Origin of the sequence: Pseudomonas sp. C6002, from assembly GCF_013385805.1 — a bacterium.
GTDB lineage: Bacteria > Pseudomonadota > Gammaproteobacteria > Pseudomonadales > Pseudomonadaceae > Aquipseudomonas.
Genome location: NZ_JACAPH010000018.1, coordinates 205,663 through 263,333 on the forward strand (window position 1 = coordinate 205,663; position 57,671 = coordinate 263,333).

General features: G+C 61.0%; 49 protein-coding genes and 1 pseudogene (1 of these 50 running past the window's edge). 26 read left to right on the top strand and 24 right to left on the bottom strand.

Annotated features, from left to right (window positions below; genetic code table 11):
- Positions 1-124: 124 nt before the first annotated feature.
- The 7 genes from cobU (at position 125) to HX817_RS13390 (ending at position 5,412) form a co-directional block, all read left to right on the top strand.
- Entirely contained in the window at positions 125-646 is a 522-nt protein-coding gene (cobU, locus tag HX817_RS13360) for a bifunctional adenosylcobinamide kinase/adenosylcobinamide-phosphate guanylyltransferase (protein WP_102368348.1), read from the top strand.
- Positions 643-1,698 (top strand): nicotinate-nucleotide--dimethylbenzimidazole phosphoribosyltransferase, encoded by a 1,056-nt coding sequence (gene cobT / locus HX817_RS13365; RefSeq protein WP_177040355.1) that lies wholly within the window; start codon positions 643-645, stop codon positions 1,696-1,698. Before cobU ends, cobT begins: the two co-directional genes overlap by 4 nt.
- Positions 1,695-2,270: an alpha-ribazole phosphatase family protein gene (gene cobC, locus HX817_RS13370; protein ID WP_102368349.1), complete on the top strand. Its 576-nt coding sequence runs from the start codon at positions 1,695-1,697 to the stop codon at positions 2,268-2,270. The genes cobT and cobC overlap by 4 nt, the downstream gene beginning before the upstream one ends.
- Before the next feature lie 2 nt (positions 2,271-2,272).
- Positions 2,273-3,001, top strand: coding sequence for an adenosylcobinamide-GDP ribazoletransferase (locus HX817_RS13375; RefSeq protein ID WP_177040356.1), 729 nt, complete (start codon positions 2,273-2,275; stop codon positions 2,999-3,001).
- Positions 3,002-3,043: 42 nt separating this feature from the next.
- A complete protein-coding gene (locus HX817_RS13380) occupies positions 3,044-3,448 on the top strand; it encodes a MarR family winged helix-turn-helix transcriptional regulator (RefSeq protein ID WP_003214925.1) in 405 nt (134 codons plus the stop codon).
- 62 nt (positions 3,449-3,510) lie between these two features.
- Entirely contained in the window at positions 3,511-4,710 is a 1,200-nt protein-coding gene (locus tag HX817_RS13385; protein ID WP_161635735.1) for an MFS transporter, read from the top strand.
- A gap of 150 nt (positions 4,711-4,860) precedes the next feature.
- Positions 4,861-5,412, top strand: a complete 552-nt coding sequence (locus HX817_RS13390) for a glutathione peroxidase (protein ID WP_177040357.1) — start codon at positions 4,861-4,863, stop codon at positions 5,410-5,412.
- A gap of 65 nt (positions 5,413-5,477) precedes the next feature.
- Here the strand turns inward: HX817_RS13390 and HX817_RS13395 are convergent, their stop codons facing one another.
- From HX817_RS13395 to HX817_RS13405, 3 genes are all read right to left on the bottom strand, one after another.
- Positions 5,478-6,767, bottom strand: coding sequence for an OmpP1/FadL family transporter (locus HX817_RS13395; RefSeq protein WP_177008960.1), 1,290 nt, complete (start codon positions 6,765-6,767; stop codon positions 5,478-5,480).
- A 146-nt stretch (positions 6,768-6,913) separates the two neighbouring features.
- A complete protein-coding gene (locus HX817_RS13400; protein ID WP_177036358.1) occupies positions 6,914-7,396 on the bottom strand; it encodes a hypothetical protein in 483 nt (160 codons plus the stop codon).
- Between the two features lie 265 nt (positions 7,397-7,661).
- Positions 7,662-7,886: a hypothetical protein gene (locus tag HX817_RS13405; protein ID WP_003214941.1), complete on the bottom strand. Its 225-nt coding sequence runs from the start codon at positions 7,884-7,886 to the stop codon at positions 7,662-7,664.
- 846 nt (positions 7,887-8,732) lie between these two features.
- Here HX817_RS13405 and HX817_RS13410 point away from each other — a divergent pair.
- Positions 8,733-9,056, top strand: coding sequence for a sel1 repeat family protein (locus HX817_RS13410; protein ID WP_023659092.1), 324 nt, complete (start codon positions 8,733-8,735; stop codon positions 9,054-9,056).
- 175 nt (positions 9,057-9,231) lie between these two features.
- Positions 9,232-10,596, top strand: a complete 1,365-nt coding sequence (gene rmuC / locus HX817_RS13415) for a DNA recombination protein RmuC (protein WP_173406092.1) — start codon at positions 9,232-9,234, stop codon at positions 10,594-10,596.
- Between the two features lie 102 nt (positions 10,597-10,698).
- Here the strand turns inward: rmuC and HX817_RS13420 are convergent, their stop codons facing one another.
- The gene (locus HX817_RS13420; RefSeq protein ID WP_003214948.1) at positions 10,699-14,169 is read right to left on the bottom strand and encodes a PAS domain-containing hybrid sensor histidine kinase/response regulator; all 3,471 of its coding nucleotides are present in this window, start codon (positions 14,167-14,169) and stop codon (positions 10,699-10,701) included.
- Between the two features lie 120 nt (positions 14,170-14,289).
- Positions 14,290-15,036, bottom strand: coding sequence for a 3-oxoacyl-ACP reductase family protein (locus HX817_RS13425; RefSeq protein ID WP_008432692.1), 747 nt, complete (start codon positions 15,034-15,036; stop codon positions 14,290-14,292).
- Positions 15,037-15,150: 114 nt separating this feature from the next.
- Here HX817_RS13425 and HX817_RS13430 point away from each other — a divergent pair, with 114 nt between their 5' ends.
- Complete coding sequence (locus HX817_RS13430) at positions 15,151-16,074, top strand: LysR family transcriptional regulator (RefSeq protein ID WP_102605104.1); 924 nt, start codon at positions 15,151-15,153, stop codon at positions 16,072-16,074.
- 118 nt (positions 16,075-16,192) lie between these two features.
- On the opposite strand, the gene HX817_RS13435 is transcribed toward HX817_RS13430, so the two are convergent.
- The 3 genes from HX817_RS13435 to HX817_RS13445 all read right to left on the bottom strand — a co-directional run bounded on the left by HX817_RS13435 (position 16,193) and on the right by HX817_RS13445 (position 19,551).
- Positions 16,193-16,921 carry an aspartate/glutamate racemase family protein gene (locus HX817_RS13435; protein ID WP_003214954.1) on the bottom strand — a complete coding sequence of 243 codons (729 nt, stop codon included), beginning with the start codon at positions 16,919-16,921 and terminating at the stop codon, positions 16,193-16,195.
- A 13-nt stretch (positions 16,922-16,934) separates the two neighbouring features.
- Entirely contained in the window at positions 16,935-18,464 is a 1,530-nt protein-coding gene (locus HX817_RS13440) for an NCS1 family nucleobase:cation symporter-1 (protein WP_177040358.1), read from the bottom strand.
- Positions 18,465-18,816: 352 nt separating this feature from the next.
- The gene (locus tag HX817_RS13445) at positions 18,817-19,551 is read right to left on the bottom strand and encodes a phosphoadenylyl-sulfate reductase (protein ID WP_003214958.1); all 735 of its coding nucleotides are present in this window, start codon (positions 19,549-19,551) and stop codon (positions 18,817-18,819) included.
- Positions 19,552-19,703: 152 nt separating this feature from the next.
- Between HX817_RS13445 and thrH the strand changes: the two genes are divergently transcribed.
- On the top strand, positions 19,704-20,321 hold the full coding sequence (gene thrH / locus HX817_RS13450; protein WP_010176441.1) for a bifunctional phosphoserine phosphatase/homoserine phosphotransferase ThrH: 618 nt from the start codon (positions 19,704-19,706) through the stop codon (positions 20,319-20,321).
- Positions 20,322-20,424: 103 nt separating this feature from the next.
- Here the strand turns inward: thrH and HX817_RS13455 are convergent, their stop codons facing one another.
- From HX817_RS13455 to HX817_RS13480, 6 genes and pseudogenes are all read right to left on the bottom strand, one after another.
- Positions 20,425-20,781 (bottom strand): type II toxin-antitoxin system HigA family antitoxin, encoded by a 357-nt coding sequence (locus HX817_RS13455; protein ID WP_087695204.1) that lies wholly within the window; start codon positions 20,779-20,781, stop codon positions 20,425-20,427.
- Positions 20,781-21,082 (bottom strand): annotated as a pseudogene (locus HX817_RS13460) (type II toxin-antitoxin system HigB family toxin). The gene HX817_RS13455 and the pseudogene HX817_RS13460 overlap by 1 nt, the downstream one beginning before the upstream one ends.
- Before the next feature lie 227 nt (positions 21,083-21,309).
- On the bottom strand, positions 21,310-22,650 hold the full coding sequence (pabB, locus tag HX817_RS13465) for an aminodeoxychorismate synthase component I (protein WP_177040359.1): 1,341 nt from the start codon (positions 22,648-22,650) through the stop codon (positions 21,310-21,312).
- Between the two features lie 5 nt (positions 22,651-22,655).
- A complete protein-coding gene (locus tag HX817_RS13470; RefSeq protein ID WP_003214969.1) occupies positions 22,656-23,642 on the bottom strand; it encodes an alpha-L-glutamate ligase-like protein in 987 nt (328 codons plus the stop codon).
- Entirely contained in the window at positions 23,642-25,174 is a 1,533-nt protein-coding gene (locus HX817_RS13475; protein ID WP_003214971.1) for an inactive transglutaminase family protein, read from the bottom strand. The genes HX817_RS13470 and HX817_RS13475 overlap by 1 nt, the downstream gene beginning before the upstream one ends.
- Before the next feature lie 5 nt (positions 25,175-25,179).
- Positions 25,180-25,713, bottom strand: a complete 534-nt coding sequence (locus tag HX817_RS13480; RefSeq protein WP_177040360.1) for an ATP-dependent zinc protease — start codon at positions 25,711-25,713, stop codon at positions 25,180-25,182.
- A gap of 272 nt (positions 25,714-25,985) precedes the next feature.
- On the opposite strand from HX817_RS13480, the gene HX817_RS13485 reads away from it, so the two are divergent.
- The 6 genes from HX817_RS13485 to prpD all read left to right on the top strand — a co-directional run bounded on the left by HX817_RS13485 (position 25,986) and on the right by prpD (position 34,437).
- Positions 25,986-26,699, top strand: a complete 714-nt coding sequence (locus HX817_RS13485) for a GntR family transcriptional regulator (RefSeq protein WP_008432676.1) — start codon at positions 25,986-25,988, stop codon at positions 26,697-26,699.
- Complete coding sequence (gene prpB, locus HX817_RS13490; RefSeq protein WP_003214976.1) at positions 26,696-27,589, top strand: methylisocitrate lyase; 894 nt, start codon at positions 26,696-26,698, stop codon at positions 27,587-27,589. The genes HX817_RS13485 and prpB overlap by 4 nt, the downstream gene beginning before the upstream one ends.
- Positions 27,590-27,629: 40 nt before the next feature.
- Positions 27,630-28,757 (top strand): 2-methylcitrate synthase, encoded by a 1,128-nt coding sequence (gene prpC, locus HX817_RS13495; protein ID WP_177040361.1) that lies wholly within the window; start codon positions 27,630-27,632, stop codon positions 28,755-28,757.
- 201 nt (positions 28,758-28,958) lie between these two features.
- Positions 28,959-31,553 carry a Fe/S-dependent 2-methylisocitrate dehydratase AcnD gene (acnD, locus tag HX817_RS13500; protein ID WP_134325935.1) on the top strand — a complete coding sequence of 865 codons (2,595 nt, stop codon included), beginning with the start codon at positions 28,959-28,961 and terminating at the stop codon, positions 31,551-31,553.
- 42 nt (positions 31,554-31,595) lie between these two features.
- Positions 31,596-32,786, top strand: coding sequence for a 2-methylaconitate cis-trans isomerase PrpF (gene prpF, locus HX817_RS13505; RefSeq protein WP_177040362.1), 1,191 nt, complete (start codon positions 31,596-31,598; stop codon positions 32,784-32,786).
- Between the two features lie 166 nt (positions 32,787-32,952).
- Positions 32,953-34,437 carry a 2-methylcitrate dehydratase gene (gene prpD / locus HX817_RS13510; protein WP_177040363.1) on the top strand — a complete coding sequence of 495 codons (1,485 nt, stop codon included), beginning with the start codon at positions 32,953-32,955 and terminating at the stop codon, positions 34,435-34,437.
- A 113-nt stretch (positions 34,438-34,550) separates the two neighbouring features.
- On the opposite strand, the gene HX817_RS13515 is transcribed toward prpD, so the two are convergent.
- From HX817_RS13515 to HX817_RS13545, 7 genes are all read right to left on the bottom strand, one after another.
- Positions 34,551-35,873, bottom strand: a complete 1,323-nt coding sequence (locus tag HX817_RS13515; protein ID WP_008432668.1) for an AAA-associated domain-containing protein — start codon at positions 35,871-35,873, stop codon at positions 34,551-34,553.
- A gap of 14 nt (positions 35,874-35,887) precedes the next feature.
- A complete protein-coding gene (locus tag HX817_RS13520; RefSeq protein ID WP_134325938.1) occupies positions 35,888-37,633 on the bottom strand; it encodes an ABC transporter permease subunit in 1,746 nt (581 codons plus the stop codon).
- 227 nt (positions 37,634-37,860) lie between these two features.
- Complete coding sequence (locus HX817_RS13525; protein ID WP_003214990.1) at positions 37,861-38,589, bottom strand: alanyl-tRNA editing protein; 729 nt, start codon at positions 38,587-38,589, stop codon at positions 37,861-37,863.
- 2 nt (positions 38,590-38,591) lie between these two features.
- Positions 38,592-39,584, bottom strand: coding sequence for a serine O-acetyltransferase (locus HX817_RS13530; RefSeq protein WP_003214992.1), 993 nt, complete (start codon positions 39,582-39,584; stop codon positions 38,592-38,594).
- Between the two features lie 22 nt (positions 39,585-39,606).
- Positions 39,607-40,521, bottom strand: a complete 915-nt coding sequence (locus HX817_RS13535) for a PLP-dependent cysteine synthase family protein (protein ID WP_043225528.1) — start codon at positions 40,519-40,521, stop codon at positions 39,607-39,609.
- 24 nt (positions 40,522-40,545) lie between these two features.
- The gene (gene moeB / locus HX817_RS13540) at positions 40,546-42,408 is read right to left on the bottom strand and encodes a molybdopterin-synthase adenylyltransferase MoeB (RefSeq protein ID WP_177036352.1); all 1,863 of its coding nucleotides are present in this window, start codon (positions 42,406-42,408) and stop codon (positions 40,546-40,548) included.
- Position 42,409: 1 nt separating this feature from the next.
- The gene (locus HX817_RS13545; RefSeq protein ID WP_166742189.1) at positions 42,410-43,303 is read right to left on the bottom strand and encodes a DMT family transporter; all 894 of its coding nucleotides are present in this window, start codon (positions 43,301-43,303) and stop codon (positions 42,410-42,412) included.
- 150 nt (positions 43,304-43,453) lie between these two features.
- Between HX817_RS13545 and HX817_RS13550 the strand changes: the two genes are divergently transcribed.
- Positions 43,454-44,878: a PLP-dependent aminotransferase family protein gene (locus HX817_RS13550; protein WP_102370226.1), complete on the top strand. Its 1,425-nt coding sequence runs from the start codon at positions 43,454-43,456 to the stop codon at positions 44,876-44,878.
- 190 nt (positions 44,879-45,068) lie between these two features.
- Here the strand turns inward: HX817_RS13550 and HX817_RS13555 are convergent, their stop codons facing one another.
- Positions 45,069-45,887 (bottom strand): pyruvate, water dikinase regulatory protein, encoded by an 819-nt coding sequence (locus HX817_RS13555; protein WP_003215001.1) that lies wholly within the window; start codon positions 45,885-45,887, stop codon positions 45,069-45,071.
- A gap of 178 nt (positions 45,888-46,065) precedes the next feature.
- Here HX817_RS13555 and ppsA point away from each other — a divergent pair, with 178 nt between their 5' ends.
- From ppsA to HX817_RS13595, 8 genes are all read left to right on the top strand, one after another.
- A complete protein-coding gene (ppsA, locus tag HX817_RS13560) occupies positions 46,066-48,441 on the top strand; it encodes a phosphoenolpyruvate synthase (protein ID WP_003215003.1) in 2,376 nt (791 codons plus the stop codon).
- A 107-nt stretch (positions 48,442-48,548) separates the two neighbouring features.
- Positions 48,549-49,538 carry an alpha/beta fold hydrolase gene (locus tag HX817_RS13565; protein ID WP_003215005.1) on the top strand — a complete coding sequence of 330 codons (990 nt, stop codon included), beginning with the start codon at positions 48,549-48,551 and terminating at the stop codon, positions 49,536-49,538.
- Between the two features lie 222 nt (positions 49,539-49,760).
- Positions 49,761-50,252 carry a ribonuclease E activity regulator RraA gene (rraA, locus tag HX817_RS13570; protein WP_133101682.1) on the top strand — a complete coding sequence of 164 codons (492 nt, stop codon included), beginning with the start codon at positions 49,761-49,763 and terminating at the stop codon, positions 50,250-50,252.
- Between the two features lie 25 nt (positions 50,253-50,277).
- Positions 50,278-51,273 carry a zinc transporter ZntB gene (locus HX817_RS13575; protein WP_177040364.1) on the top strand — a complete coding sequence of 332 codons (996 nt, stop codon included), beginning with the start codon at positions 50,278-50,280 and terminating at the stop codon, positions 51,271-51,273.
- A gap of 86 nt (positions 51,274-51,359) precedes the next feature.
- A complete protein-coding gene (locus tag HX817_RS13580; RefSeq protein ID WP_003215011.1) occupies positions 51,360-51,605 on the top strand; it encodes a hypothetical protein in 246 nt (81 codons plus the stop codon).
- Between the two features lie 2 nt (positions 51,606-51,607).
- A complete protein-coding gene (locus HX817_RS13585) occupies positions 51,608-52,432 on the top strand; it encodes a mechanosensitive ion channel domain-containing protein (protein WP_008432650.1) in 825 nt (274 codons plus the stop codon).
- Between the two features lie 87 nt (positions 52,433-52,519).
- Positions 52,520-53,110 carry an RNA polymerase sigma factor SigX gene (gene sigX, locus HX817_RS13590; RefSeq protein ID WP_003215014.1) on the top strand — a complete coding sequence of 197 codons (591 nt, stop codon included), beginning with the start codon at positions 52,520-52,522 and terminating at the stop codon, positions 53,108-53,110.
- A 107-nt stretch (positions 53,111-53,217) separates the two neighbouring features.
- A complete protein-coding gene (locus HX817_RS13595; protein ID WP_003215016.1) occupies positions 53,218-54,201 on the top strand; it encodes an OmpA family protein in 984 nt (327 codons plus the stop codon).
- Between the two features lie 60 nt (positions 54,202-54,261).
- Here HX817_RS13595 and cobA read toward each other — a convergent pair whose 3' ends face one another.
- Both cobA and HX817_RS13605 read right to left on the bottom strand, forming a co-directional pair.
- Positions 54,262-55,005: a uroporphyrinogen-III C-methyltransferase gene (gene cobA, locus HX817_RS13600; RefSeq protein ID WP_003215019.1), complete on the bottom strand. Its 744-nt coding sequence runs from the start codon at positions 55,003-55,005 to the stop codon at positions 54,262-54,264.
- Between the two features lie 9 nt (positions 55,006-55,014).
- Positions 55,015-57,671: the 3' portion of a nitrate reductase gene (locus HX817_RS13605; RefSeq protein WP_177040365.1), read on the bottom strand. It continues 52 nt past the right edge of the window; 2,657 of the gene's 2,709 nt are visible here — the last part of the coding sequence; its start codon lies off the right edge, out of view — the gene reads right to left on this strand; it ends in the stop codon at positions 55,015-55,017.

Here is a 57,671-nt window from a genome sequence, read left to right on the forward strand (position 1 = left end):
GTGGGGCAAGAGCGTTTTGCTTACTTTTGCGCTCTTCAAAAGTGAGCCGCTGTAAGAGCGGAACCAATAGTCGCCGTTACCTAAATAACGGATATACACACAGTCAAAAACAGAGGCACAACCCATGCTCCAGTTGATCCTCGGCGGCGCCCGCTCCGGCAAAAGCCGCCTGGCTGAAAAACTCGCCACCGACAGCGGCCTAAGCGTCACCTACATAGCGACCAGCCAACCCCTGGACGGCGAAATGACCGCACGCGTCGCCCACCACCGCGAGCGGCGCCCGACCGAATGGGGCCTGATCGAAGAGCCCATCGAACTGGCCCGTGTCCTCAAGGAAAACGCCACCCCGAACCATTGCCTGCTGGTTGACTGCCTGACCCTATGGCTCACCAACCTGCTGATGCTCGAAGACCCCGACCGTCTCAAAGAAGAGCGTGAGGCCTTGCTCCAAACCCTGGCCACCCTCCCAGGAGAAATCATTTTTGTCAGCAACGAGACCGGAATGGGTGTCGTCCCGCTGGGCGAATTGACTCGCCGCTATGTCGATGAAGCCGGTTGGCTGCATCAAGCCTTGGCCGAACGTTGTCAGCGCGTTGTCCTGACCGTCGCCGGCCTGCCCCTGACTTTGAAAGGTACTGCGTTATGACCGACACCTGGTGGCTCAACCCCTGCAAGGCGATCGACCCCCAAGCCCACGAACAAGCCCTGGCCCGCCAGCAGCAACTGACCAAGCCCGCCGGCTCCCTCGGCCGGCTGGAAGCCGTGGCCGTCCAACTGGCCGGCCTCCAGGGCCAGGTCAAACCCAGCGTCGACCACCTGTGGATCGCGATCTTCGCCGGCGACCACGGCGTCGTCGCCGAAGGTGTCTCCGCCTTCCCCCAGGAAGTCACCGGCCAGATGCTTCACAACTTCGTCACCGGTGGCGCCGCCATCAGCGTGCTTGCGCGCCAACTCGACGCCAAGCTGGAAGTGGTCGACCTCGGCACCATCACCCCGACGTTGAACCTACCGGGCGTCCGCCACCTGAATATCGGTCTCGGTACCGCCAACTTCGTCAACGGCCCGGCAATGACCGAAGCCCAGGGCCAACTTGCCCTGCAAGCCGGCCGCGACAGCGTGCACCGCGCTATCACCAGCGGTGCGCAACTGTTTATCGGTGGCGAAATGGGCATCGGCAACACCACCGCCGCCAGTGCCCTGGCCTGCGCGCTGCTGGATTGCCAGGTCAGCGACCTGACCGGCCCCGGCACCGGGCTGAACGCCCAGGGCGTGAGCCACAAGGTCGCCGTCATCGAGCGCGCCCTTGCACTGCACGCGGGCGATCGCGACGACGCACTGAAAACCCTGTTCAACCTCGGCGGCTTTGAAATTGCCGCGCTGGTCGGCGCCTACCTGGCCTGCGCTCAAGAAGGGGTCGTGGTGCTGGTGGACGGTTTTATCTGCACCGTCGCCGCCTTGGTCGCCACGCGCCTGAACCCCGGCTGCCGTGAATGGCTGCTGTTCGGCCACCGCGGTGCCGAGCCCGGCCATCGTCACGTGCTGCAAAGCCTCAACGCCGAGCCTTTGCTGGAACTCGGGCTGCGCCTGGGTGAAGGCAGTGGCGCCGCGCTCGCTGTGCCGTTGCTGCGCCTGGCCTGCGCGCTGCACGGGCAGATGGCGACCTTCGCCGAAGCAGCCGTAGCGGATCGCCCGGCATGACTTTGCGCCTGGACCTGCTGCGCCACGGCGAAACCGAACTGGGCGGCGGCTTGCGCGGCAGCCTGGACGATGCGCTCACGGCCAAGGGCTGGGAGCAGATGCGTGAGGCGGTGGTGGCGCAGGGCCCATGGGAGCGTCTGGTCAGTTCGCCGCTGCAACGTTGTGCGCGGTTTGCCGAGGAGTTGGGCACGCGCCTGAACCTGCCGGTCACCCTCGAAAAGGATCTGCAGGAACTGCACTTCGGCGCCTGGGAAGGGCAGAGCGCTGCAGCCTTGATGGAAACCGACGCCGACGCGCTGGGCCTGTTCTGGGCTGATCCCTACAGTTTCACGCCGCCGCAGGGCGAGCCGGTTTCACAGTTTTCCGCGCGTGTTTTGGGGGCTGTCGGCCGCTTGTATCAAGCTTATGCCGGCCAGCGAGTGCTGCTGATCAGCCATGGTGGAGTCATGCGTTTGCTGCTGGCCCAGGCACGTGGTCTGCCGCGTGAGCAACTGTTGAATGTCGAAGTCGGCCATGGTGGCCTGTTCAGCCTGCAGGTCGAGGCGGATGGCGTATTAAGGGAAGGACGCTGAGCATGTTGCCGTTCTGGATCGCCTTGCAGTTTCTCAGCAGCCTGCCGATTCGCTTGCCGGGCATGCCGCAGCCCCAGGAACTGGGGCGTTCGTTGCTGTTTTATCCGGTGGTGGGGCTGCTGTTCGGGCTACTGCTGTGGGGCTTGAACGCCGTGTTGATGGGCGCGCCATTGCTGCTGCACGCCGCGCTGCTGTTGACCGCATGGGTGCTGCTCAGTGGCGGCCTGCACCTGGACGGCCTGGCCGACAGCGCCGACGCCTGGCTCGGTGGCTTCGGTGACCGCGAGCGCACCCTGACCATCATGAAAGACCCGCGCAGCGGCCCGATCGCGGTGGTCACCCTGGGCCTGGTGTTGCTGCTCAAATTCACCGCGCTGGTGGCATTGATCGAGCAGCACAACGGCGCCGCGCTGATCCTCGTACCGTTGATTGGCCGCGCTTCAATGCTGGCGCTGTTTCTCACCACGCGCTATGTGCGCGCCGGTGGTCTGGGGCAGGCCCTGGCGGATCATTTGCCACGGATCGTCGGCCAACAGGTGCTGATCCTCAGCGGCCTGGCGTGTATCTTGATCGGCGGTTTCAGTGGCGGGATTGCCGTGCTGGTGGCTGCCCTTTGTTTTATCGGCTTGCGCCAATTGATGGTCAATCGCCTCGGCGGCACCACCGGCGACACCGCCGGCGCGCTGTTGGAGCTGCTGGAAGTGGCGGTGTTGATCAGTCTGGTGCTGTAACACTTTCTTGCATTTCATTAATCCCGGGTATATACACGCTCCATGCTTGCCTCCCAATGTTTATGCACAAACCTGCGTCGCGCCGCTCGTGGCGTCAGCAGGCATTACGACGGCGCTCTCGACGGCTTCGGGATCAACGTTGCCCAGTATTCTTTACTGTGTAATCTGCAGCGCCTCGATCAACCGAGCATTTCCAGCCTGGCCGACGCCATGGGCCTGGATCGCAGCACGCTGGGGCGCAACCTGCGGGTGCTGGAAGGCGAGGGCCTGGTGCAGTTGGTGGAGGGCGATGACTTGCGCAACCGCCTGGTCTTGCTGACCGAGGCGGGTATCGAACGGCTCGCCGCCGCATTGCCGGCCTGGGAAGCGGCGCAGCAGAAATTGATTGATAAGTTGGGCGCCGAAAAGCGCGAAACCCTGTTGGCCTTGCTGGATGAACTCGCTTGACGCGAGTTTGTTCGATGATAAGCGGGTATATACCCGCGAACGGAGAATAAGAAATGACCTCGATGTGGCGCACCAGCGGCTGGATTCTTGTGGGGAGTGCGCTGATCCTCGCGTTGTCCCTCGGCGTGCGACATGGCTTCGGCCTGTTCCTGGCGCCCATGAGTGCCGAATTCGGCTGGGGCCGTGAGACCTTTGCCTTTGCCATCGCCCTGCAAAACCTGATCTGGGGCCTGGCACAGCCGTTTACCGGCGCCCTGGCCGACCGCTTCGGCGCCGCCAAGGTGGTGATGATCGGTGGTGTGCTTTACGCGCTGGGCCTGGTGTTCATGGGCCTTTCGGATTCGGCGTGGTCGCTGTCCCTGAGTGCCGGGTTGCTGATCGGCATTGGCCTGTCGGGTACTTCGTTCTCGGTGATCCTCGGGGTGGTGGGGCGTGCCGTGGCGCCGGAAAAACGCAGCATGGCCATGGGTATCGCCAGCGCCGCCGGCTCGTTCGGCCAGTTCGCCATGTTGCCGGGCACCCTCGGTTTGATCGGCTGGCTTGGCTGGTCCGCCGCGTTGCTGGTGCTGGGCCTGATGGTGGCGCTGATCGTGCCGTTGGTGACCATGCTCAAGGATCGACCGTTGCCTGCGGTGGCTGGCCAGCAGACCTTGCGCGAAGCCTTGGGTGAGGCCTGCTCCCATTCAGGGTTCTGGCTGCTGGCGTTCGGCTTTTTTGTCTGCGGTTTCCAGGTGGTGTTTATCGGCGTGCACTTGCCGTCGTACCTGGTGGACCAGCACTTGCCGGCCTCGGTGGGAACGACCGTGCTGGCATTGATCGGCCTGTTTAATATCTTTGGCACCTATACCGCCGGATGGCTCGGCGGGCGCATGTCCAAACCCCGTTTGTTGACCGGTTTGTACTTGCTGCGGGCGGTGGTGATCGTGATCTTCCTGTGGGCGCCGGTGACGCAGACCAGCGCCTACCTGTTCGGCATGGCGATGGGCTTCCTGTGGCTGTCCACGGTGCCACTGACCAACGGCACGGTCGCGACCTTGTTTGGTGTCAGAAACCTTTCCATGCTCGGTGGGATAGTGTTCCTGTTCCATCAACTGGGCTCGTTCCTCGGCGGCTGGTTGGGCGGGGTGGTCTATGATCGAACCGGCAGCTACGATTTGATCTGGCAGGTGGCAATCGTCCTGAGCCTGGTGGCAGCGGCGCTGAACTGGCCGGTGCGCGAGCGCCCGGTGGCACGTTTGCAGGCGCAAATGGGGGTGGCATGAATTCGACCTGGCATTGGCTCGGCGCAGCAGGAGCAGGACTCTTGCTGCTGCTGGCGTGGTGGGGCTGGCAACAGGGCGGCCTGGCATTGATGCAGTTGGGCATGGCGATCTGTTAAGTTCTGTGTCTGAGACTTTTCAAGGACACCTCACATGCAGATGCGCTGGTTCGCAGTACCCGCTCTGATGGCGGCTTTTGGCGGTGTCGCCATGGCTGCCGATTGCCCGCCGTTGCTTGAAGGCCAGTTGCCCAAGCTGCGCGCCAAGGAATCCATCGACCTGTGCCAGCGCTTTGCCGGCAAGCCGCTGCTGATCGTCAACACCGCCAGCTTCTGCGGGTTTGCGCCGCAGTTCAAAGGGCTTGAAGCGTTGTACCAGCGCTACAAGGGCCAGGGGCTGGAAGTGATTGGCGTGCCGTCCGATGACTTCAAGCAGGAAGCCAAGACCGGGGAGGAAACTGCCAAGGTTTGTTACGTTAATTACGGCGTGACCTTCACCATGACCGAACCACAGAAGGTCAAGGGCCCGGACGCGGTGCATCTGTTCAAGATGCTGGCGCAGCAGAGCAGTGCGCCGAAGTGGAATTTCTACAAGTACGTGGTGGACCGCCAGGGCAAGGTGATCGCCAACTTCTCCAGCCTGACCAAGCCGGATAGCGCGGACCTGATCAAGGCGGTGGAAGAGGCGCTGGCTTCGAAACCCTGATGGGCACCCACTAAAAAGCCCCGCCTCTTTTGCAAGAGTGCGGGGCTTTTTTATGTCGCTTTACATCAGAACTTGTACGTCACACCCAGGCCGAAACCGTTGGCGCTGTTTTCGTACTTGGCGTTGTAGGACTGGCCCAGTGCGTTAGCGCGTGCAACTTTGACAGGTTCTTCCTTGAGGTAGGAGTAAGCCAGGTCGACGGTCATGTTCGGCATGACGTCGTAGCCCAGGCCGAGACTGAAGATCGTCCGGTCACCGGTAGGGATGCGAGGCGAGCGATCAGTGTTGTTGGTCGGCGACTGGTCGAACGTCAGGCCGGTACGCAGTACCACCTGCTTGGTCACGCGGTACGAAGTACCCAGGGCGTAGGCCCAGGTGTCGTGCCAGTTCTGGTCTTCCTTGATGGTGCCGACAATTTGCGGAGCCAGAGCGCCACTGCCTGCGGCGGCCGATACGCCTTCGTTATTGACGGTGATGTCTTTCAGGCGGCTCCAGCGAGTCCATGTTGCGCCCGCATAGAGTTTCCAGGCGTCGCTCAGGTCTTGAGTAACAGACAGATCCCAGGATTCAGGGGTGTCGATCTTCAACGAAGCGTCGTAACGACCGTTGTTCAAGAGACTGGCGGGAACGTTGGCCCCCTTGGTCACTTCGGTATGGCCTTCGAGCTTGTACTTCACTTTCGAGTGATAGGTCAGACCCACTCGAGTGGTGTCAGTGGCTTGTACCAGCAGGCCGGCATTGAAGCCGAGTGCGGTGTCATCACCCTTGATCTTGACGTTGTTGGAGCCGGTCCCGGCGATTGGCAGGTTGATATCGGACTCAAGCGTACCGGCGATACGGTTGATGGTCGGACCAAAACCAATCGACACCCGGTCGTTGAAGGCATAGCTGACGGTTGGCTGGAAGGTAATGACCTTCACTTCGCTCTTACTGCCGAATGCTTTGCCCTGGAAGCCGCTTTCGTAGTCAGTCACCAGGCCAAAGGGTGCATAGACGCCGAAACCGACAGCCCATTGCTCATTGAGTTTATTGGTGTAGAAACCGAAAGGAACGGCAGTGAAAGGGACCATGTCGCCTTTATTGCTACCGCTGGAGCGACCACTGACATCTTTGATGTTGGTGGAAGCATCAATCGCTGCAACACCACCTGTAACTTGCTGGCCTTCAAGGCGAGCCATACCGGCAGGGTTGCCATAAACAGTGCTTGCGTTTTCGGCAGATGAAGAACGTCCCGCAAAACCGGTACCCATCCCGGCAACGTCTTGTTCGTTGAGGGCGAAGCCGCTCGCGAACACGTGGGAGGATGCCATTGCAACGGCGAGGCTAAGTGTCGTCTTGAGCATTACTTTTTTCATTATTAGAACTCCGTGGTGATCACCGCTGCGGAAAGTAACAATAAATTTATGTTTGCGCTATAGGCTCAAACACAGGAGATAGGGCGGTTTTGTAGGACAATCCGACCAAAATCAACGTTTTTAGCCGAATCTTGCAAATCGCCCGGTCAACAGGCGACGTGATTCATGGGTGAAACACAGGTTTGCCAGGCCTGGGTGAAATCCCGGAGCCGGCCTTGAGGGTGAAATATTTCTTTCCAGATACGCGCCATCGCCAATACGTCGTCGGCCGGTGGCAGGTGTGGGCGGTGTTGTTCCACCAGCAGCCAGGCGATGGCGGTGGCGTAACGCAGGTTGACCGTCAGCTCAAGCTGCGGCCCGCTGAGGAAGGCATGCTGGCTGGCGAGTCCGCGTACCAGGCTGGCGCGCTCGGGGTCCAGCGCCAGGTAGTTATCCCACAGCGCGCGATGACGCGGCTCGGTGATGCTGTAGAGGCCATGGCCGCGGCGGTCGTGCAGGGCTGAACCGAGTGCCGACTGGCTGGCGGCGATGCCCAGCAGCAGGGATTCAGCCGTCTGGTTATGGCGACCCAGGTAAAGCAGGGTGGGCCGGATCACATAACGACACAATTCGCTGGCGGCGATGCCCATAAATGCCTCAATCCATGAAATTAATCGGCGATACCTGAGCGAGGGCTTGGCAGCGGTGAATCGGATCTCAGGTCCGCCGGAAGCGGATCATGCCGCTTGAGTTGAAGTGTAGTGTCATATTTACGATGTAAAGGACTGTTTTTAAAATATTTTCATCATTTAGTTATATCGTTTATATCAATTTAAACTTAGCGCGCCTGAATTTCAGGCAATAAAAAACCCCGGGTTTTAACCGGGGTTTTTGTGTTTCAGCGATTCGGGTCGATCAGGCAACCAGTGCCTGGCGAGTACGATCGATCACGGCCTGCAGCGGTTCTGCGCTGGAGTATTGATCGGGGTACAGGCGTTCGCTGTGACGAGCGATGCCGTGTTCGTTGACCAGGGTAAAGCTGAAGCAGCCTTTGCGAGCGGCCATGATCAGGCAGTTCATTGGTGCAAAAGCGTTGGTGAGGGTGCGAATGGCATCCTGAGTGTGGATTTGAGTGGACATATTATTGGTGTTCCTACAAATGACACGGTTAAGAACCGTGCAACGTTAAAACGTTCCAGTGACGTTGATCACCATTGATCGAACGAAGAACCCGACTGGAACAAAGCAGCCAGTTTGAAGCGCTATTAAGTTGGCGCGCTTGGGCTGGCAGGTAGGTACTTAGGAGGGCAGGCAACACAACAGGGGCAAAGGTTCTGGGCCCGGGGTGAAGATCCTGATCAATTTGCAGGTTGGTTCTTTCAGAGTATGGAAACTTCGCGACACCCTTTGCATTGTTCAAAGGCCGTGTCGTCGCAAGTGATACCTGGAAACCATCGAGGTGGTCGATCCCTTTTTGTCGGCGGTGCCGTGAGGGAGTTGTTCGACCAGAATTGACTTTCAGCTTGGTACTAACGCCGCGGATAGTAACGGATTGAAACGATGAAAGGAAGTGTGATAGGCAAAAAACTTTTCGGGTCCTGGGCCTGCGGTAACATTCCTTAGCCGCTGCCTGAGCAAAAAACGCGGTTGATATAACCGGCGAGTGGGTAGTTGTGCACATTGGTGGCGCCCTGTGTAACTGAACTGACATACGCCCCGCAAAGCGCCCGGGTGCCTGCAACTAAAATTTAAGTCAATGAAAAATCGAGCTTTTTTTTATTGGTGAAAAAATCGTCAGTTTGACTGCGGCCCCCGTTCCATGGGCCTTTGCGGGACTTACAGAACGGTTGTCCACTGAGTTATCCACAGCTTCTGTGGATTGTCCCAAGCGCTTGCTCTAGAACGGGCGTGCAGGCTTTTTTCAGCTTTACCTGTACGAAAAAAAGAGTAGAGTGGCGCGCCTTCCGTTCTGTCCCACAGTGCTTTATGAAGTTTCGCTCAGTATCACCTTCTGTTACCGACAGCCCTCAGGTTGTTACCGCACCCAAGCGTTTTTCCCTGAAAGTTGCCTTGTGGTTGCTCGACAGCCCGCGCCTGGGCCACAGCCCCAACGTCAAACATTTTGCAGGGCATTTGCTCAAGCAACCGGCTCGTGCTGGCGTGGTGGTGGCGCAAAGCCGTCTGGGCCAGTTGATGTGCCGCGAGTGCGGCAATGCCCGCGACCGCCGTATCGGCCACGAACTGCTGCGCCAGGCCGCCCGCGCCGGTGACCGCATCGCCCAGCGTGAACTGGGCCAGATCGAAGACTGAGCTGTCCTCAATGCGCTGGCTTGGTTAACCTTCTTCTTTTCGGGTGACGGCAGGAATCGCTATGGCTTTTGACTGGACCAGTGTTGTGCTGGGTCTCGCCGCTGCTGGGTTGCCGCTGTTGGGGCTGTGCTGGCAGATTCAGCGCCGACTGAGCGCGCGAATGGCCGGCTGGGAATTGCTCGAAGAGCGCCTGGCCACCGCACAACTGGCCCAGGAAGGGCTCGCCGCGCAGTTGGACGCCAGCCGTGACGAAATCAGCGACCTGAGCCAGGCCAACGCTGCCAAACAGGCTGATCTGGCCGCCGTGCGCCGGGAAGTCGAACTGCTGCAGATCGACCGTGACAACGCCCGCGACGCCGCCCACGCCTGGAACCTCGACCGTTCCGCCAAGGAAACCGAACTACGCCGCCTGGATGCCTTGTCCGCGTCCCTGCGCGCCGAATTGCGCGAGCAACAGGAAAGCCATCAGCAACGCCTCAGTGACCTGCAAGGTTCCCGTGATGAGCTGCGCGCGCAGTTCGCTGAACTCGCCGGGAAGATCTTCGACGAGCGCGAGCAACGCTTCGCCGAAACCAGCCAGCAGCGCCTCGGCCAATTGCTCGACCCGCTCAAGGAGCGCATCCAGTCGTTCGAAAAGCGCGTCGAAGAAAGCTACCAGAGCGAAGCCCGCGAGCGGTTCTCCCTGGCCAAGGAGCTGGAGCGCCTGCAACAGCTGAACCTGCGCCTGTCCGATGAAGCCACCAACCTGACCCGCGCCCTCAAGGGCCAGAAAACCCAGGGCAACTGGGGCGAGTTGATCCTGGAGCGGGTGCTGGAACATGCCGGTCTGGAAAAGGGCCGCGAGTACCAGACCCAGGTCAACCTCAAGGGCCCGGACGGCGAACGCTTCCAGCCCGACGTGTTGATCATGCTGCCGGGGGACAAGCAGGTAGTGGTGGACTCCAAGGTCAGCCTGACCGCCTATCAACAGTACGTCGCCGAGGACGACCAGGCGATCGGCCAGGCAGCCCTCAAGCAGCACGTACTGTCCTTGCGCAACCACGTCAAAGGCTTGGCCGGCAAGGACTACAAACGTCTGGAAGGCCTGCACAGCCTGGATTTCGTGCTGCTGTTCGTGCCCATTGAAGCCGCATTTTCGGCGGCGCTTCAAGCCGAGCCGAACCTGTTCCAGGAAGCCTTCGACCGCAACATCGTGATTGTCAGCCCGACCACGTTGTTGGCCACCTTGCGGGTGATCGACAGCCTGTGGAAACAGGAACGGCAAAGCCAGAACGCCCGGGAAATTGCCGAGCGCGCCGGTTGGCTGTACGACAAGTTCGTGCTGTTTATCCAGGACCTGGACGAGGTAGGCAACCGCCTGCAGCAGCTGGATAAAGCCTACAGTGCGGCGCGCAACAAGCTGACCGACGGACGCGGAAACCTGGTGAGCCGTACCGAGCAACTGAAGCTGCTCGGCGCCCGCGCCAGCAAAAGCCTGCCGGCCGACTTGCTGGAACGGGCGATGACCGATGAAGACGGCGTGGCGCAGTTGCCAGAATAGTCACCGGTCTCTGTGGGAGCTGGCTTGCCTGCGATGCAGACACCTCGTTCCTCCAGATACACCGAGGCGATGCCATCGCAGGCAAGCCAGCTCCCACATGGGCTAAAGCGGCAGGTGCCGGCTCAACAAGGCCCGCAACGCCGCCGGCTTCACCGGCTTGGCCAGGTAATCCAACCCTGCCGCATGCACCTGGGCCACCATCTCCGGCCGCCCGTCGGCACTGATCACCACACCCGGAATCGGCTCTGCCAGTTGTGCCCGCAGCCAGCCCATCAACTCGGTGCCGGTCTCGCCGTGGTCGAGGTGGTAATCCACCAGGGCCAGTTGCGGCCGCACACCCTCGGCCAGCAACGCGGCACATTGCGCCTGGTCGCGGGCGGTCCAGACTTCACAGCCCCAGCGCGTGAGCAAACTGCGCATGCCGATCAGGATGCTTTCTTCGTTATCCACACACAGCACCTGCGCACCGCTCAACGGCTGGCCGCTTTCCTGCGCCGGCTTGGCAGGCGCGCTGACCTGAGTGCGCGCCAACGGCACACGCACGCTGAACACGCTGCCCTTGCCCGGCCATGAACGCACGCTCAGGCGGTGCCCGAGCACGCGGCACAGGCCATCGGCAATCGCCAGGCCCAGTCCCAGGCCTTTCTCGGCACGCGTCTGGTGACTGTCCAGGCGTTTGAATTCCTCGAAGATGACTTTTTGCTTGTCCTGGGGAATCCCGGGACCACGGTCCCACACTTCCAGGCACAACTCGCCGCGACGGCGCCGCACACCCAATAGCACCGGCCCGTCGGCGTACCGGAATGCGTTGGTGAGGAAATTCTGCAACACCCGCCGCAGCAACTTGATGTCACTGTCCACCCGCAAACGACTGCCCCGCAGACGGAAACGCAAACCCTGCTCCTGAGCCAGAGCCTTGAACTCGGCGCCTAGCGTATCGAACAGTTCATTGAGCACGAAGGGCTGGCGCTGCGGATTGATCTTGCCGTTTTCCAGGCGCGAAATATCCAGCAGGTCGCTGATCAGGTCTTCCGCCGAACGCAACGAGCTGTCCAGATGCTGCACCAACTGCCGGGCATCCGGCGACATGCCGTCGTTCTGGTGGGAGAGGGCGGCAGAGAACAGCCTTGCGGCGTTCAACGGTTGCATCAAGTCGTGACTGACCGCTGCGAGGAACCGGGTTTTCGACTGGCTGGCGGTCTCGGCCACGCCCTTGGCATCGGTCAGCGCGACGTTGAGTTGCGACAGTTCGTGGGTTCGCTCGGTCACCCGCTGTTCCAGGCCTTCATTGGCCTCGGTCAACGCCTGCTCGGCTTCGCGGAACGCGGTGATGTCGGTGAAGCTCATCACAAACCCGCCACCCGGCATCGGGTTGCCGATCAGTTCGATCACCCGGCCATTGGGAAACAGCCGCTCGGAGGTATGCGCACGGCCCTGGCGCATCCAGTGCAGGCGACGCGCCACGTGTACTTCGGCCTCGCCCGGGCCGCACAGCCCGCGCTCGGCGTTGTAGCGAATGATGTCGGCAATCGGCCGGCCCACGCTGATCAGGCCCTCGGGGTAATTGAACAGCTCCAGGTACCGCCGGTTCCACGCCACCAGCCGCAGGGACTGGTCGACCACGCTGATGCCCTGGGTGATGTTTTCGATGGCGCCTTGCAGCAGTGCCCGGTTGAACTGCAGTACTTCCGACGCTTCGTCGGCGATGCGAACTACGTCCTCCAACTGCATTTCCCGGCCTTCAATGGCGGCTTTCACCACCGCCCGGGTCGACGACGCACCGAGCACGCCGGCCAACAGGCGTTCGGTGTGGGCAATCCAGTCATTGTCGGCGTTCTGGTTGGGGTTAAACCCTTTGCCTTGGCGATAGGCGAAGCGCACAAAACTCTGGTGAGCCCGTTCTTCACCGACAAACCGCGCTGCCAGACTGAGCAAGTCGTTGATCTGCACCGAAAGCATCGAGCGAGCGCTGGCCCGCTGGCTGATTTCCTGGCCGATAAAACGCCCGGCCTGCCAATGTTCCGACACGCGCGTGCGGGACAGCATCGAGACCCACACGAACAACGTGAAGTTACCCGCCAGGGAAAATACGGTGCCCAGCGTCAGAGAAGTTACAGACAAGCCCAGCGGGTGCGAATGCAGCCACGTCATGCCCGGGAAAAGGCTGAACGACCAGCCCAGACTTTTCGCGGTGACCGGCAGGACCAAGGTGTAGAACCACAGGAACGTACCCGCCGCCAGCCCGGCAAATACTCCGCGTCGGTTGGCCTGTTTCCAATACAGCGCGCCGAGCATCGCCGGTGCCAGTTGGGTCACGGCGGCGAACGCAATCTGGCCAATGGTTGCAAGGCTGGCGGAGGACCCCAGCAGCCGGTAACTGACGTAAGCCAGCAGCAGGATGATGACAATGCTCACCCGGCGTACCGACAGCATCCAGTGACGGAACACTTCGAACGGCCGCTCGGCACTGGAACGGCGCAGCAGCCAAGGCAGCAGCATGTCGTTGGAGACCATGGTCGACAGGGCGATGCTCGCGACGATCACCATGCCCGTAGCCGCCGAGGCGCCGCCGATAAACGCCAGCACGGCGAGCGCCGGATGGGCTTCGGCCAACGGCAGGCTGATCACGTAGGAATCCGGCAATACCGAACCCGGCAGCAGCATCTTCCCGCCGAGGGCAATCGGGATCACAAACAGGGCGGCCAGGATCAGATAGGCCGGGAACACCCACTTGGCCAGCCGCAGGTCCTGGGGGTCGATATTTTCCACCACGGTGACATGGAATTGCCGGGGCAGGCAGATGATCGCCATCATCGCGACGCCGGTCTGCACCACCATCGAGGGCCAGTTGACGGTCTCTTTCCAGTATTCCTCCAGCCGTGGCGCGAGCATCGCCTGGCTGAACAAATCGTCGAAACCGTCGTACAGGCCGTAGGTCACAAACGCACCGACGGCGAGAAACGCGAACAGCTTGACCAACGATTCAAAGGCAATCGCCAGCACCATGCCGCGGTGGTGTTCCGTGGCGTCCAGGTTGCGGGTACCGAACACAATGGTGAACAACGCCAATACCAGCGACACGATCAGCGCCGTGTCCTGGGAGCGGGTGCCCGTGGTGTCGGCGCTGGCGCCGATCAGCAGGTTCACCCCCAGCACGATGCCTTTGAGTTGCAAGGCTATATAAGGCAGGACGCCCACCAGGCAGATCAGCGCCACCACCACCGCCAGGGATTGGGATTTGCCGTAACGGGCGGCGATAAAGTCGGCGATGGAGGTGATGTTTTCCTGCTTGCTGATCAGCACCATCTTCTGCAGGACCCACGGAGCGAGCACCAACAGCAGCACCGGTCCCAGGTAGATCGGTAAAAACGCCCACAACTGTTCGGCCGCCTGGCCTACGGCACCAAAGAATGTCCAGCTGGTGCAATACACCGCCAGCGACAGGCTATACACCCAGGCACGCATCCGCGGCGGCAGCGGCGCATGGCGACGGTCACCGTAAAAGGCGATGGCAAACATAATGGCCATATAGGCCAGGGCAACGGCGGCGATCAGCCCGCTGGACAGCGTCATGAGAACTCCAGACATAAGAACGCCCGGGCATTCCCGGCCCGGGCGAACAGTCTCGCATGATGCTTGGCGTTAGTCAGTGTCGACCAAGGTCGGAGCGTGGTGTGATGTCGCAGCGTTGGTTCAGGCGCCGAAACCGCCGTCGATGGTCAGGCTGGCGCCGGTGATGTAGCCGGCCTCAGGGCCTGCCAGATAGGCGACGAAACTGGCGATCTCTTCTACATGGCCATAACGGCCCACGGCCATGAAGCCGATCAGGCTTTCGGCGAAATCACCGCTTGCCGGGTTCATGTCGGTGTCCACCGGGCCTGGCTGCACGTTATTGATGGTGATGCCCCGTGGGCCCAGGTCGCGGGCCAGGCCTTTGGTCAGGCCGACCAGCGCCGATTTGCTCATGGCGTACGGGCCGCCACCGGCAAACGGCATGCGATCGGCATTGGTGCTGCCGATGTTGATGATGCGGCCACCTTCGCCCATGTGCCGCGCGGCTTCCTGGGTGGCGACAAATACGCTGCGTACGTTGATGGCGAGGGTGCGGTCGAAGTCTTCCAGCTTGAAATCTTCCAGCGGGCCGACGGCCAGCACGCCTGCGTTGTTGACCAGGATATCCAGGCGCCCGAACGCTTCGACGGTGGCGTTGACGGCGCTGCGGATGGCGTCTGCGTCGGCGCTGTCGGCATGAATCGCCAGGGCTTTGCCGCCTTGGCTGATCACGCTGTTCTGCAACTCTTCAGCCTTGGCAGCCGAACTGACGTAGGTAAAGGCGACGGCAGCGCCCTGTGCGGCCAGGCGCTTGACGATGGCGGCGCCGATACCGCGGGAACCGCCCTGGATCAAGGCGACTTTGCCGCTGAGGTTTTGTGTGGTCATGTCGTTCTCCAAAAGGTGTGTTGAGGTTGGAGTCGAGTATCGACCTCGTGTGGCGTCCTCGGTAGACCGTGATTGCTATAGTCTGTGTAAACCAAAAGTTTAGAGTGGGGCGATATGGAAAGCTTTGGCAGTATCGAATGCTTCGTGCGCAGCGCCGAAGGCGGCAGTTTTGCCGAAGCTGCCCGGCACCTGAGCCTGACCCCGGCGGCCGTGGGCAAAAGTGTGGCCAAGCTGGAGGCGCGCCTGGGTGTAAGGCTGTTCCAGCGCAGTACCCGGCGCCTGACGCTGACTGAGGCCGGCAAGCTCTTCCTCGAAGAAGTCAGCGGCAGCCTCACCACCATTCAAAACGCCGTGGCTAACCTGGCCAGTGCCGAAGGGCGGCCAGTGGGCACGCTGAAAGTGAGCATGGGCACGGTGTTCGGCAACCGTTATGTGGTGCCGTTGCTGGGGGAGTTTCTAAAGCGCTTTCCTGATATCAACCCCGACTGGCATTTTGATAACCGCCAGGTGGACCTGATCGGCCAGGGCTTCGATGCCGCGATCGGCGGTGGTTTTGAGCTGCCCCAGGGCGTGGTCGCGCGCAAGCTGGCGCCGGCGCACCGGATCCTGCTGGCCTCACCGGAATACCTCGCCAAACGCAAGCCGGTGGTCGCGCCCGAGGACTTGTCTGTGTGCAACGGCATCCTGATCCGCTCACCGCAAACCGGGCGCGTGCGTTCGTGGCAACTCACCCACCGCACGCGCGAACAACGCCCGCTGGTGCTCAAGCCGCGCATGACCATGAGCGACTCGGGCGCTGCCTGCTGCGCCAGTGCCCAGGGCCTGGGGATTGCGCTGGTCAGCATGCCGATGGCGGTGCCGTATCTGGACAGCGGCCAACTGGTGCGAGTGCTGCCCGACTGGTATGTCGACGACGGCAACATCTCGCTGTACTACGCCGAACACAAGCTGCTGCCCGGCAAGACCCGGGCGTTTGTGGATTTCATCCTGGAGCAGTTTGTCGAACGCGAGTTGGGGCGGCGGTTCAGCGCCATTTGATCCTTGTGGGGATCAAAGTGTGGGAGCGGGCTTGCTCGCGAAGGCGGTGTGACAGTCACCACATGCATCGACTGATCCACCGCTTTCGCGAGCAAGCCCGCTCCCACATTTTGGATCTTCAATGTCCGAACTTTCCGGGCCAGCCGATCACTTTCTTCGGCCTCGGCGTCGCATACGTGCGTATCTTCGAGGTCGACAGCCCCAACCGCACCAAGCCTTCGGCAATCGTGACAGCCGAGGTCACACCGTCCACCACCGGCACACCCGTGCGGTAGCGAATCTGCTCATCCAGCCCGGCCATGCCGCCGCAGCCCAGGCAGATCACTTCGGCCTTGTCTTCGCTGATCGCCAATTCAGCCTGGCGCACGATGGCCTCCATGGCCCGCAGCGGGTCTTCCTCCAGTTCCAATACCGCCATGCCGCTGGCCCGTACCGACGCGCACCGCTGATATAAGCCGGCCAGTTTCAGCCGGTCCTCGATCAGCGGCACGGTGCGGTCCAGGGTGGTCACCACCGAATAGGCATGTCCGAGGAACATCGCGGTGCTGGCGGCCGCTTCGGTGATGTCCACCACCGGCACGTTGAGCAACTCCTGCAAGCCTTCGCGGCCATGTTCGCCGTAGCCGGCCTGGATTACCGCATCGAACGGCTGGTCGTAAGCCATCACCCGGTCCATCACCGCGATGGCCGCCAGGTAGCTTTCGAAATTGCCTTCCACCGATTCGGCACCGAAAAACGGAGTCAGGCCGACGATCTCGGTGCCGGGGGACGCCACCGCCCGTGCCTGTTTGGCGATGGCCTCGGTGATGGACTCGGTGGTGTTGACGTTGACCACAAGGATGCGCATGGAATGTCCTTACTTAATGACTGACGTTATCGACTGCAATGCTTTCGCCGCTCACATCGGCGTAGTACGGCTGGCGCTTGGCGAACAGCAGGTACAGCAGCCCTGCAATACCGGCGCCAATCAGCCAGGAGAAGGGCGAGACGAGGGCGAAACCGGGCAGCAGGGCCAGGAGAATGGCGATCACCGCGGCAGGAATGAAGGCTGCCACGGCGCGCAAATTGATCCCGCGGCTGTAGTAATAAGCGCCATTCGGGTCTTCGCTATACAGCTGCGGCACGTCCACCTGGCTTTTGCGGATCAACCAGTAGTCGACCATGATCACCCCGTACAACGGCCCCAGCAGTGCGCCCAGCCCCGAGAGGAAATACACGATCACCAGCGGGCTGTTGTAGAGGTTCCACGGCAGGATCAACACCGCCACGGTGGCGCTGATCAGCCCGGCGCGGCGGAAGTTCAGGTACTTGGGCGCCAGGTTGCTCAGCACAAAGGCCGGCGCGACGAAGTTGGCCATGATGTTCACCGCCACGGTCACAATCAGGAACGCCAGGCAGCCCAGCACCAGGAAGAATGTGTTGGGTATCGCCGCAATGATTTCCGTAGGGCTCTCAATCACCCGGCCATTGAGGTGGAACTGCCCGCCGCACAGCAGCACGGTGATGGCCGCGAACACCAGGATATTCACCGGCAGGCCCCAGAAGTTGCCGACCTTGATGGTCTTGCGGCACGGCGAGGAGCGGGCGAAGTCGCAGAAATTCAGGATCAGCGTGCCGTAGATCGCCAGCCACAGCGCGCCGCCGGCAAAGATATTGCGCCACATCTCACCACCGGTCAGCGGCTCGCGAATGGCCCAGGCAATGTGGCCGTCCGCCTGGAAATACATCCAGCCGGCCAGGGACGCTACTGTCAGCAGAATCACCGGCCCGGCGAAGGCTTCATAGCGGCGCACCATCTCCATCCCATAGGCGAGGATGGCGAGCTGCACAAACCAGATCGCCACAAAACACGCCCAGCCCAGGGTGGACAGGCCGAGGATCGAGTTGTGGTCGTAGTCGGCAAAACCTGGATGAACCGCTGTCAATAGCACGCGGAAAACCACCGAGGCCAGGTAGGTCTGTATCCCGAACCAGGCAATCGCGATCACCGCACGAATCAGTGCCGGAATCTGCGCACCATGGATGCCAAAACTGATGCGGCTGATCACTGGAAACGGTACGCCGGTCTTCTGCCCCATATAGCCCGACAGGTTCATGAAGAAGTACACCAGCGCCGCGCCGATCCCCAGGGACAGCAGAATCTGCCAGCCACCCAGGCCCAGCGCATACAGGCCGATGGCGAAGGAGTAGTTGGCGATGTTGTGCACATCGTTGGTCCACAAGGCAAAGATGCTGTAGCGGCCCCAGCGCCGGCCTTCGGCCTTGGTAGGCGCCAGGTCCTTGTTGTGCAGGCGCGGGCTGATGACCAACGGGCCGGGGCTCGTGGCCTCGGGGTTCAGGGTGGAGGAGGGCAGATCCAGTGCGATGTTATTGGAGAGACTTGTACGCATTCCGGCAGGCTCCTGGACATCAGCAGGAGAGCGGCTGATGTCAAAGTGTATGTATCTTTTTTATTAATTGTATACAAAGTGTGTTTTGCCTTAAGCCACATGCGTGCCAGATTTTCGCCGGGTGAAATACACGGCGATTTGGTTTTTAGCGTGATTGGAAATAACCGGCTGAATTTAAAGCGATATAAATTGACCGTTTGAACAGCTATTTATTTTGTAGCGCAGAGAGGGGCGGGGATTTTAGAAGAGGTGTGACGAGGGAGGATGTAACTTTTCGGTGCAGGATCTTATAAGTGCACACAAAAATGGCACCGATGGTGACATTTCTGTGTACAGGATTCTGGCTCAGGCGTTACGCCTTGCTGATGATGTTCCCGGCATGCAACCCGCATTCTTTTTGGGTTGCTTCTTCCCACCACCAACGGCCTTCGCGTTCGTGCTGGTTCGGCAGTACCGGACGGGTGCACGGCTCACACCCGATGCTGATAAAACCGCGCTCGTGCAGGCTGTTGTACGGCAACTCCAGCATGCGGATGTAACCCCATACTTCCTCACTGGTCATCTGCGCCAGCGGGTTGAACTTGTACAGGGTGCGTTCCGGGGTGGAAAAAGCCGTATCGATTTCCAGCGCGGCCACCTGGCTGCGGGTGCCGGGGCTCTGGTCGCGGCGCTGGCCGGTGGCCCAGGCGCTTACACCGGACAGCTTGCGGCGCAGCGGTTCGATCTTGCGCACGCCACAACACTCGCCATGGCCGTCCTTGTAGAAACTGAACAGGCCCTTTTCCTTGACGAAGGGTTCCAGCTTGCTCTGGTCCGGCGAGATCAGTTCGATGTCGATCTTGTAGAACTCACGCACCTGCTCGATAAACCGGTAGGTCTCCGGGTGCAGGCGACCGGTGTCGAGGCTGAACACCTTGACGTTCTTGTTCAGCTTCCAGGCCATGTCGACCAGCACCACGTCCTCGGCACCGCTGAAAGAGATCCACAGGTCGTCGCCAAACTGGCTGAATGCCAGCTTGAGAATGTCCTGGGCGGATTTGTTGGCGTAAGTCGCGGCGAGTTCAGCGACGTCGAAGGCTTGGTTCATCAGGACGGTTCCTACAGGTCAGTGGCGCTGAGCGCTCTATAGGGGGGCGATGGTAACAAAATCCCGCCTGCGTTGCGGCGGCCAGCGTGAATCGCTAGAGTTCGGCAGTCCTTTTGCTCGCTCAACTCAATAACTTTAAATGGGAGTGTCTTGTGGAAATTGCCTGTCTCGACCTGGAAGGGGTGCTGGTTCCGGAAATCTGGATCGCCTTCGCCGAAAAAACCGGTATTGAATCCTTGCGGGCCACCACCCGGGACATCCCCGACTACGACGTGCTGATGAAACAGCGCCTGCGCATTCTTGATGAGCATGGGCTGAAGCTCTCGGACATCCAGGAAGTGATCGCCACCCTCAAGCCGCTGGACGGCGCCATCGAGTTCGTCAATTGGCTGCGCGAGCGCTTCCAGGTGGTGATCCTGTCTGACACCTTCTATGAGTTCTCCCAGCCGCTGATGCGCCAACTGGGTTTCCCGACCTTGCTGTGCCACCGGTTGATCACCGACGAAAATGACCGGGTGGTGAGCTACCAGCTGCGTCAGAAAGATCCCAAGCGTCAGTCGGTGCTGGCCTTCAAGACCCTGTACTACCGCGTGATTGCCGCCGGTGATTCCTACAACGACACCACCATGCTGGGTGAGGCCGACCGTGGGATCCTGTTCCACGCGCCGGAGAACGTGATTCGCGAGTTCCCGCAGTTCCCGGCGGTGCATACGTTTGAGGACTTGAAGAAAGAGTTCATCAAGGCGTCGAATCGGCAGTTGAGCCTGTAAGTTATTGGGTGTGGCTGATGGAAGCCAGCTCCCACATGTTGACCGCGCTCCCATGTGGGAGCCGGGCTTGCCCGCGATGGGGCCGGTATGGCCACTGCACAGCCTAGACCCCTGCCAGCAAACTCTCATAAGGAATGCGCAAGCCTTCATGCAGGCGTTTGATCATCGACAAGCTCAGCTTGCGCTTATGATTCAACACTTCGGAAACCCGCCCGCTCGGACCTATGAAAGGCTCCAGGTCTCGGGCGGTCAGGCCTAGCTGCTCCATTCGAAATTTAATCGCTTCGACGGGATCCGAAGGCGGCATTGGGAAATGCTCCGCTTCGTACTTTTCGATAAGTATCGCGAGAATTTCCAGCTCGTCACCCTCGGGCGAGCCGATCTCCGCTTCCCATAGCTGTTCGACGCGCGCGAGCGCAGCGGTCAGGTCTTCCTGGGAATGAATGGGTTTGATGTTCATCACACGGTCTCCACATTGATCTGATCGTATTGCGCGTGGGTCCCCACGAAGCGAATGAACGCAAGCTGTCGCTGATAATTGATCGCCATGATCACTCGATACTTGTGCCGCCTATGTTGAACACAACCCTGCCCCCTTTGAGAATGCTCGCTGTCCTTAGCTCTGCCTTGAGGGCCTGAGGGGTTGGGTAAACAGCTTTTTCCATATGGCGATACAGCTCGACCAGCGGCGTTTTGGCATCCATGCAACCAGGGTGGTTTTCCCAGAATATTCGTAGGGCAGACAGAGCGATTATCCGCATCGCTGCGACCTCCCAATTTGGGAGATAATGGGTGCGGTTGAGGGCAGATGCAATCTCGGAAATCTTTCCTGACAAGTAGGCAGTCGTTTCATGTGATCCTTCACAGACGGCTGGTGGACGGTTGAAACCGGACGCTATCCTCCGGCTTCGACCCCGTCTACTTCGGTACTGATTCAGGTCTTTTCTGCTGCCTGGCTCCGCGTCGCAGAGCCAGGGAGGGCTGCGTGCTACAGGCTTTCCAAGGTTTGTAACAACACCCGCACCTTGGTCATCGACTCCTGATACTCCGCCTGCCACTCCGAGTCCGCGACAATCCCGCCGCCGCCCCAGCAGCACACCTGACCATCCTTGACCAACAGGCTGCGAATGGCGATGGAGCTGTCCATCTCGCCGCGCACGTCCAGATACACCAGCGAACCGCAATACAACCCGCGCCGGGTTGGCTCCAGCTCGTCGATGATCTGCATCGCGCGAATCTTCGGTGCGCCGGTGATGGAGCCGCCGGGGAAGCTGCCGGCGATCAGGTCGAGGGCGTCTTTATCGTCGGCCAATTCGCCGGTCACGCTGCTGACCAGATGATGCACATTTGGATAGCTTTCCAGGCTGAACAACTCCGGGACCCTCACCGAGCCGGTGCGGCAGGTGCGGCCCAGGTCGTTGCGCAGCAGGTCGACGATCATCAGGTTTTCGGCACGATCCTTGGGGCTGGCCAGCAATTCAGCGGCGTTGGCTGCATCTTCCTCGGGCGTCGCCCCCCTTGGCCGGGTGCCCTTGATCGGGCGGGTTTCCACCTGGCGCTGGCTGATTTTGACGAAGCGCTCCGGCGATAAACTCAATACCGCGCCATCATCCGGCAAGCTCTGGAACCCGGAAAACGGCGTCGGGCAGGCTTCGCGCAAGGCGCAGTAGGCCACCCACGGATCGCCACTGCACGGGGCACGGAAACGTTGGGCAAAGTTGACCTGGTAGCAGTCACCCGCCTGGATGTAATCCTGGATGCGGGCGAGTGCGTGTTTGTAGGTGTCGGCTGTCACGTCCGGGGCCATTGGGCCTTGCAGCTTGAAGGCTGCCGATGCGCCGATGGTCGGCTGGCCGAACAGCGCGATCAGGCGCTGCCGTTCGCTTTCCGCCAGTTTGGGATGGAACACCAGTTGGCTGGTCTGCGCCTGGTGATCGCTGATCAAGGCCCAGGCGTACAGGCCAAAGCGTGCATCCGGCAGGTGCAGGTCGTCCACCGCCACGTGCGGCAGGTGCTCAAGATGACGACCGAAGTCGTAGCTCAGGTAGCCGATGAGGCCGCCGGCAAACGGCAGTTCGTAGGGCGCGGGGATCGTGGCTTCACCCAGCAACGTCAGGTTTTCCCGCAGGCGCTGTAGGAAATCACTGCCGCTTTCGTCGGGCAGTACCGCCAGGGTCGTCTCGGGCCAGGCGCTCAGCAGGTCATAACGGCCGCGCTCGGCCGCCGGTCGGCCACTGTCCAGCAGCACCGCGCCGGGCGCATGGCGGATTGCTGCAAAGTATTCGGCAGGGTTGGCCCGGTAGGGCAGCGGGTGTACGGAGCAGGTCACTGGGTTTATCCCTCGACCGCCGGAATATGCCCAAACATTTCCTGCACAAACTTAACCCGTTCCTCCGGTGTTTCCGTTACGCCCGCCGCCTTCAGCTCTTCCAGTCGAGCCTCCACGGCATGGGTGCGCAAGGTCAGGCCGCAGTCGTTGGCAATCTGGATGTTCAGCCCCGGGCGAGCGTTAAGTTCCAGGATCAACGGACCCTTTTCCTGGTCCAGCACCATATCCACGCCGATATAGCCCAGGCCGCACAGCTCGTAGCAGCCGGCGGCGAGCTTCATGAACCCGTCCCAGTTGGGCAGTTGCACGCCGTCCACCGCATTGGTGGTGTCGGGGTGCTTGGTGATGATGTTGTTCAGCCAGGTGCCGCGCAGGGTCAGGCCGGTGGCGAGGTCGACACCCACGCCAATCGCGCCCTGGTGCAGGTTGGCCTTGCCGCCGGACTGGCGGGTTGGCAAGCGCAGCATGGCCATCACCGGGTAGCCCATCAGCACAATGATGCGGATGTCCGGTACGCCTTCGTAGCTGATGCTCTTGAAGATCTGGTCGGGCACCACCCGGTATTCGATCAGCGCGCGGTCACGGTGGCCGCCGAGGGAATACAGGCCGGTGAGGATGCTGGAAATCTGATGCTCGATTTCTTCATGGCTGATGATCTTGCCGGAGACGGTCCGGTAGCGCCCTTCAAAACGGTCGGCGATCACCAGGATACCGTCACCACCGGCGCCCTGGGCCGGCTTGATCACGAAGTCGCTGCGCCCGCCGATGATCTCGTCGAGCTTGTCGATTTCCTTCTCGGTGGAAATGACCCCGTACATTTCCGGCACGTGGATGCCGGCGGCCATGGCCCGTTCCTTGGTGATGATCTTGTCATCGACGATCGGATACAGGCTGCGCTTGTTGTACTTGAGCACGTAGTCGGCATTTCGCCGGTTGATGCCCATGATCCCCCGCGCTTCCAGGGCCTTCCAGGTCTTCCAGAAGCCGAACATTACGAGTCAGCCTTGAGGAAGGCCTTGAAACGCACCAGTTCGGTCAGGCGGTAGCCGCGATAGCGACCCATGGCCAGCATGAAGCCCACCAGGATCAACAGGATCGCCGGGAAGGTGAACACGAAGTAGATCAGTTCCGGCACGCTCATGATGATGTGCGCCAGGGAAGCGGCGAACAGCGTGCCGATCGCGACTTTCATCGCATGGCCGCCACCGCGTTCTTCCCAGGTGATCGACAGGCGTTCGATGGTCATGGTCAGGATCACCATCGGGAACAGTGCCACCGACAGCCCGCGTTCCAGGCCGAGCTTGTGGCTGAACAGACTGATGGCGGCGATCAGCACCACCACGAAGGTCAGCACCACCGAGAGCCTCGGCAGCATCTGCAGCTTCAAGTGTTCCAGGTAAGACCGAAGCGACAGCCCCAGCGCCGTGATAATGGTGAACAGCACAATCCCGAAGCCCAGCTGTGTCTCGCGGAACGCCAGGGCAATCAGCACCGGGGTAAACGTGCCTAGGGTCTGCAGGCCGATCAGGTTGCGCAGGATCAGGATCACCAGCACGCCAATCGGGATCATCACCATGATCATGAAGGTCTGCTGGGTTTGCAGCGGCAGGCCGTACAGCGAGTATTCGAGGAAGTTGGCGTCGGTGTTTTCGTCCGTCAGCTTGGCCAGGCGAATCGCGTTCATTTCGCTGTTGTTGAGGCTAAAGGTCACCATGGCCTTCTTGCCGCCGTCGACGGTGATCAGGTTTTCATCACCGGTCCACCACAGCAGGCGGTCGGCCGGCAGGCCTTGCTCGCCGGTGTCGGGGTTGAAGTACAGCCAGTCGTTGCCATTGAAACTGCGCAGCCAGAGTTCCGGGGTTTGCGGCTGGTCGGCCACCAGGCGGATGGTGTGGACCTTTTCCACCGGCACGTGGGCGATGGACAGCAGCAACTCGACGATCTTGGCCTTGTGCGGCGTCGACGGGTCGCCCGCCAGCAGCAGCTTCACGTTGTCGTCGTTGAGGTTGTTGGTGCGCTTGATGGCTTCGCTGATAAACGTCTCGACGTCGGCCGAGTGCTGGCGGATCGGCGCCAGCAGGGCTTCGGCGGCGATTTTTTCCGGGCCTTCGACGGCGATGCTGTCGCGGAAGGTCGGGCCCTTGACCTTGACCTTTTCACCGCTGTAACGCTTGGTCAGCACCAGGCGGTAGTAGAGGGTCTGGTTGCCCTTGGCCCGGCGTGCCGACCAGGTGACCTTGCGGTTGCCGTCGAGGCGATTGACGCTGACGCCGTAGTTATTCGAGATAAAGCTTTCATTCAGGCTGACGAAGTCGCGGCTCAGGGGCGGCACGAACATCTGGATTTTCACCGGGTCCTTGGCGCTGGCGACGAACTCGACCTTGGCGTCGATGTTCCACAGGTCGTCGGTGGCGTCCTCGGTGACGGGAATCCCCAGCACGAAAATCTGATAGGCGGTGACCGAAATGCCCAAGACCACCAAAACGGCGATCAGGATTTTCAGGTGCAGATTAAGAGAGCGCATTCAAATTACTCAGCGGTATGAGCGTCGGAGGCGCAGGCAGGTTTGCCCGCCGCGTATTTAAGACTGGGGTCGACCAGCGCATCAAAGCGTTTCAGCGCTTCGGAGCCGATCAGCAGCGGGTATTGGAAGGCGCTGCGGTCAGTCAAGTTCACTTCGATACTGCGTAAAGCGGTGCCCATGCAGATGTCCAGGGCGATGACTGGACGGGCGGTGTAGTTCTTGTCTTCATCGGGGTCGTAGTCACCGGCGCGGCGCTTGATCTTGCTAACGCGGGCCAGGGGACGCTCGATGGGGTGGGAGTGTGCGGTGTCGATGGCCAGGTAGAAGCGCACCCAGGACTCGCCGTTGCGCATGAAGCGCTTGATGTCGCGGGCGCTCAAGGACGCGGTCTTGGCCCCGGTGTCGAGCTTGGCGGCCACTTCCAGGTCAATGCCGGCCAACTTGGCGTATTCATTGAGTCCATAAACGGTCTTCTCGGCAGCAACGCCAAGGCCCGGGATAAACAGTAGAAGCAAAAGGGGGAAGGGCTTGAGTCTCATAAATCCTGACGCGGTGCAGTGCGATGTTCAATTCAAGGCGACTGGCATTGCTGCGCAAGCTCCCTCGTGCGCCTTTTCATCCAGGGATGTGAGGCAAAAGTGGCCGGCATTCTAACATGAAGGTTTTCTGGCGCCAGCGCTGGCAGCCGGCCATGCCCCGATAGAGTGCAAGGCGGGTTATTAGACGATTGTCGACAATGTGTATTTATTCTTTGACTATCCGGGGCTGATTGGCTAGTTTTTGCGGCATTGCTTTTAAAGGTGTCGACAATATGCTGGATCAACTGGAAACCCCAGTGATGGCCCAAGACGATTCCCAGACCATGTCCGAGAACGTCTTCCGGCGTATCCAGGCCGCCATCGTCAAGGGCGAAATCGCCCCCGGCAGCAAGATCTCCGAGCCGGAACTGGCGCGCACCTATGGCATCAGCCGTGGCCCGCTGCGCGAGGCGATTCATCGCCTGGAAGGCCAGCGCCTGCTGGTGCGCATCCCCCATGTGGGCGCGCGAGTGGTCTCGTTGAGCCATGAAGAACTGATCGAACTCTACGAAATCCGCGAATCCCTGGAAGGCATGGCCTGCCGCCTGGCCGCCGAGCGCATGACCGACGCCGAGATCGAAGAGCTGCGCCAGGTGTTGCACACCCACGAGCGCGATGCGGCCTTCCAGGCCGGTGTCGGCTACTACCAGCAGGAAGGCGACTTCGATTTTCATTACCGGATAATTCAAGGCGCCGGTAATCGCACCCTGACCCAAATGTTGTGCGGCGAGCTGTATCAGTTGGTGCGCATGTACCGCATCCAGTTCTCCGCCACCCCCAATCGTCCACGCCAGGCCTTTGCCGAGCATCACCGCATTCTTGACGCGATTGCCGATCGCGACGGTGAACTGGCCGAGTTGTTGATGCGCCGGCATATCGGCGCCTCCAAACGCAACATTGCCCGTCACTTCCCGGACGGCGCTCCCCAATCACGAGGTGAGTCATGAGTTCCAATAACAACACCACTCCAGGCCAGCGTTTCCGTGACGCGGTTGCCAGCGAGCACCCGTTGCAGGTAGTCGGCGCGATCAACGCCAACCATGCGCTGCTGGCCAAGCGCGCCGGCTTCAAGGCGATCTACCTGTCGGGTGGCGGGGTGGCTGCCGGCTCCCTCGGTGTGCCGGACCTGGGCATCACCGGCCTGGATGACGTGCTGACGGACGTGCGCCGCATCACCGACGTGTGCGACCTGCCGCTGCTGGTGGACGTGGACACCGGTTTCGGCTCCTCCGCGTTCAACGTGGCGCGCACCGTCAAGTCGATGATCAAGTTCGGCGCGGCGGCGATCCATATCGAAGACCAGGTGGGCGCCAAGCGTTGCGGCCATCGCCCGAACAAAGAAATCGTGTCCCAGCAGGAAATGGTCGACCGCATCAAGGCTGCGGTGGATGCGCGTACCGATGACAGCTTCGTGATCATGGCCCGCACCGACGCACTGGCCGTGGAAGGTTTGGAATCCGCCCTGGAACGTGCGGCCGCCTGCATCGAGGCCGGTGCCGACATGGTGTTCCCGGAAGCCATCACTGAGCTTGAGATGTACAAGCTGTTCGCCTCTCGCGTGAAAGCGCCGATCCTGGCCAACATCACCGAATTCGGTGCGACACCTCTCTATACCGTCGATCAACTGAAATCTGCGGATGTTTCCATCGTCCTGTACCCGCTCTCGGCCTTCCGCGCCATGAACAAGGCCGCCGAGAACGTCTACACCGCGATCCGTCGCGACGGCACCCAGCAGAACGTGATCGACACCATGCAAACCCGCATGGAGCTTTACGATCGCATCGACTACCACACCTTCGAGCAGAAGCTCGACGCGCTGTTCGCCGCCAAGAAGTAACGCGAGCGCCTCACTAATAACTACAAGATTGGAGATAACCATGGCCGAAGCAAAAGTACTCAGTGGAGCTGGCCTGCGTGGCCAGGTTGCCGGGCAGACCGCACTGTCCACCGTGGGCCAGGCCGGTGCCGGCTTGACCTATCGCGGCTACGACGTGCGCGAACTCGCCGCCGATGCCCAGTTTGAAGAAGTCGCCTACCTGCTGCTCTACGGCGAACTGCCGACCAAAGCCGAACTGGCCGCCTACACCGCCAAGCTCGGCAAACTGCGCGACCTGCCCCAGGCGCTGAAAGAAGTGCTGGAACGCATCCCCGCCGACGCGCACCCGATGGACGTGATGCGCACCGGTTGCTCGTTCCTGGGCAACATCGAGCCGGAGAAAGACTTCAGCGTGCAGCGCGATGTGACCGACCGCCTGCTCGCCGCGTTCCCGGCGATCATGTGCTACTGGTACCGCTTCAGCCACGACGGCCAGCGCATCAGCTGCGTGACCGACGAGCCGAGCATCGGCGGGCACTTCCTGCACCTGCTGCACGACAAGAAGCCCAGCGACTTGCACGTCAAGGTGATGAACGTGTCGCTGATTCTCTACGCCGAGCACGAATTCAACGCCTCGACCTTCACCGCCCGCGTGTGTGCGTCGACCCTGTCGGACCTGTATTCCTGCGTGACTGCCGCCATCGGCTCCCTGCGTGGCCCGCTGCACGGCGGCGCCAATGAAGCGGCGATGGAGATGATCGAGCGTTTCTCTTCCGCCCAGGAAGCGGTGGAAGGCACCCTCGGCATGCTGGCGCGCAAGGACAAGATCATGGGCTTTGGCCACGCGATCTATAAAGACAGCGACCCGCGTAATGAAGTGATCAAGGCCTGGTCGAAAAAACTCGCCGACGAAGTGGGCGACACCGTGTTGTTCCCGGTTTCCGAAGCCATCGACAAGACCATGTGGGAGCAGAAGAAACTGTTCCCCAACGCCGACTTCTACCATGCCTCGGCGTACCACTTCATGGGCATCCCGACCAAGCTGTTCACCCCGATTTTCGTCTGCTCGCGGCTGACAGGATGGGCAGCTCACGTGTTCGAGCAGCGAGCCAACAACCGCATCATCCGTCCGAGCGCCGAGTACATCGGCGTTGAGCAGCGCAAGTTCGTGCCAATCGAACGTCGCTGAGTGGAGAAACCGCTGATCTTGGGGTGAAACCGGATCAAAAATGTGGGAGCGGGCTTGCTCGCGAAGGCGGTGTGACAGTCGCCATGTGTGTTGCATGACACACCGCTTTCGCGAGCAAGCCCGCTCCCACATTTTGATCGCATTCCACCTTGGATCAGCAACGGTTCTTCCTTTTGCAACTACTGTGACCGAGTCCTGACGATGAACACTGAACACCGCAAACCGCTCCCCGGCAGCCGCCTCGATTTCTTTGACGCCCGCGCGGCAGTCGATGCAATCACCCCCGGCGCCTACGCCACACTGCCGTACACCTCCCGCGTACTCGCGGAGAACCTGGTGCGTCGCTGCGACCCCGCAACCCTCAATGCCTCCTTGAGCCAACTGATCGAACGCAAGCGCGATCTCGATTTCCCATGGTTCCCGGCCCGCGTGGTATGCCACGACATCCTCGGCCAGACCGCCCTGGTGGACCTTGCCGGCTTGCGCGACGCCATCGCCCTGCAAGGCGGTGACCCGGCCCAGGTCAACCCGGTGGTGCCGACCCAACTGATCGTCGACCACTCCCTGGCCGTCGAAGCCGGTGGTTTTGACCCGCAGGCGTTCGAGAAAAACCGCGCCATCGAAGACCGTCGCAACGAAGACCGTTTTCACTTTATCGAGTGGACCAAAAAGGCCTTCAAGAACGTCGACGTGATCCCGCCGGGCAACGGCATCATGCACCAGATCAACCTGGAGAAAATGTCTCCGGTGATCCAGGTACGTGACGGCGTGGCCTTCCCGGATACCTGCGTCGGCACCGACAGCCACACGCCTCACGTTGATGCCTTGGGCGTGATCGCCATCGGCGTTGGCGGCCTTGAAGCAGAGAGCGTGATGCTCGGCCGCGCCTCGTGGATGCGCCTGCCGGAAAGTGTTGGCGTGGAGCTGACGGGCAAGCTGCAACCGGGCATCACCGCCACCGACATGGTGCTGGCGCTGACCGAGTTCCTGCGCAAGCAAAAGGTCGTGGGTGCGTGGCTGGAGTTCTTTGGTGAAGGCGCCTCCGCGCTGACCCTGGGCGACCGCGCCACCATCTCCAACATGGCCCCGGAATACGGCGCCACGGCGGCGATGTTCTATATCGACCAGCAGACCATCGCCTACCTCAAGCTCACCGGCCGTGAAGACGAACAAGTCACCCTGGTGGAGCAATATGCTCGCCACACCGGCCTGTGGGCGGACGACCTCAAGGGCGCGCAATACGAGCGTGGCCTGAGCTTCGATTTGTCCTCGGTGGTGCGCAACATGGCCGGCCCGAGCAACCCCCACGCCCGCGTCGCCACCAGCGACCTGGCGGCCAAGGGCATCTCCGGCCAGTGGGATGACGTGCCGGGGCAAATGCCCGACGGCGCGGTGATCATCGCCGCCATCACCAGTTGCACCAACACCAGCAACCCGCGCAACGTGATTGCCGCCGGCCTGCTGGCACGCAATGCCAACAAGCTCGGCCTGGCCCGCAAGCCGTGGGTCAAGTCGTCCCTGGCACCGGGTTCGAAAACCGTCGCGATGTACCTCGACGAAGCCGGGCTGACCACCGAGCTGGAGCAGTTGGGTTTCGGCGTGGTGGCGTTCGCCTGCACCACCTGCAACGGCATGTCCGGCGCACTCGACCCGGTGATCCAGCAAGAGATCATCGACCGCGACCTGTACGCCACCGCCGTGCTTTCGGGTAACCGCAACTTCGACGGCCGTATCCACCCGTACGCCAAGCAAGCGTTCCTCGCGTCGCCGCCGCTGGTGGTGGCCTATGCGATTGCCGGCACCATCCGTTTCGACATCGAAAAAGACGTGCTGGGCCTGGACGCCAATGGCAAGGAAATCCGCCTCAAGGACATCTGGCCAAGCGACGAAGAAATCGACGCGGTGGTCAAGGCGTCGGTCAAGCCGGAGCAGTTTCGCCAGGTGTACATCCCGATGTTCGCGATCCACGAAGACACCGGCCCGAAGGTCACGCCGCTGTACGACTGGCGCCCGCAGAGCACCTACATCCGTCGCCCGCCGTACTGGGAAGGTGCCCTGGCCGGTGCACGTCCGCTCAAGGGCATGCGCCCGCTGGCGGTGCTGCCGGACAACATCACCACCGATCACCTGTCGCCGTCCAACGCGATCATGCCGGGCAGCGCCGCGGGCGAATACCTGGCGAAAATGGGCCTGCCGGAAGTCGACTTCAACTCTTACGCGACCCATCGTGGCGACCACTTGACCGCGCAGCGCGCCACCTTCGCCAACCCGAAACTGTTCAATGAAATGGTGGTTGAAGACGGTAAGGTCAAGCAGGGTTCGCTGGCGCGCCTGGAGCCGGAAGGCAAGGTCACGCGCATGTGGGAAGCGATCGAAACCTACATGGAGCGCAAGCAGCCGCTGATCATCATTGCCGGCGCCGACTACGGCCAGGGTTCGTCCCGGGACTGGGCGGCCAAGGGCGTACGCCTGGCCGGTGTTGAAGCGATTGCCGCCGAAGGTTTCGAGCGCATCCACCGCACCAACCTGGTGGGCATGGGCGTGCTGCCGCTGGAGTTCCTGCCGGGCACCGACCGCAAGACCCTGAAGATCGACGGCACGGAAACCTACGACGTGATCGGCGAACGCACCCCGCGTGCGCAACTGACGTTGCTGATCAACCGCAAGAACGGCGAGCGTGTCGAGGTGCCGGTGACCTGCCGGCTGGACACGGCTGAAGAAGTGTCGATCTACGAGGCGGGCGGCGTGTTGCAACGTTTTGCCCAGGACTTCCTGGAATCGGCTGTAACTGCCTGACAACTGCGGCCGGGGTCAACGCCCCGGCCCATGAGGACCACCATGGCACACGTACCGCAGATCAAGATTCCCGCCACCTACATGCGTGGCGGCACCAGTAAAGGCGTGTTTTTCAGCCTCAAGGATTTGCCCGAGTCGGCCCAGGTGCCGGGCGCGGCGCGGGATGCGTTGTTGTTGCGGGTGATCGGCAGCCCCGACCCGTATGACAAGCAAATCGACGGCATGGGCGGCGCGACGTCCAGCACCAGCAAAACCGTGATCCTGGCCAAAAGTACCCGCGCCGATCACGACGTGGATTACCTGTTCGGCCAGGTGTCCATCGACAAACCGTTCGTGGACTGGAGCGGCAACTGCGGCAACCTGTCGGCGGCGGTGGGTTCGTTCGCCATCAGCGCCGGCCTGGTAGATGCCGCGCGCATTCCGCACAACGGCGTGGCCGTGGTGCGGGTGTGGCAGGCGAATATCGCCAAGACCATCATCGCTCACGTACCGATCACCGACGGTGCGGTGCAGGAAACCGGCGACTTCGAACTCGACGGCGTGACCTTCCCGGCCGCCGAGGTGCAGCTGGAATTCATGGACCCGGCGGCGGAAGAAGAGGGCGGCGGTGGCTCGATGTTCCCTACCGGCAACCTGGTGGATGACCTGGACGTGCCGGGTGTCGGCACATTCAAGGCGACGCTGATCAACGCCGGGATTCCCACCATCTTCATCAACGCCCAGGACCTGGGTTACACCGGTACCGAGTTGCAGGGCGCGATCAATGGCGACCCCAAGGCCCTGGCGATGTTTGAAACCATCCGCGCCCATGGTGCGCTGCGCATGGGCTTGATCAAACACCTGGACGAAGCGGCCCAGCGTCAGCACACGCCGAAGGTGGCGTTTGTGGCGCGGCCTGCGGACTACGTGGCGTCCAGCGGCAAGGCGATCAGGGCGGGTGATGTCGACCTGCTGGTGCGGGCGCTGTCCATGGGCAAGTTGCACCACGCGATGATGGGCACGGCGGCGGTGGCGATTGGCACGGCGGCGGCGATTTCCGGCACGCTGGTGAATTTGGCGGCGGGCGGCGTGGAGCGTAATGCAGTGCGGTTCGGGCATCCCTCCGGGACGTTGCGCGTAGGCGCCGAGGCCAGCCAGGTCGACGGTGAATGGGTCGTGAAAAAAGCCATCATGAGCCGCAGTGCGCGAGTGTTGATGGAAGGGTTCGTACGCGTCCCCGGCGACTCTTTCTAACCGATCGTTCCCACGCTCTGCGTGGGAATGCATCCCGTGACGCTCTGCGTCACCCTTGCGCCGTACGGGACGCGAAGCGTCCAAGGCGGCATTCCCACGCAGAGCGTGGGAACGAACACCCTGACCCTGAGGATGGACCACACCTAACCCACTTTGGAGTACTGCCATGAGCGCCAACGTCGACCAGAACAACCGCCCCGACTACGACCAGGTCCTGCAGGACATCGCCGACTACGTACTGAGTTTCAGGATCGAATCCCGCGATGCCCTCGACACCGCCCGCAACTGCCTGATGGACACCCTCGGTTGCGGCCTGCTGGCCCTGCGTTTCCCGGAGTGCACCAAGCACCTGGGGCCGATCGTCGAAGGCACGGTGGTGCCGTTCGGCGCACGGGTGCCGGGCACCTCGTTCCGCCTGGACCCGGTCAAGGCCGCATGGGACATCGGCTGCATCGTGCGCTGGCTCGACTACAACGACACCTGGCTTGCCGCCGAATGGGGTCACCCTTCCGATAACCTCGGTGGCATCCTCGCGGTCGCCGACCATCTCTCGCAAAAACGCGTGGCCAACGGCGACGCACCGCTGACCGTGCGGGCCGTGCTTGAGGCGATGATCATGGCCCACGAAATCCAGGGTGTGATTGCCCTGGAAAACTCCTTCAACCGTGTCGGCCTTGACCACGTGCTGCTGGTGAAAGTCGCCTCCACCGCCGTCACCGCCAAGCTGATGGGCGCCAACCGTGAGCAACTGCTGTCGGCCCTGTCCCAGGCGTTTGTCGATGGCCAGGCATTGCGTACTTATCGTCATGCGCCGAACGCCGGTTCGCGCAAGTCGTGGGCGGCGGGGGATGCGTCGAGTCGCGGGGTGCGCCTGGCGGATATCGCCATGCGCGGCGAGATGGGCATTCCCGGTGTGTTGAGCGCGCCGCAGTGGGGCTTCTATGACGTGCTGTTCAGCCACACCAACAAGGACCTGGCGCTCAAGCCCGAAGACAAGCGCGCCTTCAGCCTGTCGCAGCCCTACGGCACGTATGTGATGGAGAACGTACTGTTCAAGATCAGCTTCCCCGCCGAGTTCCACGCACAAACCGCCTGCGAGGCAGCAGTCACCCTGCACCCACAGGTGAAGCACCGCCTGCATGAGATCGACAGGATTGTCATCACCACCCACGAGTCGGCGATCCGGATCATCTCCAAGGTCGGGCAGTTGGCCAACGCGGCGGACCGCGATCATTGCCTCCAGTACATGACCGCCGTACCGCTGGCGTTTGGCAACCTGGTGGCCGAGCAATACGAAGATGAATTCCACGCGGCCCATCCGATCATCGATGAGCTGCGCGAAAAGATGGTCATCGTCGAGGAGCCGCGCTACAGCCGCGAATACCTGGAGGCCGACAAGCGCTCCATCGCCAATGCGGTGCAGGTGTTCTTCAAGGATGGTTCCAGCACCGAACAAGTGGCCGTGGAATACCCGATTGGCCACCGTCGCCGTCGGGTGGATGGCATTCCGTTGCTTGAAGACAAGTTCAAGGCCAACCTGGCGACCCGGTTTACCGCGCAGCGCAGTGCCGAGATTTTTGCGCTGTGCAAGGATCAGGCACGGCTTGAGGCCACTCCGGTAAACCGGTTTGTGGACCTGTTCGTCATCTGAAGAACACCACTGGTCAAATGTGGGAGCGGGCTTGCTCGCGAATGCGGAGTGTCAGCCAATACATATATGGCTGATCCACCGCATTCGCGAGCAAGCCCGCTCCCACATTAAACCTACATGCTGCCTTCCACATCATCCAGGCTGAACGTCTCGGTATGGTCGTCATAGGAGAAGATCTCCGCATACCGCCCCCAGGCCACCACGCTTTCCAGGGTTTTCTCCACAAAGGCTTCCGTCATCGAATCTTCCAGTTCCTGCTCGAAGCGCACCCGTGGCGCCCGGTGGCCGCTGCGCTCAAGCAACACCTGGTGAATGCGCGCGGCCAATGGCACGTGGCGGATCAAGTGTTCGGCGAACAGGGTTTTACGCTCCTGGGTGCCGTAGTCGGCGAACAGTTTGCCGGCATCGGTCAGGGTGATATCGGCACCCTTGAGTTCGGCGAAGCCCAAATGCTCAAGCATCTCCGCCACCGGGAACAGATCGTCGACTTCCAGCAAACGCCGTTCAGCCACGGTCGGCAGGCCGGCGTGGCCATTGTAGGGCTCGGCGGCCAGGGTTTCGATCAGGCCAGCCATCAGGTTGGTGGAGACTTCCGGCAACAGGCTGCCCATTTTCAGCTCAGGCAAACCTCTGCTCGCGTCGGCGCTGCGGCGGTCGGTCATCAGGGCGTAGATGTCGTCGACCATTTGCCGGAAGGTCGGGTCCAGGCGGTTGCGCGGGTGGGCAAACGGCACCTTGATCTCGGCCACCACCCGGCCAGGGTTGGACGACAGCACCAGGATGCGGTCGCACATCAGCACCGCTTCTTCGATGTTGTGGGTCACGATCAGGATCGACTTGATCGGCAGCTGCTTGCCGCTCCACAGATCCAGCAGGTCGGTGCGCAGGGTTTCGGCGGTGAGTACGTCCAGCGCCGAGAACGGTTCGTCCATCAGCAGCAGGGTCGGGTTGACCACCAGCCCGCGGGCGAAACCTACGCGTTGGCGCATGCCGCCGGACAGTTCGCGCGGGTAGGCGTTTTCAAAACCGTCCAGGCCGATCAGGTCGATGGCCGCCAGGGCGCGCCTGCGGGACTCCTTGCGCTCGACCTGCAAGGCTTGCAGGCCGGCCTCGACGTTTTCCAGCACGGTCAGCCACGGGAACAGTGCGAAGGTCTGGAACACCATGGCCACGCCTTCGGCCGGGCCGGTGAGTGGCGCGCCGTTGTAGCGCACTTCGCCCGACGACGGCTGAATCAGCCCGGCGATGATGCGCAGCAAGGTCGACTTGCCCGAGCCGGACCGGCCGAGCATGCCGACAATCTCGCCTTCGTGCAGGCTCAAGTTCACGCCGCTGAGGACTTGCAGCTCGTCTTTACCTTTGCCGAACACCCGGTTCACGTTTTTCAACGAGTAGATTTCCGGAGTGTCGGCGGCATGCTCGGTATAGGTAGTCATCACAGCGAGTCCCATCAATTCAGACGAAGTTTGTTTTCAGCCATGGCGTACATCGGCCGCCACACAGCGCGGTTGAACGCCACCACGAAGATCGACATCACCACCACGCCCAGGGCGATCTTCGGGAAGTCGCCGGCCGCGGTGGTCTGGGCGATGTAGGCGCCCAGCCCGTGGGCGACCACGTTGTCGTGGCCCCAGGACACGTACTCGGACACGATACTGGCGTTCCAGGCACCCCCCGAGGCGGTAATCGCGCCGGTGACGTAGTACGGGAAAATCCCCGGCAGCATCACCTTGCGCCACCACAACCAGCCGCGAATGCGGAAGTTGGCGGCGGCTTCCTTGAAGTCATTCGGGAACGCGCTGGCTCCGGCGATCACGTTGAACAGGATGTACCACTGGGTGCCCAGCACAATCAGCGGGCTCAGCCAGATATCCGGGTTGAGGTTGTAGTGCAGGATCACGATGACGAACACCGGGAACAGCAGGTTCGCCGGGAAGGCCGCAAGGAACTGCGCCAGCGGCTGGATTTTTTCCGCAAGCGCAGGGCGCAAGCCGATCATCACGCCCAGCGGCACCCAGATCAGCGAGGCGATCAGGATCAGGCCAGCCACACGCAGCAGCGTGATGAAGCCCAGCACAAATACGTGGCCGACTTCGGCCAGGGTCACTTCGGTGCCGACGTACTGCACGATGTGGTACAGCGCATAAGCGGCCAGCAGCGCGATGAGTGCGCCCCATACCCAGTCGATCACTTTTGACGCTTTCGGGGTTTCTGCCGGCAGCGCCTTGAGTGCACCGCCCGCCAGGCTGAAGCGCTTGTTGCCAATGCGGCTGATGGCGCGGGTGACAGGCCGCAGGATGCGCTGGACGATGCGCGTGCGCTGGATCAGGTTCAGCAGCCAGGATTGCGGCGCGGCACCCTGGGAGGCGGTGGTTTCCATGCGGAACTTGTCGGCCCAGGCCACCAGTGGGCGGAACAGGAACTGGTCGTACATCAGGATGACCACAATCATCGCCAGGATCACGTAGCCCACAGCGTGCAGGTCTTTCTGGGCAATCGCCAGGGCCAGGTATGAGCCCACGCCCGGCAAGGTGATGGTCTTGTCACCGACGGTAATGGCCTCGGAGGCGACCACGAAAAACCAGCCGCCGGACATGCTCATCATCATGTTCCACACCAGCCCGGGCATGGCGAAGGGCACGTCGAGCTTCCAGAACCGCTGCCAACCGGAAAGTCGCAGGTTGGTCGACACTTCCACCAGGTCATGGGGCAGCATGCGCAGCGACTGGTAGAAGCTGAACGTCATGTTCCAGGCCTGGCTGGTGAAAATCGCAAAGATGGCCGCGAACTCCGCGCCGAGCACACGCCCGGGGAACAGCAGCAGGAAGAACGTCACTGTGAACGAGATGTAACCCAGCACTGGTACTGATTGCAGGATGTCGAGCACGGGCACCAGCAGTTTCTCGGCGCGCCGGCTTTTGGCGGCCAGGGTGCCGTACAACAGGGTGAACACCAGCGCTGCAACCATCGCCGCCAGCATGCGCATCGTGGTGCGCATCGCGTATTCCGGCAGGTTGGCCGGGTCCAGCGAGATCACTTCACTCTGCAGGGTGGCGATGGGCGCCCAGGTTTCCCGCGCAGTGATGGAGAAAAACAGTAAAAAGCCGATCACCAGGGGCAGGGCGACCAAATCCCAGCGGTTGGGTAGCAAGCGCAATGTGGATGCAGGGATGTAGTGACGGAACACTCTTTTCATAGGCAGTCATTCCTGCAGCGTTCAGGTTCAGGGGCGTGATGGGAGTGAGCTTAGCTGCTGCACGAATGACCCACCGAGAAGGGCGGGCGCTGTTTTCGCGAGTCAGGGGCAACGAGGCGTTGCTGGCGGGATTGTACGTTTCTGAATGTTACAAGCGCATAATTTTGCTGTCAGTTTCCTGTACGAACGGCGACTAGGGCGTCGGCGCCCCGGTCGTCGCTCGGCGGTTATTCAAACCGCAGGATCACCCTGCGATTGTGTTTGCTCTTCTTCTCGATTTTTTCGCAGAACACCCGGCCGATTTCCTCGGTATTGGTCACATGGGTGCCGCCGCAGGGCTGGATATCGATCCCGGCGATTTCAATCACCCGTACTGCCCCCTGGATGACCGGTGGCGCCACCGCCTGGGTGCGAGTGATCTGCAGCAGGGTTGAATACTCCGAGGCGGGCATGGACAGGGTTTTCACCCCATGAGCCTGTTCGATCAAGGCATTGAGGTCACGGGTGATGGTCTCTTTGTCGAGGGTCATTTCCGGCAGGTCGAAATCCAGGCGGCCCTTGTCGGCGCCGATACTGCAACCGGTCACCGGAGCGTCGATGATCGAGCACAGGAGGTGCAGGCAGGTGTGCATTTTCATGTGCTGGTAGCGACGTTCCCAGTCCAGGCTGGCGTCTACCTGCATCCCGGCGGCCAGTTGCTCGGGGCAGTGTTCTACCTGGTGCCAGATGATCGAGCGCAGCACCGGGTCACGCACGGTGCCGGTGATGTCGACGCGGCTGCCGTCGGGCAGGATGAAATGGCCGGTGTCCCCCGGTTGGCCGCCGCCGGTGGGGTAGAACAGCGTGTGCTCCAGGGCGATTCCCTGTTCGCTGACGGCAATCACCCGCGCACTGAAGGCATTTTGGTAAGGCGCGCTGTCGAACAGCGCGAGGGTTTCCATGGTGTGCACGGACATGTTCAACCTCCGACGATCAGTGGGCTGGCTTGCAGCAGGCGACGAACCATCGCGCTCAAGCCAGGAGGAGATAGCAGGGTGATTTCAAATTCGGGCCCGGTCACTTTCAGGTTCAGCGGCAGGCGCGGCGGGTAGGCGTTGGTTTCGATGTGCCGCAGGCGGAATTGCAGGTGATGACGTTCCTTGACTGTCGGCTCCAGCAGCAGGCCGGGCAGGGGATGAAAGTCAGCGTCCAATACCGTCACCTTGTGGCTGGCGTTGACTTCGCCCACCACGTGCAGGCGTTCGTCGAGGGCAAACGCGCCGAGGTAATTGCTGTGGTCCGACTCATCGTTTTTCTGCAACTGGATCTGGTTGACCACCTTGACCTTGGTGCCGGCCGGCACGTCCTGGGTGATCACGCAGGACGGGCTGATGAACACGTTGTCGCCGATCAGCACGTAACCGAGCACCCGTGCGCCGGAGCCGACTTCCACGTTGTTGCCCAGCCGCGGGTGGCGCTTGCCGTCCGGGTTGTTGGCGATGCCCCGGGCGCCGAGAGTCACGCCGCAGAGGATGTAGCAGTCGTTGCCGATCTCGCAGGTTTCACCGATGACCGTGCCGTAACCGTGGTCCAGCACAAAGCGCCGGCCGATCCGCGCTGCGGGGTGAATTTCGGCGCCGGACAGGATCTTGCCCTGGTTGCTCAGCTTCAGGGCGATGGCGGAAAACACGCCGTTGTTCTTGTCCGGGAAATTCCACACCAGGTGGGCCAGGCGGTAATACAGCACGGCCTTGAACGAGGCGTAGGACTCCAGGATCAGCTCTCCGCGCCCACGGGACGCCGGGTCGCGCCAGGCATAGGCGATCAGGTCTTCGGCCACCGCCTGGGCCGCCGCCTGGATCAGCGGCGCGAGATGCGCCTCCAGCTGCTTCAACTGCGCAGGCGTAAGCGTGGTGATGAGGTGGGTGAGCAACTCATCGTGCAGTTGTTGCATGTCGATAAAGCCCCCCATGGAGGCACCCCCGCAATAGTTGTTATTCAAAACAGGGCAGATAGCTGTCGGCACTGTCGTAGACCATGGTCAGCACGACGGTGTCGGTGGGCAGCTCCGGCGCCAGCTTGGCGATGGCTACCATGTTGGCGGCCGACGACAGCCCGAGGCTGATGGCGTCGGTGCGCATGATGCGTTTGATCATGTCGAGGCATTCCTGGCGCGACACCTTGAGCATCCCGTCAATGATCGCGACGTTGAGAATGCTCGGGATCAAGCCGATCGACAGGCCCTGGATATGGTGCGGCGCATGGCGGTCGCTGAGCAGGTCGCACTCTTCCGGCTCCACCCCCATCACGCGGATCGCCGGCCAGGTGCTCTTGAGGGTTTCGCCGATGCCGGTGATATGGCCCCCGGTGCCGATGCCGCTGACGAAGTAGTCCACACGCAGCTCGCCGAAGGCGCGGATGATTTCCCGGGCGGTGGTGTCACGGTGGGTCTGCGGGTTGGCGCCGTTGCGCTGCTGGTTGAGCATCACGTAGCTGGGGTTTTCCAGCTGCAGCTCCATGCACTTTTCGCCGTGGGAATTGTTGCCCAGGCGGCTGTCCGACAGCACCACCCTGGCGCCGTACAGGCGCAGCAGTTTCTGCTTCTCGGGGCTGTAGTTGTCGGGGATCACCAGCACCACTTTATAGCCCAGCACGTTACCGGCCATCACCAGGCCGATGCCGGTGTTGCCGCCGCTGGGCTCGATGATGGTTTGCCCTGAGCCACGAATCAGAATGCCCCGGCGCTCGGCGTCGAGGATCATGCCCAGGGCGATGCGTGCCTTGTGGCTTCCGCCGGGGTTGAGGGATTCCAGCTTGGCGTAGACCTCGATGCCGAGGTCTTCGGAAAACTGTTCCAGGCGCACGATGGGCGTTTGGCCAATGGCGTCGAGTATCGAGTTATGCAACATCAAGTAAGAGCCCATGGCCGCTGATCAGTACAAAGGCATGTCGGGTTCGACGTCGCGAACCCAGTGTTTCATGCCACCTTGCAGTACTTTGGTGTTGGCGAATCCGGCGGCCAGCAAGGTGCTGGCGGCTTGCTCCGCGCGGGTCCCGGCGTAGCAGATGAGGTAGTGCGTGTTGTCGCGGCTGAGGTTGGCGAGTTGCCCGTCGAGCTCGGCCAGCGGGATGTGCACCACCCCCGGCAACTTGCACACTTCCAGCTCGCTGGCGTCCCGCACATCCAGCAGTACGTCGGCCTTGCTGTGTTGCTCGAGCAGTTGCTTGAGCACCCGCGGCTTGATGTAGCGTTCTTCGGCCAGGGAAGGTTGGCTTGGCAGGGCGTCGGCGCAGACGGCGGGGGCGATGGTTTGGCTGTGGCGCAGTTCCGAGCAGCAAGGGCAGTCGGCGCGGCGCTTGAAGCGGATCTCGCTGAACTTCATCGCCAGCGCATCAAAGCGCATCAGCCGGCCCGAGAGTGGTTCGCCAATGCCGATCAGCAGCTTGATCGCCTCGGTGGCCTGGATCATCCCGACCACCCCGGGTAATACGCCGATGACCCCGCCGGCGCTGCAGTTGGGCGCCAGTTCCGCCGGTGGTGCCTGGGGAAACAGGCAGCGATAGCACGGCCCGCCTTTATAGTTGAGCACGCTGATCTGCCCGTCGAAGCGGTAGATGGCGCCGTACACCAACGGCTTGCCCAACTGCACGCAAGCGTCGTTGACCAGGTAGCGGGTTTCGAAATTGTCGGTGCCGTCGATCACCAGGTCATAGGCGCCCACCAGTTCCAGGGCGTTGTCGGTGTTGAAGGCGGTGTCGTAGGTGTTGATCTGGATGTGGCTGTTGAGGTCCTGCAAGCGCTGCTTGGCGGACTCGACCTTGGGCAGGCCCAGGGTGCTGTTGCCGTGGACGATCTGGCGTTGCAGGTTGCTGCTTTCCACCACGTCGAAATCCACCAGCCCCAGGGTGCCGATGCCGGCTGCCGCCAGGTACAGGCTGATGGGCGAACCGAGGCCGCCGGTGCCGATGATCAGCACGCGGGCTTTCTTCAGGTTCAACTGGCCTTCGCGGCCGACGCCGGGCAGGGTGATGTGGCGCACGTAGCGCTGCACTTCTTCGTTGCTCAGTTGGTCGACGTCCATGCCGCCGGAGGTGGCCAGCAGTACTTCGATTTTGGCTTCCTCCGGTAACCTGTCATCGGCGTTGATCAGTTCTTCTTCGGCGATAAAGAGGAAGTGCTCCTTGATCTGGTTGTTATTTTCGTGAAACAGGTGCGCACGTAAATTCGGATGGTTATCGCACAGGTTTTCAATGACTTCGCGCAATGTCGATCCGGCACCCTCGAGGGTCGATGCTGGCAGCTTGGCCACGCGGACCAGGATGTCGGGGAAAGAGACAGCGTTCATGCACAACTCCGTTTGCAGGTCGTTGAAGGGGTTTTGGGCGAAACGTTTGCCATCCCAGGCAAACAGCTTGGAACCTTGGGTCTTGCCCTGGCGAACATCCACCACCAGGTAACTTACGGGGTAGATCGGCTCGCCCATGAAGAGGGCCTTGTCCTGGTCTTCGTCGCTGAAATACGCGCCGACGTCAGGGTGGGAGTGGTAGATCACCACCACCGGGTTATCACCGCGAAACGCCTTGTTCATCATCAGCGTGTCGGCCACCGAAAAGGTGTAGCCGTTGGCGGCGCTGCGTGGATACATCTCGGGGTTCTTGCGGTGCAGCTCGTTCTGGATGTTGCTGCCCAGGTACACGCTGCCATCGGCGAAAACGAAGCCGCAGCATTCCTCGGGGTAGCTGCGGTCGGCGTGGGCGTAGATCTGCTCCAGTGCGCTTGGGCTCAGGACCTTCATCTCAGTTTTTCTTCGCCAGGAGCTTTTCGATGGGCAGCTTGGTGATGGCAAAGCCAGCCAGCAGGATCGCCGAATACATCATCAGGTCCCTGGAAATCTGCACGCCCTCGTACCAGGCCCCGATGATCACCGCGAACACCGGGAAGATGATGAACACGAAGGACAAAATGATCGGGCTCAGGCGCTTGAGCAGCATGAAATACACGATAAAGCCGCCCACCGAGGCCACCAGCCCGAGGTAGAACAGCGCACTCCAGGAACGCAGGGTGATGTCTTCAAAGGTCGGGGTTTCAAACCACAGCCCGGCGACAAACAGCATCAACCCGGCGATGCCGATGGGCAGGGTGTTGTAGGTGATCACGCTGATGGCACTGCCTTGTTTCTTGGTAATCACGTAGCACAAGGCATGCATGATCGCGGCGGCGAGGATCGCCAGCACGCCGAAGAACTCGGCATGGTCCAGGTGCAGGCCCTGGCTCTTGATGATCATGTACAGGCTGCCGAAACCGATGGCGATACCGATCACCTGGGAAAAGTAGATGCGCTCGCGCAGGAACAGCGCGGAGAAAATCAGGATAAACACCGGCATGCAGCTGAACAGCAGCGCGGTAAGGCCGGACGAAACATGCATCTCGCCGTAGTTGAGCAGGTAATACGGAACGCTGAAGTAGGACAGCGTCACAAACACGAAAAACCAGCGGCTTTCCCGGGGAAACAGGATCGGCTCGCGGCGCACCCAGGCGAAACACAGGAACAGCGGAAACGCGATCAGGAACCGCAGCCCGGCGGAGGTCAGCGGTGGCACGCTTTCCACAGCGATCTTGATGCCCAGCCAGGTAGTGCCCCAGCTGAGACACACGATCAGGAACATCACACTGGTAATCAGCCCGGCCAACCACTGCTTGTGAGTTTTTGTTTTTTCAGCATTTTCGAGAACGGCGGACATTGGCATCGTGACATTGCTTCCATGAGACCGAATTGACCTCTATATTGAGTGCCATGATTCGGTGATTGAACCCGTAAAAGCACACTATTAGGGCGAATGATGGCTGTCAAAACAAATATTGACATGGTGTCAATTATGCGAGAAGGACTCTCCAACGGGCAGGGCGTGAAGTACAAGCGCCTGTCCGATGTCATGGAGCGAGGCATCCTTGAAGGCTTGATTGAACCGGGAAGAAAACTGCCGCCTCATCGGGTGCTTTCCGACAATCTGGGGGTCACCATTGGCACCATCAGCCGCGCCTACGGTGAGCTGGAACGCCTGGGGCTGGTAGTGGCGCGGGTCGGCGACGGCACTTTCGTACGCAAGCGTGGGATGGAGCGCCAGCGGGATGAAGGCTTTCGCAACTTCAGCGACGAGCCGCGGCAATACTTTGATATGAGCCGCAACATGCACATCCCCGGGCAGGAGACCACGTTCCTGGCCCAGAGCTTCCAGACGCTGGCGAACAACGCCAAGTTCTTGCAGGACATCAGTGCCTACACCCCGGATGCCGGGCTGCCGCGTTACCGGGCGGCGGGTGCGCAGTGGCTGGTGCAGCGGGATTTCCACCCGATTCCCGAGCAGGTGATTTGCGTGAACGGCGGCCAGCATGGGTTGCTCTGCGCAATGATGGCGCTGTTGCGAGCCGGCGATACGGTGGTGACCGAACAGTTGACCTATCCGGGGCTGATCACCGCCGCGCGCATGCTGGGCATCCGCCTGATCGGCCTGGAAATGGATGAAGAAGGGCTGCTGCCGGGGGCGCTGGATGAAGTCTGCCGCAATCACCGGGTGTCGGCGTTGTACTGCACGCCGACCATCCAGAATCCTACGACGGCGGTGCTGTCGGTCCCGCGCCGTGAGGCATTGGTGAAGGTCTGTCGGGAACACAACCTGCTGATTCTTGAGGACGAGGCCCACGGTGTGCTGGTGGAAGACCGTCCGCCGCCCCTGAGTCATTTTGCTCCGGAGCGTACGATTCTGATCAGCAGCCTGAGCAAGGCGGTATCGGCAGGCTTGCGGGTTGGGTACGTGCATGCACCGCCGGCGCTGGTCAGCCGGATTTCTGCGGCCCTGCGTTCCACCTGCTGGATGGCCACGCCGGTCACCCTGGAACTGGCGACCCAGTGGATCGAAAACGGCACGGCGGAACACCTGTTGCACCAGCAGATCCAGGAAATCAGCCGCCGCAAGGCACTGGTGGAAGGTTTGTTGATCGGGCTGGAGTACCGCACTCACCTGAACAGCCCGCACTTCTGGATCGAAGTCCCGGAGCCATGGCGCGCGTCGGAAATCGAGGCGGAGTTAAAGCAGAACAATTACCTGATTGCGACAGCCGAAGCGTTTGCCGTGGGGCAGACGGCGGTGCCGCAATTCATTCGGGCGAGCATCTGCAATACGTCGGGGGATGATCAGTTGCTGCTGGATGGGTTCGATGCGCTGGCGACGGCGCTGGGGCAGGGCGGGGGGCGGTTTCACCTGTGAACCCAACAGTTTGTTGTGAACATGACCCCTGTGGCGAGGGAGCTTGCTCCCGCTGGGCTGCGAAGCAGCCCCAAAGCCATTCACTAAATACCAGTCGTCTGGTTTGCGACTGCTGCGCAGTCGAGCGGGAGCAAGCTGCCTCGCCACAGAAGCTCCCTCGCCACACAAGCACCTTGGCCAGAGCGCGGAGTTACTTGAACCGCCGCTCCACCCCTTTCTCCACCAGAATCTTCGCCGAAATCTCTTCCACCGAAAAATGCGTGGAATTGATGTGCGCAATATTTTCCCGGCGGAACAGATTTTCCACCTCCCGCACTTCAAATTCGCACTGCGCATAGCTGGAGTAACGGCTATTGGGCTTGCGCTCGTTGCGAATCGCCGTCAGGCGGTCCGGGTCGATGGTCAGCCCGAACAGCTTGTGCTGGTGCGCGCGCAGGGCGCTCGGCAGCGTCAGGTGCTCCATGTCGTCTTCGGTCAGCGGGTAGTTGGCCGCGCGAATCCCGAATTGCATGGCCATATAAAGGCAGGTCGGCGTCTTGCCGCAGCGGGACACGCCCACCAGGATCAAATCAGCCTTGTCGTAGTAGTGGGTGCGGGCGCCGTCGTCGTTGTCGAGGGCAAAGTTCACCGCCTCGATCCGCTCCATATAGTTGGAGTTATGGCCAATGGAGTGAGATTTTCCGACAGAGTATGACGAATGTTCACTTAACTCTTGTTCCAGCGGCGCCAGGAAGGTAGAGAAGATGTCGATCATGAAACCATTGGAGGTGGCGAGGATCTCACGAATGTCCTGATTGACGATGGTGTCGAAAATGATCGGACGAAATCCGTCTTTTTCGGCCGCCAGATTGATTTGTTGTACCATGGCTCGCGCTTTATCCACGCTATCGATATAGGGTCGCGTGAATTTGCTGAAGGTAATGTTTTCGAACTGCGCCAGCAGGCTTTGACCCAGGGTTTCGGCTGTAATGCCGGTGCCGTCGGAGATAAAGAAAGCAGATCGTTTCATTTGAGCCTTGGGCCTTAAGCTGATGACGAATCTTGGATATGATAGGCGCGATTTTGCCGTCCCGCAGTGGGCCGCATTCTCACTTATTTTCCAGGTCCAGGCCACAAACGCCGGTAACCGCTCCTACTGAGCCGCCGGCGTCCTGAGCTTTTCCAACACAGAAAGTGGAGAGATCACCTTGGTAGAGTACGTAGTTTCCCTCGATAAGCTCGGCGTCCATGATGTAGAGCACGTAGGGGGCAAGAACGCATCCCTGGGCGAGATGATCAGTAATCTTGCGGGCGCCGGTGTATCGGTGCCAGGTGGTTTTGCCACCACCGCCCAGGCTTACCGTGATTTCCTCGAGTTGAGCGGCCTCAACGATCAGATCCATGCCGCCCTCGATGCGCTGGACGTCGATGACGTCAACGCCCTGGCCAAGACTGGCGCCCAGATCCGTCAATGGATCATGGAAGCCGAGTTCCCCGAGAAGCTCAACGCCGAGATCCGCACCGCGTTTGCCACGCTGTCGGCCGGTAACCCGGACATGGCCGTCGCCGTGCGCTCCTCGGCCACCGCCGAAGACCTGCCAGACGCTTCCTTTGCCGGTCAGCAGGAAACCTTCCTGAACATCCGCGGCGTGGAAAACGTGATCCGCGCAGCCAAGGAAGTGTTTGCCTCCCTCTTTAACGACCGTGCTATTTCCTACCGCGTACACCAGGGTTTCGACCACAAGCTGGTGGCCCTGTCTGCCGGTGTGCAGCGCATGGTGCGTTCGGAAACCGGCACCGCCGGCGTGATGTTCACCCTGGACACCGAATCGGGCTTCCGCGACGTGGTGTTCATCACCGGCGCCTACGGCCTCGGCGAAACCGTCGTACAAGGCGCGGTGAACCCGGACGAATTCTACGTCCACAAACACACCCTTGAAGCCGGCCGCCCGGCCATCCTGCGCCGCAACCTGGGCAGCAAGGCGATCAAGATGATCTACGGCGACGAGGCCAAGGCCGGTCGCTCGGTGAAAACCGTTGATGTCGACAAGGCCGAACGCGCGCGTTTCTGCCTGACCGACGCCGAAGTCAGCGAATTGGCCAAGCAGGCGATGATCATCGAGAAGCACTACAAGTGCCCGATGGACATCGAATGGGCCAAGGACGGTGACGACGGCAAGCTATACATCGTCCAGGCCCGCCCTGAGACCGTGAAGAGCCGCACCTCGGCCAACGTCATGGAACGCTACCTGTTGAAAGAAACCGGCACCGTGCTGGTGGAAGGCCGTGCCATCGGCCAGCGCATCGGCGCCGGCAAGGTGCGGATCATCAAGGACGTGTCCGAGATGGACAAGGTCCAGCCAGGCGACGTGCTGGTCTCCGACATGACCGACCCGGACTGGGAACCGGTGATGAAGCGCGCCAGCGCCATCGTCACCAACCGTGGCGGGCGTACCTGCCACGCGGCGATCATCGCCCGCGAGCTGGGGATTCCGGCAGTGGTCGGTTGCGGTAACGCCACCCAACTGTTGAAAGACGGCCAGGGCGTGACCGTGTCCTGTGCTGAAGGCGACACCGGCTTCATCTTCGAAGGTGAGCTGGGCTTCGATATCAAGCAAAACTCCATCGACGCCATGCCCGACCTGCCGTTCAAGATCATGATGAACGTCGGCAACCCGGACCGCGCCTTCGATTTCGCGCAATTGCCGAACGCCGGTGTGGGCCTGGCCCGCCTGGAGTTCATCATCAACCGCATGATCGGTGTGCACCCCAAGGCCCTGCTGAACTACGACGGCCTGCCGCCGGACATCAAGGAAAGCGTCGACAAGCGCATCGCCGGCTACAACGACCCGGTGGGCTTCTACGTCGAGAAGCTGGTGGAAGGCATCAGCACCCTGGCAGCGGCGTTCTACCCGAAAAAGGTCATCGTGCGCCTGTCGGACTTCAAGTCCAACGAGTACGCCAACCTGATCGGCGGCAAGCTTTACGAGCCGGAAGAAGAAAACCCGATGCTGGGCTTCCGTGGCGCCTCGCGCTACATCAGCGAAGCCTTCCGTGACTGCTTCGAGCTGGAATGCCGCGCCCTCAAGCGCGTGCGCAACGAGATGGGCCTGACCAACGTCGAAATCATGGTGCCGTTCGTGCGCACCCTGGGTGAAGCGAGCCAGGTGGTGGACCTGCTGGCTGAAAACGGCCTGTCCCGTGGCGAGAACGGCCTGCGCGTCATCATGATGTGCGAGCTGCCATCCAATGCCATCCTGGCTGAAGAATTCCTGGAGTTCTTCGACGGCTTCTCCATCGGTTCCAACGACCTGACCCAGCTGACCCTGGGCCTGGACCGCGACTCCGGGATCATCGCCCACCTGTTCGACGAGCGTAACCCTGCGGTCAAGAAGCTGCTGGCCAACGCCATCCAGGCGTGCAACAAGGCCGGCAAGTACATCGGGATCTGCGGCCAAGGCCCTTCCGATCACCCGGACCTGGCCAAGTGGCTGATGGAGCAGGGCATCGAAAGCGTCTCGCTGAACCCCGATTCCGTACTGGAAACCTGGTTCTTCCTGGCTGAAGGTCAAGCCCAGGCGTAATACGCAACACCCAAAAGTGCCGGTCAACCTTGCGGTTGGCCGGCATTTCTCATTCTGTACAGGGCGGAACTCCTTCCGGACGCCGCCCTTTTTTGTGCAAGAGCATTATGCAAAGCAGCAGCAACCTGTTTCCCGTCGCCTTGATCAGCGCTGAGCGTCGTGGCGACCTGAGTGAAGATGTGTATCGGCTGAAACCCGGCAACAGCCCTGACGGTACCGTCGAGCTGGCCGTGACCCGCCTGGGCCTGGCTGACGTCCCGGAAAACCGGGGCGTGCCGGTGGTTTTGTTGCATGGCAGTTTTTCCAACCGCCGCTTCTGGTACTCGCCCAAGGGGATCGGCCTGGGCGCCTACCTGGCGCGCGAAGGGTTTGACGTCTGGATCCCGGAAATGCGCGGTCACGGGCTGTCCCGGCGCAATCAGGACTACGCCAGGAATCGTGTCGCCGACTATGCTCGCTACGACTTGCCGGCCATTGCCGCCTTCGTGCGTGAGCAAAGCGGGCAGATTCCCCACTGGATCGGGCATTCCCTGGGTGGCACAACCCTGGCTGCGGCCCTGGGTGGGCAGCACCTTGGCGCGCCGGCAGTGGCCTCGGTGGCGCTGTTTGGCTGCCAGGTCAGTCGCACGCATTGGCCGTTGAAGTTGCCACCGGTGGAGTGGACCGGTCGCCTGCTCTTGAAACGTTTCGGCCAATTGTCCGGCGCTCGGTGGAAACGCGGCCCGGAGGACGAGCCGGCGGGCGTATTGATTGAAGCCATGCGCTGGAATGGGCTGTTCGGCCGCTTTGGCGAAGGTAAGCAGGATTGGTGGAAAGGCCTGGCCGAGGTTGACGTGCCGCTGTTGGCGGTGAGCGCCGCCGGCGATCACCAGGACCCGGACTGGGCCTGTCGCAAGCTCTTTGAGCAGGTCGGCTCCGAGCATCGCCAATACCTGTGCCTGGGGCGCCAGCAAGGGTTCAGCGGGGATTTCGGGCATGTCGAGATGCTCGTCAGCAAGGCCGCCCAGGCTGAAGTGTGGCCGCTGGTGACGCGCTGGTTGAAAAATCCGCTTACACCTTTGCTGGGGGCGCAGGCGCAGGAACTGGCAGCGGTTTGAGCGCAAGGCTCTATCAGGGGCGTTTCGCTTGTTTGCCGTAGAGGCTAAGATATGACGCGTTGGGTGGTTCTGGTCATATTCAGTCGCGCAGTGGGTCTTGCGTTGCTATCCGATGGGCCTGACTATTCGGCCCGGATTAAAGAACCTTCATGGCAAAGCGTTTCCAGATGTAAGTAAACAGTGGGATGTTTGACACCTTCTTTCACCTACAGGAGTTTCTCGATGAACCATTACCTTACCCCCGACCTGTGTGACGCCTATCCGGAGCTGGTGCAGGTGGTTGAGCCGATGTTCAGCAATTTCGGCGGCCGGGACTCCTTTGGTGGCGAGATCGTGACCATCAAGTGCTTTGAAGACAATTCCCTGGTCAAGGAACAAGCCGAGCTCAATGGGGCCGGCAAGGTGCTGGTGGTCGATGGTGGGGGTTCCCTGCGCCGCGCGTTGCTGGGCGACATGATCGCCGAGAAAGCCGCGAAAAACGGCTGGGAAGGGCTGCTGATCTACGGCTGCATCCGCGATGTCGACGTGATCGCCCAGACCGACCTGGGCGTGCAGGCCCTGGCCAGCCACCCGATGAAGACTGACAAGCGCGGTATTGGCGATTTGAACGTGGCGGTGACATTCGCCGGCGTGACCTTCCGCCCGGGCGAGTACGTGTACGCCGACAATAACGGCGTGATCGTCTCCCCAAGCCCGCTGAAAATGCCTGAATAAATAGCCGTAGCCGACAGGGGTGAGGATGTTCGAGGAAGAAAACGCGCAGTGGGGGCTGGTGCATGCCCTGGTGCTGGACGGTAGAGGTGGTGCGCGTTCGATTGCCCGGACAGAGCTTGATGAGCTGCAACTGCAGCCTCAGGAAAGCCTGTGGCTGCATTGGGACCGTAGCCATCCCCAGACCCAGACCTGGTTGCGCAAATCCAGCGGCCTCAGCGAATTCGCCTGTGACCTGCTGCTGGAGGAGAACACTCGCCCACGCCTGTTGCCGCTGCCGGATGCCGAACTGCTGCTGTTTTTGCGCGGGGTCAACCTCAATCCCGGCGCCGAACCGGAAGACATGGTCTCGGTGCGGATCTTTGCCTCGGCAGCGCGGGTGATTTCCCTGCGTTTGCGCCCATTGCGCGCCACCGACGAGTTGCTGGTGCAACTGGCAGACGGCAAGGGGCCGAAGACTTCCTCGGAACTGGTCCTGTATATGGCGCAGTACCTGACCAACAAGGTTCAGGATCTGGTCAGCGACTTGTCCGAAATCGTCGATATCGAAGAAGAAAAACTGGATGCCGACGAACGGTATACTCCGGAGCACGGCAGCGTTTTGCAGATCCGTCGGCGCGCCGCCGGGCTTAAACGTTTCCTGTCGCCGCAGCGGGATATTTTCGCGCAGTTGACCCGGATCAAATTGCCCTGGTTCTGTGACGACGATGCTGACTACTGGAACGAATTGAACAACAGCCTGACCCGCTACCTGGAAGAGCTTGAGCTGGCCCGGGAGCGCGTGGGGCTTGTGCTGGAGACCGAAGACCGGCGTTTGAGCCTGCGCATGAACCGCACCATGTACCGCTTCGGGATCATCACCGGGATCTTCCTGCCGATGAGTTTCCTGACCGGTTTGCTGGGCATCAATGTAGGCGGAATTCCGTTCTCTTCCAGCCCTTACGGGTTCCTGATTGCCTGCCTGATGATGGTCACGGTGGCGGTCGGGCAATGGTGGTTGTTTCGACGGTTACGTTGGGTTTGAGCTGAATGTGACCTGAACGTGGAAAGAGGTCATGTGACCCGAAGAATTTTACCCTCGTCTTTTAAATCACTTGCGAGAGGTTTTTTATGCACGATCCGTTCGAACAGTCTTTGCGTGACATGCTCAATGCCTCGCCGTCCAACCGGGACGACGATGCTTGCCTGGGTCGCGTCTTGAAAACCGCCAACCGCCAGGTCGGGGCGGGGGATCTGTTCGGTCTGCTTGGCCGCTGGTTGCCGGCGTTGATGATGGCCTTGAACAATGGTTCGGCCCATGTCTCACCGGTTTCCCGTCGTAAACCTCTTGCTCGCACTGCTGATAAGGCTGAATGAATATGGAACTCGATCTCTGGACCCAGAGTCTGGTAACTGCAATGACTGCGTTGTGGACCAAGGTGGCGAATTTCATTCCCAACCTGTTTGGTGCACTGGTGGTGGTACTGCTGGGTTTTGTCGTGGCCAAGCTGCTTGACACCCTGCTTTCCAAGTTGCTGGCTAAGCTGGGTCTTGATCGATTGATGGGTGGCACCGGCCTGACCAAGATTTTGGGGCGTGCCGGGTTGCAAGTGCCGATCTCGACACTGATCGGCAAGATCGTTTATTGGTTTGTTTTACTGATTTTTCTGGTTTCTGCGGCTGAATCCCTTGGACTTGAGCGAGTTTCAGCTACGCTCGACATGCTGGCGCTGTATTTGCCGAAAGTATTCGGTGGCGCGCTGGTGTTGCTGGTAGGGGTTTTGCTGGCGCAACTGGCCAACGGCCTGGTGCGCGGTGCGGCTGAAGGCGTAGGTCTGGATTACGCCAGCGGCCTGGGGCGAATTGCCCAGGGTCTGGTGATTATCATCAGTATTTCGGTCGCGATCAGCCAGCTGGAGGTCAAGACTGACCTGCTGAACCATGTGATTGTGATTGTTTTGATTACCGTTGGTCTGGCCGTTGCGCTGGCCATGGGACTGGGAAGCCGGGAAATTGCCGGGCAGATTCTTGCGGGAATCTATGTGCGTGAGCTATATCAGGTTGGGCAACAAGTGCGTGTGGGCGAGGTCGAAGGGCAGATCGAGGAGATCGGCACGGTCAAGACGACAGTGCTGACGGACGATGGCGAACTGGTTTCGCTTTCGAACCGGATCCTGCTGGAACAGCATGTGACTAGCCGCTAACCCGGCGAATCCTGCTAATGTACGCCGCCGCAAACCTGGGTATCCAGGCCATGGCGGACATTGACCTGACTGTCGGCACGACTTGTTTTGAATAAAGCCCAAACGCTGTCCACGCGCTATGACCCCCGTGAGCTCTCTGATGAGGAGTTGGTCGCGCGCTCGCACACGGAGCTGTTTCACGTAACACGCGCGTACGAAGAATTGATGCGCAGGTATCAACGCACTCTGTTCAACGTTTGTTCAAGGTATTTAGGGAACGATAGAGATGCGGATGATGTCTGTCAGGAAGTGATGCTCAAGGTGCTATACGGCCTGAAGAACTTCGAGGGAAAATCGAAGTTCAAGACATGGCTCTATAGCATCACGTACAACGAGTGCATCACGCAGTATCGGAAGGAACGGCGAAAGCGTCGCTTGATGGATGCTTTGAGTCTGGACCCCCTTGAGGAAGCGTCTGAGGAAAAGGCGCCTACCCCGGAAGAAAAGGGCGGACTCGATCGCTGGTTGGTGCATGTGAATCCGATTGATCGGGAAATTCTGGTGCTACGATTTGTCGCAGAGCTGGAGTTTCAGGAGATCGCTGACATCATGCATATGGGTTTGAGTGCTACAAAAATGCGTTACAAACGCGCTCTTGATAAATTACGTGAGAAATTTGCGGGCAGCACTGAAACTTAGTGCGTGGCAAATATCTCTTACGTGTAGGCAAGTTCTGTTAGACTTGTCGCCGAGTTGTCCCCCGGTATGTGGGACTGCTTTACAATCACCAGATGGGGATTTAACGGATGAAACTGAAAAACACCTTGGGCTTGGCCATTGGTACTCTTATTGCTGCCACTTCTGTCGGCGCTCTGGCACAAGGCCAAGGCGCAGTTGAAGGCCAGCTGTTTTACAAAAAGCAGTTCAACGATAGCGTCAAACATATCGAAGACGGCTTCAATCCTGGCGCCAGCATCGGTTACTTCCTGACCGACGACGTGTCGATCAACCTGAACTACGACACTACCAACCACACCCGTTCGAACGACGGTACTGGCAACCAGAAGATCAAAGGTGATACCGGCAGCGTTACTGCCCAGTACCACTTCGGTCAAGCTGGCGTCGACTCCCTGCGTCCATACGTAGAGGGCGGTTTCGGCCACCAGAGCCGTACCAACGTTGAAGCTGATGGTCACAAAGGTCGCGATCAATCGACCCTGGCTATCGCTGGCGCTGGTGTGAAGTACTACTTCACCGACAACCTGTTCGCACGTGCTGGTGTTGAAGCTGACTACGCTATCGACAACGGCAAGTGGGACTACTCCGCACTGGTTGGCCTGGGCGTAAACTTCGGCGGCAACGCTGGCAAAACTGCTCCAGCTCCTACCCCAGCACCAGCTCCAGAGCCAACCCCAGAGCCAGAAGCTCCGGTTGCTCAGGTTGTTCGTGTTGAGCTGGACGTGAAGTTCGACTTCGACAAGTCGGTTGTTAAGCCTAACAGCTACGGCGACGTGAAAAACCTCGCTGACTTCATGAAACAGTACCCACAAACCACCACCGTTGTTGAAGGTCACACTGACTCCGTCGGTCCTGACGCTTACAACCAGAAGCTGTCCCAGCGTCGTGCTGACGCTGTTAAGCAAGTCCTGGTCAAAGACGGTATCGCTCCTAACCGTGTAAGCTCGGTTGGTTATGGCAAATCCCGCCCAGTTGCTGACAACGCAACTGAAGCTGGCCGTGCTATCAACCGTCGCGTAGAAGCCTCGGTAGAAGCACAAGCAGCTCAGTAATTACTGAGTTGTAGAAAAAAGCCCGGCTTAGGCCGGGCTTTTTTTCGCCTGCAATTTGCCTCAGGCCGTGGCGCTGGCCAGGGCCGCAAGCGCCTGCGTCGCTTGCGCAACCCGGCCAATCACCAGGATAGCCGGGCTCTTGAGCGCGAATTCGTGCGCATCATCCTGCATCCGGGCGAGGCTGCTGCGGCATTCGCGCTGTTGTGGCAGTGAAGCGTTTTCAATCATCGCCACCGGCATGTCATCGCTCATGCCACCTTCCAGCAATTGCCGGCGGATTTCCCCCAGTTTCGCCACCCCCATATAGATCACCAGCGTCGTGCCGCCCTCTGCCAGGGCCCGCCAATTGAGGCTGCTGTCGTCCTGGGTATGGGCCGTGACCAACGTGACGCCACGGCTGACACCGCGCAACGTCAGCGAGATATCGCAGTTCGTTGCCCCGGCCAGCCCTGCCGTAATGCCGTTGACCAACTCCACTTCCACCCCTTGCTGCCTGAGCCACGCCGCCTCTTCGCCGCCGCGACCAAAAATGCACGGGTCGCCGCCCTTGAGCCGCACCACGCACTTACCCTGCCGGGCATAACGCAACATCAGGCGATGGATAAATGCCTGTGGGGTGGAACGGCAGCCACCGCGTTTGCCCACGGTGATCAGCCGTGCAGCGGGGCAATGCTCCAGCAGCGCCGGGTTGACCAGATCATCGATCAGCACCACATCGGCTTCCCGCAGGGCTCTCACCGCCTTGAGTGTCAGCAGTTCCGGATCGCCGGGGCCTGCGCCCACCAGCCAGACTTTTGCGCTCATATGCTTGCCTCACACTCTGATCGCGATTGGCTGCTTGCCATTCGCCAATAACCGTTTGATTTCCGGCACACAGGAGCCGCATTGCGTGCCGCAACCCAGTTCCTGCTTCAGCCCGTTCAGGTCCAGGCCCCGGGCAATGCCGGCGCAGACCGCGCTTTCGCTGACGTTCTTGCAGTTGCACAGCGTCTTGTTGCTGCTTGAGCCGCCCCCCGGTGGCGCACTCAATGGCGCCAACAACCAGCGGCGTAACTGCTCATCGGTGCGACCTTCCAGCCACAGGCTTTGCAGCCAGTGGCGAGCCAGGGTTTCGCCAGCCAGGCGGATCGCGGTGATACGGCCTTTTTCAATCTTTACCCGCTTGCCAATGGAGCGCCGCGGGTCGTCGTACGCCATCACGGGGCCGTCGTTGAGGCCCAGCAGTTGGTCGATCTGCTTGAGCAGTTCAAGGGCGGGCGCCTCGTGATGCGCCGCACGAATCAGCAGGGCAGGCCGCTCGCGTCCGGTCAGGCTCAGGCTGACGTAGGCAAAGCCGTCACACAGCGGTCGCAACGCTTCGAAGTGTTGCTGCACATCGCCTTCAATCAGCGCAAACAAGTGCCAGGGCAGCCGCACCGCCTCCAGGCGCACGCCGCTGTGCTTGAGTTCCGGCTGTTTGGACAGCGGGTCGAATGCCGGCTGGGTCAGCGCATTTACGCCGCCTTTAAGAAAACGGTCGCCCCAGTGCATCGGCAGGAAAGCCTGGCCGGGACGCACGCTGTCATCGCTGCCGACGGCCACAATCACGCTGCCGCGCCGGCTTTTCAGGCTGACCAGATCCCCTTCCTTCAAGCGATGGCGACGCAGTTCGTCCGGGTGCAGGCTGAGCACTGCTTCACTGACATGGCCGAACAGCTGCGCAGCGGTGCCGGTGCGGCTCATGCCATGCCATTGGTCCCGCAGGCGGCCGGTGATCAGGGTGAGTGGGAAGCGCGCGTCACGCTGCTCCTTGGCGGCGCGATAAGGGTCGGCGACAAAGTGCGCGCGGCCAGTCTCCGTAGGGAAAAATCCGTCGGTGTACAGCCGTGGTGTTCCGCCCACCGCATCGGCCGGGAATGGCCATTGCTGCGGGCCTATCCGGTCCAGCAGCGCGTGGCTGATACCCGACAGGTCCAGGTCCCGCCCACGGGTCAGCAGCTTGTATTCATCAAAGATCTGCGCCGGTTGCTCAAAGGCAAAAAGCCCCGGTTTTCCGGGACAAAGACGCTGCTCCAGGCGTTGGGCAAAATCCACGGTGATTGCCCAGTCCGGCCGCGCTTCCCCGGGTGGGGCGATGGCTCGGCGAACGTGGGAAATGCGCCGCTCAGAGTTGGTCACTGTGCCTTCCTTCTCGCCCCAGCTCGCGGCTGGCAGCAACAGGTCGGCGTAACGCGCCGTCTCGGTTGTACGAAAGGCTTCCTGTAGCACCACGAACGGACACGCTTCCAGGGCCTGGCGCACGGTGTTCTGGTCGGGCAGGGATTGGGCGGGGTTGGTGCACGCGATCCACAAGGCCTTGATCTTGCCGGCCTGCATCTGTTCAAACAATTCGATGGCGGTCAGTCCGGTGCTGGCCGGCAGTTGGTCGACCCCCCAATACGCGGCTACTTCTGCCCGATGTTCGGGGTTGGCAGCCTCACGATGGCCAGGCAGTAAATTCGACAAACTGCCGGTTTCCCGCCCACCCATGGCATTCGGCTGACCCGTCAGGGAGAAAGGTCCGCAGCCAGGGCGGCCGATGGTGCCGGTCGCCAAATGCAGGTTAATCAAGGCGCTGTTCTTCGCGCTGCCGGCGGTGGACTGATTGAGCCCCATGCACCACAACGACAGAAAACTCGCCGAGGTGCCGACCCATTCCGCACACAGACGCAGTTGCTCGACACTGATCCCGCACAACTGCGTGACCATTTGCGGTGTGTAGTCGTGAACCAGGCGTTTGAGTTCGACCAGGCCGTCGGTATGGGCCTGGATAAAGTCGCGGTCGATCCAGTCTTCCCACAACAACAAGTGCAGGATCCCATGGAACAATGCGACATCCGTACCCGGCAAAATCGCCAGATGCAGGTCCGCCAAGTCGCAGGTGTCGGTGCGCCGGGGATCAATTACCAGCACTTTCATCTGTGGCCGGCGGGCCTTGGCTTCCTCCAGGCGTCGGAATAACACCGGATGCGCGTAGGCCATATTGCTGCCGACGATCATCACGCAGTCGCTCGACTCCAGGTCCTCGTAGCTGCACGGTGGCGCGTCGGCCCCCAGGCTGCGCTTGTAGCCGACCACCGCCGAAGACATGCACAGCCGCGAGTTGCTGTCGATATTGTTGGTGCCCACCAGCGCTCGCGCGAGTTTGTTGAAGCTGTAGTAATCCTCGGTCAGCAACTGCCCGGATATATAGAACGCCACGCTGTCCGGCCCGTGTTCAGCGATGGTTTCGGCAAACACGTTCGCCGCGTGCTCCAGGGCGGTATCCCAGTCGGTGCGGCTGCGGGCCAGGCCTTTGCCCAGCCGCAGTTCCGGGTACAACGCGCGGGCCGCGAGGTCTCCGGTGAGGTGCAGGCTGGAGCCCTTGCTGCACAATTTTCCGAAGTTGGCCGGATGACTCGGATCGCCACTGACGCCGAGGATCTGCGAGCCATCATGCTCGATCAGTACGC

Bases quoted from the DNA above. Each gene is read 5' to 3' on its own strand.
- cobU (WP_102368348.1), top strand. From the start codon at position 125: ATGCTCCAGTTGATCCTCGGCGGCGCCCGCTCCGGCAAAAGCCGCCTG.
- cobT (WP_177040355.1), top strand. From the start codon at position 643: ATGACCGACACCTGGTGGCTCAACCCCTGCAAGGCGATCGACCCCCAA.
- cobC (WP_102368349.1), top strand. From the start codon at position 1,695: ATGACTTTGCGCCTGGACCTGCTGCGCCACGGCGAAACCGAACTGGGC.
- HX817_RS13375 (WP_177040356.1), top strand. From the start codon at position 2,273: ATGTTGCCGTTCTGGATCGCCTTGCAGTTTCTCAGCAGCCTGCCGATT.
- HX817_RS13380 (WP_003214925.1), top strand. From the start codon at position 3,044: ATGCTTGCCTCCCAATGTTTATGCACAAACCTGCGTCGCGCCGCTCGT.
- HX817_RS13385 (WP_161635735.1), top strand. From the start codon at position 3,511: ATGTGGCGCACCAGCGGCTGGATTCTTGTGGGGAGTGCGCTGATCCTC.
- HX817_RS13390 (WP_177040357.1), top strand. From the start codon at position 4,861: ATGCAGATGCGCTGGTTCGCAGTACCCGCTCTGATGGCGGCTTTTGGC.
- HX817_RS13395 (WP_177008960.1), bottom strand. From the start codon at position 6,767: ATGAAAAAAGTAATGCTCAAGACGACACTTAGCCTCGCCGTTGCAATG.
- HX817_RS13400 (WP_177036358.1), bottom strand. From the start codon at position 7,396: ATGGGCATCGCCGCCAGCGAATTGTGTCGTTATGTGATCCGGCCCACC.
- HX817_RS13405 (WP_003214941.1), bottom strand. From the start codon at position 7,886: ATGTCCACTCAAATCCACACTCAGGATGCCATTCGCACCCTCACCAAC.
- HX817_RS13410 (WP_023659092.1), top strand. From the start codon at position 8,733: ATGAAGTTTCGCTCAGTATCACCTTCTGTTACCGACAGCCCTCAGGTT.
- HX817_RS13420 (WP_003214948.1), bottom strand. From the start codon at position 14,169: ATGACGCTGTCCAGCGGGCTGATCGCCGCCGTTGCCCTGGCCTATATG.
- HX817_RS13425 (WP_008432692.1), bottom strand. From the start codon at position 15,036: ATGACCACACAAAACCTCAGCGGCAAAGTCGCCTTGATCCAGGGCGGT.
- HX817_RS13430 (WP_102605104.1), top strand. From the start codon at position 15,151: ATGGAAAGCTTTGGCAGTATCGAATGCTTCGTGCGCAGCGCCGAAGGC.
- HX817_RS13435 (WP_003214954.1), bottom strand. From the start codon at position 16,921: ATGCGCATCCTTGTGGTCAACGTCAACACCACCGAGTCCATCACCGAG.
- HX817_RS13440 (WP_177040358.1), bottom strand. From the start codon at position 18,464: ATGCGTACAAGTCTCTCCAATAACATCGCACTGGATCTGCCCTCCTCC.
- HX817_RS13445 (WP_003214958.1), bottom strand. From the start codon at position 19,551: ATGAACCAAGCCTTCGACGTCGCTGAACTCGCCGCGACTTACGCCAAC.
- HX817_RS13455 (WP_087695204.1), bottom strand. From the start codon at position 20,781: ATGAACATCAAACCCATTCATTCCCAGGAAGACCTGACCGCTGCGCTC.
- HX817_RS13470 (WP_003214969.1), bottom strand. From the start codon at position 23,642: ATGTTCGGCTTCTGGAAGACCTGGAAGGCCCTGGAAGCGCGGGGGATC.
- HX817_RS13475 (WP_003214971.1), bottom strand. From the start codon at position 25,174: ATGCGCTCTCTTAATCTGCACCTGAAAATCCTGATCGCCGTTTTGGTG.
- HX817_RS13480 (WP_177040360.1), bottom strand. From the start codon at position 25,713: ATGAGACTCAAGCCCTTCCCCCTTTTGCTTCTACTGTTTATCCCGGGC.
- HX817_RS13485 (WP_008432676.1), top strand. From the start codon at position 25,986: ATGCTGGATCAACTGGAAACCCCAGTGATGGCCCAAGACGATTCCCAG.
- prpB (WP_003214976.1), top strand. From the start codon at position 26,696: ATGAGTTCCAATAACAACACCACTCCAGGCCAGCGTTTCCGTGACGCG.
- prpC (WP_177040361.1), top strand. From the start codon at position 27,630: ATGGCCGAAGCAAAAGTACTCAGTGGAGCTGGCCTGCGTGGCCAGGTT.
- acnD (WP_134325935.1), top strand. From the start codon at position 28,959: ATGAACACTGAACACCGCAAACCGCTCCCCGGCAGCCGCCTCGATTTC.
- prpF (WP_177040362.1), top strand. From the start codon at position 31,596: ATGGCACACGTACCGCAGATCAAGATTCCCGCCACCTACATGCGTGGC.
- prpD (WP_177040363.1), top strand. From the start codon at position 32,953: ATGAGCGCCAACGTCGACCAGAACAACCGCCCCGACTACGACCAGGTC.
- HX817_RS13515 (WP_008432668.1), bottom strand. From the start codon at position 35,873: ATGACTACCTATACCGAGCATGCCGCCGACACTCCGGAAATCTACTCG.
- HX817_RS13520 (WP_134325938.1), bottom strand. From the start codon at position 37,633: ATGAAAAGAGTGTTCCGTCACTACATCCCTGCATCCACATTGCGCTTG.
- HX817_RS13525 (WP_003214990.1), bottom strand. From the start codon at position 38,589: ATGTCCGTGCACACCATGGAAACCCTCGCGCTGTTCGACAGCGCGCCT.
- HX817_RS13530 (WP_003214992.1), bottom strand. From the start codon at position 39,584: ATGGGGGGCTTTATCGACATGCAACAACTGCACGATGAGTTGCTCACC.
- HX817_RS13535 (WP_043225528.1), bottom strand. From the start codon at position 40,521: ATGTTGCATAACTCGATACTCGACGCCATTGGCCAAACGCCCATCGTG.
- moeB (WP_177036352.1), bottom strand. From the start codon at position 42,408: ATGAAGGTCCTGAGCCCAAGCGCACTGGAGCAGATCTACGCCCACGCC.
- HX817_RS13550 (WP_102370226.1), top strand. From the start codon at position 43,454: ATGGCTGTCAAAACAAATATTGACATGGTGTCAATTATGCGAGAAGGA.
- HX817_RS13555 (WP_003215001.1), bottom strand. From the start codon at position 45,887: ATGAAACGATCTGCTTTCTTTATCTCCGACGGCACCGGCATTACAGCC.
- HX817_RS13565 (WP_003215005.1), top strand. From the start codon at position 48,549: ATGCAAAGCAGCAGCAACCTGTTTCCCGTCGCCTTGATCAGCGCTGAG.
- rraA (WP_133101682.1), top strand. From the start codon at position 49,761: ATGAACCATTACCTTACCCCCGACCTGTGTGACGCCTATCCGGAGCTG.
- HX817_RS13575 (WP_177040364.1), top strand. From the start codon at position 50,278: ATGTTCGAGGAAGAAAACGCGCAGTGGGGGCTGGTGCATGCCCTGGTG.
- HX817_RS13580 (WP_003215011.1), top strand. From the start codon at position 51,360: ATGCACGATCCGTTCGAACAGTCTTTGCGTGACATGCTCAATGCCTCG.
- HX817_RS13585 (WP_008432650.1), top strand. From the start codon at position 51,608: ATGGAACTCGATCTCTGGACCCAGAGTCTGGTAACTGCAATGACTGCG.
- HX817_RS13595 (WP_003215016.1), top strand. From the start codon at position 53,218: ATGAAACTGAAAAACACCTTGGGCTTGGCCATTGGTACTCTTATTGCT.
- cobA (WP_003215019.1), bottom strand. From the start codon at position 55,005: ATGAGCGCAAAAGTCTGGCTGGTGGGCGCAGGCCCCGGCGATCCGGAA.